General features: G+C 40.7%; 44 protein-coding genes and 2 pseudogenes (1 of these 46 only partly in view). 17 read left to right on the top strand and 29 right to left on the bottom strand.

Annotation, left to right across the window (positions count from 1 at the left end; genetic code table 11):
* A protein-coding gene (gene dapF, locus QUD05_RS26210; protein WP_289798646.1) for a diaminopimelate epimerase crosses the window boundary here: on the bottom strand, positions 1 to 720 show its 5' portion. It extends 120 nt beyond the left edge of the window; the window shows 720 of its 840 coding nt (coding positions 1-720); it begins with the start codon at positions 718 to 720; the stop codon falls past the left edge of the window.
* A 69-nt stretch (positions 721 to 789) separates the two neighbouring features.
* On the opposite strand from dapF, the gene QUD05_RS26205 reads away from it, so the two are divergent.
* The gene (locus tag QUD05_RS26205; RefSeq protein ID WP_289798645.1) at positions 790 to 1,008 is read left to right on the top strand and encodes an Hfq-related RNA-binding protein; all 219 of its coding nucleotides are present in this window, start codon (positions 790 to 792) and stop codon (positions 1,006 to 1,008) included.
* A gap of 129 nt (positions 1,009 to 1,137) precedes the next feature.
* Here the strand turns inward: QUD05_RS26205 and QUD05_RS26200 are convergent, their stop codons facing one another.
* The 4 genes from QUD05_RS26200 to QUD05_RS26185 form a co-directional block, all read right to left on the bottom strand.
* Positions 1,138 to 2,922, bottom strand: a complete 1,785-nt coding sequence (locus QUD05_RS26200) for a diguanylate cyclase domain-containing protein (RefSeq protein ID WP_289798644.1) — start codon at positions 2,920 to 2,922, stop codon at positions 1,138 to 1,140.
* 896 nt (positions 2,923 to 3,818) lie between these two features.
* Positions 3,819 to 6,158, bottom strand: a complete 2,340-nt coding sequence (locus QUD05_RS26195) for a cation:proton antiporter domain-containing protein (RefSeq protein ID WP_289798643.1) — start codon at positions 6,156 to 6,158, stop codon at positions 3,819 to 3,821.
* Positions 6,159 to 6,261: 103 nt separating this feature from the next.
* Entirely contained in the window at positions 6,262 to 7,236 is a 975-nt protein-coding gene (locus tag QUD05_RS26190) for an SDR family NAD(P)-dependent oxidoreductase (protein WP_289798642.1), read from the bottom strand.
* A gap of 12 nt (positions 7,237 to 7,248) precedes the next feature.
* Entirely contained in the window at positions 7,249 to 8,142 is an 894-nt protein-coding gene (locus QUD05_RS26185) for a hypothetical protein (protein WP_289798641.1), read from the bottom strand.
* A 673-nt stretch (positions 8,143 to 8,815) separates the two neighbouring features.
* Here QUD05_RS26185 and QUD05_RS26180 point away from each other — a divergent pair.
* Positions 8,816 to 11,401 carry an adenylate/guanylate cyclase domain-containing protein gene (locus tag QUD05_RS26180; RefSeq protein ID WP_289798640.1) on the top strand — a complete coding sequence of 862 codons (2,586 nt, stop codon included), beginning with the start codon at positions 8,816 to 8,818 and terminating at the stop codon, positions 11,399 to 11,401.
* A 781-nt stretch (positions 11,402 to 12,182) separates the two neighbouring features.
* On the opposite strand, the gene QUD05_RS26175 is transcribed toward QUD05_RS26180, so the two are convergent.
* From QUD05_RS26175 to QUD05_RS26165, 3 genes are all read right to left on the bottom strand, one after another.
* Complete coding sequence (locus QUD05_RS26175; RefSeq protein ID WP_289798639.1) at positions 12,183 to 13,289, bottom strand: response regulator; 1,107 nt, start codon at positions 13,287 to 13,289, stop codon at positions 12,183 to 12,185.
* 1,403 nt (positions 13,290 to 14,692) lie between these two features.
* Entirely contained in the window at positions 14,693 to 15,184 is a 492-nt protein-coding gene (locus tag QUD05_RS26170) for a hypothetical protein (RefSeq protein ID WP_289798638.1), read from the bottom strand.
* 342 nt (positions 15,185 to 15,526) lie between these two features.
* The gene (locus QUD05_RS26165; protein WP_289798637.1) at positions 15,527 to 15,910 is read right to left on the bottom strand and encodes a pentapeptide repeat-containing protein; all 384 of its coding nucleotides are present in this window, start codon (positions 15,908 to 15,910) and stop codon (positions 15,527 to 15,529) included.
* A 421-nt stretch (positions 15,911 to 16,331) separates the two neighbouring features.
* On the opposite strand from QUD05_RS26165, the gene QUD05_RS26160 reads away from it, so the two are divergent.
* Positions 16,332 to 16,982, top strand: a complete 651-nt coding sequence (locus QUD05_RS26160; protein WP_289798636.1) for a DUF8692 domain-containing protein — start codon at positions 16,332 to 16,334, stop codon at positions 16,980 to 16,982.
* Positions 16,983 to 17,211: 229 nt separating this feature from the next.
* Here QUD05_RS26160 and QUD05_RS26155 read toward each other — a convergent pair whose 3' ends face one another.
* Positions 17,212 to 17,340 (bottom strand): hypothetical protein, encoded by a 129-nt coding sequence (locus QUD05_RS26155; RefSeq protein WP_289798635.1) that lies wholly within the window; start codon positions 17,338 to 17,340, stop codon positions 17,212 to 17,214.
* A gap of 1,493 nt (positions 17,341 to 18,833) precedes the next feature.
* On the opposite strand from QUD05_RS26155, the gene QUD05_RS26150 reads away from it, so the two are divergent.
* The 4 genes from QUD05_RS26150 (at position 18,834) to QUD05_RS26135 (ending at position 23,707) form a co-directional block, all read left to right on the top strand.
* A complete protein-coding gene (locus tag QUD05_RS26150; RefSeq protein ID WP_289798634.1) occupies positions 18,834 to 20,063 on the top strand; it encodes a sedoheptulose 7-phosphate cyclase in 1,230 nt (409 codons plus the stop codon).
* 4 nt (positions 20,064 to 20,067) lie between these two features.
* A complete protein-coding gene (locus QUD05_RS26145; RefSeq protein ID WP_289798633.1) occupies positions 20,068 to 20,901 on the top strand; it encodes an O-methyltransferase in 834 nt (277 codons plus the stop codon).
* Between the two features lie 59 nt (positions 20,902 to 20,960).
* Positions 20,961 to 22,358 (top strand): ATP-grasp domain-containing protein, encoded by a 1,398-nt coding sequence (locus tag QUD05_RS26140; protein ID WP_289798632.1) that lies wholly within the window; start codon positions 20,961 to 20,963, stop codon positions 22,356 to 22,358.
* Positions 22,359 to 22,666: 308 nt separating this feature from the next.
* A complete protein-coding gene (locus QUD05_RS26135) occupies positions 22,667 to 23,707 on the top strand; it encodes a D-alanine--D-alanine ligase family protein (RefSeq protein ID WP_289798631.1) in 1,041 nt (346 codons plus the stop codon).
* A gap of 92 nt (positions 23,708 to 23,799) precedes the next feature.
* Here QUD05_RS26135 and QUD05_RS26130 read toward each other — a convergent pair.
* The 4 genes and pseudogenes from QUD05_RS26130 to rbp all read right to left on the bottom strand — a co-directional run bounded on the left by QUD05_RS26130 (position 23,800) and on the right by rbp (position 29,122).
* Positions 23,800 to 25,246 (bottom strand): annotated as a pseudogene (locus QUD05_RS26130) (MFS transporter).
* Between the two features lie 588 nt (positions 25,247 to 25,834).
* Positions 25,835 to 26,695 (bottom strand): alpha/beta fold hydrolase, encoded by an 861-nt coding sequence (locus tag QUD05_RS26125; RefSeq protein ID WP_289798630.1) that lies wholly within the window; start codon positions 26,693 to 26,695, stop codon positions 25,835 to 25,837.
* Between the two features lie 130 nt (positions 26,696 to 26,825).
* Positions 26,826 to 27,833 carry an aldo/keto reductase gene (locus QUD05_RS26120; protein WP_289798629.1) on the bottom strand — a complete coding sequence of 336 codons (1,008 nt, stop codon included), beginning with the start codon at positions 27,831 to 27,833 and terminating at the stop codon, positions 26,826 to 26,828.
* Between the two features lie 977 nt (positions 27,834 to 28,810).
* The gene (gene rbp, locus QUD05_RS26110; RefSeq protein WP_289798627.1) at positions 28,811 to 29,122 is read right to left on the bottom strand and encodes an RNA-binding regulator; all 312 of its coding nucleotides are present in this window, start codon (positions 29,120 to 29,122) and stop codon (positions 28,811 to 28,813) included.
* 404 nt (positions 29,123 to 29,526) lie between these two features.
* On the opposite strand from rbp, the gene ilvA reads away from it, so the two are divergent.
* Positions 29,527 to 31,038: a threonine ammonia-lyase, biosynthetic gene (gene ilvA, locus QUD05_RS26105; RefSeq protein ID WP_289798626.1), complete on the top strand. Its 1,512-nt coding sequence runs from the start codon at positions 29,527 to 29,529 to the stop codon at positions 31,036 to 31,038.
* A 117-nt stretch (positions 31,039 to 31,155) separates the two neighbouring features.
* On the opposite strand, the gene QUD05_RS26100 is transcribed toward ilvA, so the two are convergent.
* The 3 genes from QUD05_RS26100 to QUD05_RS26090 all read right to left on the bottom strand — a co-directional run bounded on the left by QUD05_RS26100 (position 31,156) and on the right by QUD05_RS26090 (position 34,577).
* Positions 31,156 to 32,196, bottom strand: coding sequence for a hypothetical protein (locus tag QUD05_RS26100; RefSeq protein WP_289798625.1), 1,041 nt, complete (start codon positions 32,194 to 32,196; stop codon positions 31,156 to 31,158).
* A gap of 10 nt (positions 32,197 to 32,206) precedes the next feature.
* Entirely contained in the window at positions 32,207 to 32,452 is a 246-nt protein-coding gene (locus tag QUD05_RS26095) for a hypothetical protein (RefSeq protein WP_099099597.1), read from the bottom strand.
* Positions 32,453 to 33,053: 601 nt separating this feature from the next.
* Entirely contained in the window at positions 33,054 to 34,577 is a 1,524-nt protein-coding gene (locus tag QUD05_RS26090) for an energy transducer TonB (protein ID WP_289798624.1), read from the bottom strand.
* Between the two features lie 341 nt (positions 34,578 to 34,918).
* Between QUD05_RS26090 and QUD05_RS26085 the strand changes: the two genes are divergently transcribed.
* From QUD05_RS26085 to QUD05_RS26075, 3 genes are all read left to right on the top strand, one after another.
* On the top strand, positions 34,919 to 35,572 hold the full coding sequence (locus QUD05_RS26085; RefSeq protein WP_289798623.1) for a MotA/TolQ/ExbB proton channel family protein: 654 nt from the start codon (positions 34,919 to 34,921) through the stop codon (positions 35,570 to 35,572).
* Positions 35,556 to 35,960, top strand: coding sequence for an ExbD/TolR family protein (locus QUD05_RS26080; RefSeq protein ID WP_289798622.1), 405 nt, complete (start codon positions 35,556 to 35,558; stop codon positions 35,958 to 35,960). The genes QUD05_RS26085 and QUD05_RS26080 overlap by 17 nt, the downstream gene beginning before the upstream one ends.
* A gap of 475 nt (positions 35,961 to 36,435) precedes the next feature.
* On the top strand, positions 36,436 to 38,370 hold the full coding sequence (locus QUD05_RS26075) for a hypothetical protein (RefSeq protein ID WP_289798621.1): 1,935 nt from the start codon (positions 36,436 to 36,438) through the stop codon (positions 38,368 to 38,370).
* 2 nt (positions 38,371 to 38,372) lie between these two features.
* Here the strand turns inward: QUD05_RS26075 and QUD05_RS26070 are convergent, their stop codons facing one another.
* The 3 genes from QUD05_RS26070 to QUD05_RS26060 form a co-directional block, all read right to left on the bottom strand.
* Positions 38,373 to 38,960: a Uma2 family endonuclease gene (locus QUD05_RS26070; RefSeq protein WP_289798620.1), complete on the bottom strand. Its 588-nt coding sequence runs from the start codon at positions 38,958 to 38,960 to the stop codon at positions 38,373 to 38,375.
* A 111-nt stretch (positions 38,961 to 39,071) separates the two neighbouring features.
* Positions 39,072 to 39,728, bottom strand: coding sequence for an ImmA/IrrE family metallo-endopeptidase (locus QUD05_RS26065; protein WP_289798619.1), 657 nt, complete (start codon positions 39,726 to 39,728; stop codon positions 39,072 to 39,074).
* Entirely contained in the window at positions 39,725 to 40,081 is a 357-nt protein-coding gene (locus QUD05_RS26060) for a helix-turn-helix domain-containing protein (protein WP_289798618.1), read from the bottom strand. The genes QUD05_RS26065 and QUD05_RS26060 overlap by 4 nt, the downstream gene beginning before the upstream one ends.
* Before the next feature lie 108 nt (positions 40,082 to 40,189).
* Between QUD05_RS26060 and QUD05_RS26055 the strand changes: the two genes are divergently transcribed.
* The 3 genes from QUD05_RS26055 (at position 40,190) to QUD05_RS26045 (ending at position 43,808) form a co-directional block, all read left to right on the top strand.
* Positions 40,190 to 41,005 (top strand): PD-(D/E)XK nuclease family protein, encoded by an 816-nt coding sequence (locus QUD05_RS26055; RefSeq protein WP_289798617.1) that lies wholly within the window; start codon positions 40,190 to 40,192, stop codon positions 41,003 to 41,005.
* Positions 41,002 to 43,215, top strand: a complete 2,214-nt coding sequence (locus QUD05_RS26050; protein ID WP_289798616.1) for a Piwi domain-containing protein — start codon at positions 41,002 to 41,004, stop codon at positions 43,213 to 43,215. Before QUD05_RS26055 ends, QUD05_RS26050 begins: the two co-directional genes overlap by 4 nt.
* Before the next feature lie 137 nt (positions 43,216 to 43,352).
* A complete protein-coding gene (locus QUD05_RS26045) occupies positions 43,353 to 43,808 on the top strand; it encodes a nuclear transport factor 2 family protein (RefSeq protein WP_289798615.1) in 456 nt (151 codons plus the stop codon).
* 417 nt (positions 43,809 to 44,225) lie between these two features.
* On the opposite strand, the gene QUD05_RS26040 is transcribed toward QUD05_RS26045, so the two are convergent.
* From QUD05_RS26040 to QUD05_RS26030, 3 genes are all read right to left on the bottom strand, one after another.
* Positions 44,226 to 44,918 (bottom strand): hypothetical protein, encoded by a 693-nt coding sequence (locus QUD05_RS26040; RefSeq protein ID WP_289798614.1) that lies wholly within the window; start codon positions 44,916 to 44,918, stop codon positions 44,226 to 44,228.
* Positions 44,919 to 45,269: 351 nt separating this feature from the next.
* Positions 45,270 to 46,232 carry an orange carotenoid protein N-terminal domain-containing protein gene (locus QUD05_RS26035; RefSeq protein WP_289798613.1) on the bottom strand — a complete coding sequence of 321 codons (963 nt, stop codon included), beginning with the start codon at positions 46,230 to 46,232 and terminating at the stop codon, positions 45,270 to 45,272.
* 448 nt (positions 46,233 to 46,680) lie between these two features.
* Positions 46,681 to 46,815 carry a hypothetical protein gene (locus QUD05_RS26030; RefSeq protein ID WP_289798612.1) on the bottom strand — a complete coding sequence of 45 codons (135 nt, stop codon included), beginning with the start codon at positions 46,813 to 46,815 and terminating at the stop codon, positions 46,681 to 46,683.
* A gap of 186 nt (positions 46,816 to 47,001) precedes the next feature.
* Here QUD05_RS26030 and QUD05_RS26025 point away from each other — a divergent pair, with 186 nt between their 5' ends.
* Complete coding sequence (locus QUD05_RS26025) at positions 47,002 to 47,214, top strand: CAB/ELIP/HLIP family chlorophyll-binding protein (RefSeq protein ID WP_289798611.1); 213 nt, start codon at positions 47,002 to 47,004, stop codon at positions 47,212 to 47,214.
* A 69-nt stretch (positions 47,215 to 47,283) separates the two neighbouring features.
* On the top strand, positions 47,284 to 47,523 hold the full coding sequence (locus QUD05_RS26020) for a hypothetical protein (protein ID WP_289798610.1): 240 nt from the start codon (positions 47,284 to 47,286) through the stop codon (positions 47,521 to 47,523).
* 476 nt (positions 47,524 to 47,999) lie between these two features.
* Here QUD05_RS26020 and QUD05_RS26015 read toward each other — a convergent pair.
* From QUD05_RS26015 to QUD05_RS26005, 3 genes and pseudogenes are all read right to left on the bottom strand, one after another.
* A pseudogene (locus tag QUD05_RS26015) lies at positions 48,000 to 49,599 on the bottom strand (anthranilate synthase component I family protein).
* 286 nt (positions 49,600 to 49,885) lie between these two features.
* Positions 49,886 to 50,308: a photosystem I reaction center subunit II PsaD gene (locus QUD05_RS26010; protein ID WP_289798609.1), complete on the bottom strand. Its 423-nt coding sequence runs from the start codon at positions 50,306 to 50,308 to the stop codon at positions 49,886 to 49,888.
* Positions 50,309 to 50,474: 166 nt separating this feature from the next.
* Positions 50,475 to 52,484: a DICT sensory domain-containing protein gene (locus QUD05_RS26005; protein WP_289798608.1), complete on the bottom strand. Its 2,010-nt coding sequence runs from the start codon at positions 52,482 to 52,484 to the stop codon at positions 50,475 to 50,477.
* A gap of 811 nt (positions 52,485 to 53,295) precedes the next feature.
* On the opposite strand from QUD05_RS26005, the gene QUD05_RS26000 reads away from it, so the two are divergent.
* Entirely contained in the window at positions 53,296 to 55,587 is a 2,292-nt protein-coding gene (locus QUD05_RS26000) for an amylo-alpha-1,6-glucosidase (protein WP_289798607.1), read from the top strand.
* A 71-nt stretch (positions 55,588 to 55,658) separates the two neighbouring features.
* Here QUD05_RS26000 and QUD05_RS25995 read toward each other — a convergent pair whose 3' ends face one another.
* The 4 genes from QUD05_RS25995 to QUD05_RS25980 all read right to left on the bottom strand — a co-directional run bounded on the left by QUD05_RS25995 (position 55,659) and on the right by QUD05_RS25980 (position 57,480).
* Positions 55,659 to 56,339, bottom strand: a complete 681-nt coding sequence (locus QUD05_RS25995) for a hypothetical protein (RefSeq protein WP_289798606.1) — start codon at positions 56,337 to 56,339, stop codon at positions 55,659 to 55,661.
* The gene (locus tag QUD05_RS25990; protein WP_289798605.1) at positions 56,339 to 56,752 is read right to left on the bottom strand and encodes a RusA family crossover junction endodeoxyribonuclease; all 414 of its coding nucleotides are present in this window, start codon (positions 56,750 to 56,752) and stop codon (positions 56,339 to 56,341) included. The genes QUD05_RS25995 and QUD05_RS25990 overlap by 1 nt, the downstream gene beginning before the upstream one ends.
* A gap of 36 nt (positions 56,753 to 56,788) precedes the next feature.
* Positions 56,789 to 56,977: a hypothetical protein gene (locus QUD05_RS25985; protein ID WP_289798604.1), complete on the bottom strand. Its 189-nt coding sequence runs from the start codon at positions 56,975 to 56,977 to the stop codon at positions 56,789 to 56,791.
* Between the two features lie 173 nt (positions 56,978 to 57,150).
* A complete protein-coding gene (locus tag QUD05_RS25980; RefSeq protein WP_289798603.1) occupies positions 57,151 to 57,480 on the bottom strand; it encodes a DUF2973 domain-containing protein in 330 nt (109 codons plus the stop codon).
* Positions 57,481 to 57,671: the final 191 nt, after the last annotated feature.

Below are 57,671 nucleotides of genomic sequence, written 5' to 3'. Positions count from 1 at the left end.
TTTCCCGGTTAACACTCCAGCTACTAAAGAAGCACAAGCACCAGTACCACAAGCTAAGGTAATCCCAGCACCCCGTTCCCACACCCGCATTTTCAAATAGTCACGGCGTACCACTTGAATAAATTCAGTATTTATGCGTTGCGGGAAAGCTGGGTGATGCTCAAATTTTGGGCCGATGGTTTCTAACTCAATTGCTGCGACATCTTCCACAAAGGTAATGCAGTGAGGATTTCCCATATTTACACAGGTGACATCCCAAGTTTGCCCCGCCACCTCTAACGGCTGAGAAATTACTTTTTCTTCATTGGGTACAAGGGTGGTAGGAATTTCGCTAGCGAGTAACCTGGGTAAACCCATATCTACTTTAACTTGACCATCTGATAAGAGTTGGGGAGTCATTACACCACCCAAAGTATGAATGCGATATGAGTCTTGATTTCGGGATTCGCCTTCTAAGTCTGCCAAAAAGCCAGCTAAACAGCGAATGCCGTTGCCACACATTTCTGGTTCTGAACCATCGGAATTAAAAATCCGCATGGTGTAGTCAGTGCCGTTTTCTCCGGGGAGGGCAAAAATGACACCATCAGCACCGATACCAAAATGGCGATCGCACAACTCGATCGCTTGCTCTGGAGTCACTATAGGCAACGATGACGAGCGATTGTCAATCAAAATAAAGTCGTTGCCTAGACCATGATACTTAGTAAATTCGATTGCCATTTCTTCAAGGATGAATTATCAAGGATTAGTTACTCTTTATTTTGCCTTGTAGGTTCATCTTTACTAAAAATGCTTACTGAATTTGACACCACTTTACCCAGTATTAGACAAGTCCAAAACCTGATTAAACAAACAACGCCAGTTGAGTTAAAGCTGGTGACTCAGGATGTACTCACAGGAAAGGTTTTATGGCAAGATCCACAGTGTATCTGTATTGCTGATGAAAATAGCCAGCAAACCACCGTTTGGAAACAAGCGATCGCCTACATCAAGCCGCAAGTGGGTTAGGAGTGAGGCAGAAAAATCACAGTAGCAGGGTGAATACTTCTTCTACCCTGCCGCAAAACTAAGTGGAGTAAGGGTTTCAATCCCCCTGCTCCCTCCCTCTTTTTGAACCCCTATTCTTCGTCACTAGACTTAGAATTTTGCAGCACAAACCCACCGATTGCGTCCTTGTTCTTTAGCTTTATACAAAGCTTTGTCAGCTGCATTAATTAAGTCTTGAGCTGAACTTTTATCTGTTGGTTTTTGAATTGCCACACCTAAACTGACGGTCACAAAATATTGAAAGTTACTCTTCTTTTTATGGGTAATCTTTAATTCTTGAATAGATTTTTGAATCAGCTTAGTTACTTTAATCGCACCTGATTCGTTCGTATTTGGCAAAATTACAATAAATTCTTCACCACCATAACGAGCTAGTAGATCGGTAGGACGCTTTAATACAGATTGTGCTGCCTGAGCAACTTGTATTAAGCATTCATCACCAGCTAAATGCCCATAAGAATCGTTATAATCCTTGAAATAGTCAATATCAAATATAATTAAAGATAAATAATTTTCGCTTAGTTTTAGTCGATCCCATTCCTGCTCTAAAAACTGATCAAAACAATGACGGTTGGCGATTTGGGTTAGAGCATCTAGCTTACTAAGTTTTTCTAACTGAGAATTTGCTAGTTCTAAAGCATTGTTTGCTTGAGCAAGTTGATTAGCTTGAGAGCGGAATTGCTCTAATAACTCAGAATGTTCTAAAGCTACATTAAACTGAGCAGCTAACTGGTGGATAAATTGAATTTCCGACTTTTTCCACTCACGCGAACAATGGCACTGATGAACACATAGTAATCCCCATAAAGTTTTTCCTTTCATTAGGGGTGCAACAATTTGTGCCTTGATTTGAAATTGCTCTAACAGTTGAATGTGGCAATCTTTTAGCCCAGCTTGATAAATATCTGATAATACCTGTATACGCCCTTGGTGATAAGCAACTGCATAGTTTTCAGCAAAACAATTATCCTTAACCTTAATGGTGATCGTAGAATCGTAGTCAGGCAAGACATTCTCAGAGACAAATTCACCAGAGGTATAGTTCGATTCCGGGTCAAATCGAAAGATACTGACGCGATCGCTACGGAGAGCCTTACGAATTTCTCGTGCAGTAGTCTTAAACAAGGTGTCTAGATTCAGAGATTCACGAATTTCAGCAACTAAATTAAATAGAATCTCCTGCTGCTGATTTGCTTTATACAGTTCTGCTGCTTTTTGTTCTGCTTGAGCTAAAAATTCTGCTTGTTTAACTGCAAATCCTAACTGCGTTGCAATCTGAGATAGAAACTGAATTTCTAATTGTTTCCATTCATGTGGCTGTGAATGCTGATAAGCTGCAAGCACTCCCCACAGTTTTTTTCCCACAAATATTGGTGCAGTTGCATAAGCTTGAATCTGGAACTGTTCTAAAATTTCTAAATGGCATTGAGACAAGCCTGCTGCGTAGACATCTGAAGCAATTAAAGTTTCATTATTACGATACCGTCCACCTTGATGTTCTTTTAGATAAGAGTCATTCCAAACTGTATTTTTTCCTAATGTCTCTACATCATCCCATCCAGTCTCTGCAAACTCAAAGTCACTGACAAATTCTCCACCCCAGTTTTCATAGAAACGATAAACGGCAATCCGTTCGACTCGGAGTAACTTGCAAGTTTCTTTAGTGGCTGTACGAAAAATTGTTTCTAATTCAAGAGAAGCTCGAATTTTGCTAATAACTCGGTAAAGCGCCCTTTCTTGCTCTTCTAGCTGCTGAATCTGAACTTGTTTATCATAGAGTTGAGTTTCTAAATTACTAACACTAGGCTGTCCTAAAAGCTTACAGAGTAGATTAGCAGATGCTCTCGTAATAATACGTAAACTTGTGTACAACATTATAAGTATAATTTCAGTAATATTTTCAAGATGAAAAGATACAGCTACAACGATATAAAAACGTAGTTTTTCTTAGTTTATAACCATTATCGCGAAACTTTGTTACGCGATCGCTTCTCTTCATCTGACTTTTGCCATTAAGTCTTAAAAAGCGTTCTCACAAATAATTTTGGATAAAGTACTGTAAATACAGTACAGTAATTATCATTATCGCCAAAGTATCTGATAACTGAAAATATGAGATAAAAAAGTATTGTAAAGATAGAAGAAATTTGTAAAAAGTAAAGCTCAATTCTTAGATAAATTCAGTTATCAAACAAGATAATCAAATTCAGTAGACCGAAAAATTCTGCGATTGACAAAGATCAAGCAGATGACCCAATTAAATATTTTTCTGCAAAAGATAATCAAAATTTAGAGTAGTCAAGGGCAAAAGATCGCCAGTCCTCAAGCTTGATTTGTCGCCTTACCCCGCAACCACTTTTCAAACATCCTTTTAAGCTCTTACGGATGGACTGTTACCAAAACTGAGCTGCAAATTACTCAATCCATGATGATGTCCGCATCAGAGAGAACATCTTGGATCTGGTAAGCTGTTCCACATTTAAATTGCATAAACTGGGCGGGCAAGATGCCCACCCCACAAGAGTTATAGCAGTTGCCAAAGCCGTTAGGACAGTTTGCGGGAAATGCGTCTTCAACAGCGTACTTTGTGATTTTATTGCTGTCCTAAGCTCCCTGTCCGTTGCTATATATTTAATTCGATTATGCAAATGAGATGTTTTTTAGCTTATTATCCTAAAAGAATATGAAAAAGCACCCCAAATAGCCAAATCACTACCATCCCAAAGGCGCGATCGCTATATTGAGCCACTTAGCTTGCAGAGTCTTAAAGCTTAATCAGTCACACTATCCGCAGGTAGAAAGTCTTTGAGCGTTTCTGCCTCACCAGCTTTCAGCACTGGGATCGAAAGGGGTACTGAACTAGCGATCGCAAATAACTGTTCTAGTTGACTCAAACCTGTCAAGCCACCACATAATAATACTTGGTCGCCGACTCGCAAATCCATGCCGCCATCAGGATAGCGGATAAATTTACCATCTCGCCGGATCGCCTGTACCTGTACTCCAAATTGCTTGGCGATATCTAAATCTGCAAGGGTTTTACCTAGTGTTGGTGCATCTGCATTGACTGTAACCCACTGACAAGCACTATTTTCTCCGGGAACAGCCGCTTGTCCCTTGGCAAATTCTGCCAAAGCTGCTAGTTCTTCATCAGCCCCTACTACTAACAAGCGATCGCCTTCTGCCAATTTGGTTTGATTGTTGGGATAATCAATTTCTTCGCCGTTAGCGCGGCGAATCGCCATCAAACTCACTCCTGTTAAATAGCGCATATCCGCTTCTTCTATGCTCATACCAATTAAGGGCGAATTGGATGGTAAAGGATACCAGCGCTGATTTAAATCGCGCGTAGCTTGGCGCAAATCACGAGCAACTTCAGTTGCAGAGCGCTCTGGGCGCAAATCTAAGTAATGATCGTTGCGGATTTGCTGCATTTCTCGTTGTACGACAGGTGGCGACAACAAGCCTAAGCCAGTTAATAAATAGGTTGCCATTTCTAAGCTGGCTTCAAACTCTGGTTGCACAACTTCCCTGGCTCCCAATTGATACAGCACCTCAATATTTTTATCCTGGGTAGCACGGACAACCAAATCTAATTCTGGGCACAATTCCAAAGCGCGTTTCAAACAAAGACGGGTACTCATAGGGTCAGGAAGTGCGATCGCCATTCCTTTGGCGTGATTCACCCCGGCGGTTTCCAGAACGTGTAAACTGACGCAATTGCCATAAACATAAGATACCCCAGCCTCACGCAACTGCTGAATTCTACTCTCTGATTGGTCGATAACTACCACAGGTAGGTCATGTTGCTGCAACAACTTCACCAAATTCTTGCCGACTCGCCCATAGCCACAAACAACTACATGGTCTTTGAAGGGCAAATCTTCCGATACATCCCGCGCCTCATCTTCTTCTAAGTACGGTTTCAACCAGGGCATTGATTCGGCAAAGTTAAATAAAAATGGCACTAACCGCAATACAAAGGGAGTAAGCATCAGAGTAACTGCGGTGGTTCCCAAAATTAATAAGTATATTTGTCGAGACACCAGCCCCAAAGACTGCCCTTCACTAGCGAGAACAAAGGAAAATTCCCCAATTTGCGCCAATCCTAAACCAGCAATTATGGCTGTTTTCAAAGGATAGCGGAACAGTTTCACTAAGGGCGTGATAATCAAAAATTTACCCAAGAAAACTAGTGTCACCAATCCCAAAATTAATTCCAGGTTGTTCCACAAAAACACTGGGTCAATTAACATCCCAATGGCGGCAAAAAACAAACTGGCAAAGATATCTCGCAGTGGTTCGACATAAGTCAGGGTTTGGTCGGCGTACTCTACCTCAGAAATCATCAAACCCGCGACAAATGCCCCCATTTCAATGGACAGTCCCAAATGCTCTGTCAACAGGGCAATGCCCAAACACAGGGCTACAACCCCTAATAAAAATAGTTCTTTACTTTCGGTACGGGCTAGCAGTTGCAACAAAGGCGGTATCAGCCAAATCCCCGCAGCTATAGCCCCAGCAGCAAATAAAGCAATCGAAGCTAGCGCTGTTAGGACAGCAATGCCAATAGTTTCTGCTGGTTGGTTGAGGGCTGGTAAGACTGCTAACATTAGTCCCAGTGCCAAGTCCTGGACAACTAAAATTCCGAGCATCACTTGCCCGTGGGGCGTTTCTGTTTCATTGCGCTCCATCAAGCACTTGAGGACAACTGCTGTGGAAGACAGGGACAGAATACACCCTAAAAACATCCCCTTAGCAGGTAAGGCTCCCCAGGCTCCGCTTAACCCGCATACTAAAACCGTGACCAAAATCGTCAAAGCAATCTGGAGTCCACCTCCACCAAGAGCGATCGCTTTTACCTTCTTGAGTTCCGCAAAGGAAAATTCCACACCCAAGGCGAATAACAAAAAGGCTACCCCGAACTGTGCCAGAGTCTCTACTTGAATCAGTTCTTTAATCAATCCCAGTCCCGTTGGCCCAATGACTATCCCGCCAATAAGATATCCCAGCAGCACGGGTTGTTGCAAAAGTGCCGCCAATAGTCCGCCACAGGCTGCAACGCCTAGAACTAAAACTAAATCAACAATTAACCGAAAATCTTCTTGCACCAGTTTTAAAAGAACTATTAAGACCTATTAATTCAGGATACAAAGTTTTACGATCTCAAACAGCTTGTTTGCTAAAGGGGTGACAAAATTTGCATATTGGGCATTAAATTTTAGGCGAACCGAGGGCATTCAATAATAGCAGCGACCACGGCAGTTTAATATCAGGTATGAGCCATGAGTACTTTCTCAGTAGAGGCAATGCAGCCGGCAGCACAAAACGCAGAGAGCGTAGGGATGCGGGCTGATAGCCATTTTCATCTACAAGATTATATTTCTTAGCCAGTTCAGCAACAATCTGTACACGCCCTGTACGGCGGATTATATTTGGCTCACCAGCAAGTGCAGCGATCGCTCGTCCAGTAAATAAGGGAGTTTCCCAGTTGTAGCGATCGCTTAAAAATGAGAAATTATTTTCAGTAGCATTGGTTTGATTCATTTCCGAAGCAAAACGGGAAAAAAGCTCAGTACCAACAATACCTGGCCAAATTGAAACAGAAGTGACATTATAGGGCTTTAACTCAACAGCCATATTAGCAGCTAGGCGATCGCAAGCTGCTTTACCAACACCATAAGCTGTATCAAAGATATAAGACATCCCACCCCATGAGGAAATGGTGCAAATGAGTCCAGAGTTACGCTTAGTCATCATCCGAGCCGCAAAAACACTCGCAACATAGTGGCTGCGAAGCCCAACGTTGTTGCTAGCATCCCAAAGACTTGGTTCAGAATCCCAAAAGGGCTGTCCCTGAGCGTCTTTTAATGCCTGAACTCCTGAGTAAGCATTATTTACCAGTAGGTCGAGTTGGCCATTTTGCTCATCTTGAATGCGATCGAAAAGCAAACGCACCTGCTCATCCTCGCTGTGGTCGACTTGGACGGGAATGCATACACCACCGACTTCCTCAATGGCTGATTTCGTTTCACTAAGACTTCCTGAAACCCCATCATTAGAGGAGTTGAGGCTGCGACCCGTGATGTATACAGTTGCACCTGCTTCACCAAGGCCAATGGCAATTCCCCTACCAATTCCCCGCGTAGCACCTGTTACTAAAGCCACTTTACCTTCAAGATGTTTCATGAGCGCTCATTTCTAATCTTTTAGCGTTAAATATTGATTATTACAATATTCTTTCGTAGCTGTGACTGAAACAACTTCTATTTCTATCGGTTTTTCTTTAGTTCCGTCGATCAGAAACTCACTAGCCCCTTCACGAGGTTTTTTCGGATTTCCCCAATCATAGGTGTAACCTAAACCTGTCCAAGGATAATTTTCTTGACTAGCAACGGCATAAGAACTTGTGTATATCTCTTGCAAAATCGGATAACTAGCAGGAATCGGTATATTAAAAACATTACAACTAGAATCATTAATTTCTGGATCGACACATGGTCTACTTAAATCCTCAGCTTTCACCCACATTTCGACAAAATGCGTCTTATTTGAATTTCTATTTAAAATTAAGCCTAAATACTGCTGTAACCTCAGAGAAAGCATAATATTACCGGGAATATCTATACCGATCCCCTTACAATTTTGACAAAATTCCTTAACTTGAGGAACGGCTGTTAACCAAGTCCGTGCTTCTATACTTTTTTTTATACCTACTTTCCAATCCTCGGTTGGGTTTTTGACATATTTCCAACTCGCCATCAGATATTCAATTTTGCCGTTATTTTCTCTCCACTTTATTTGAGGATTAGTTTTTGACAATGACCAAAGATTTTTTATTACTTTCTCTTCACTGGGTCTTTTTGCATCCTCAATAGCTGTATCTAACTGCCTTTTTAGAGCTTGATAACTTTCTGGTTTATTTTTCTCCAGATACTCATTGACATTTGGATTAGTTTCTAATTGCGCTAATAAATCCTTTCTGAGGTTTGATGTACTCTGTATGGGAATTTCTGTAGCTAGCAAACTGGAATATCCGACTGCCAAAAATGCGCCTGTCAAGCCTAAAAATACTTGAGTCTTTAATTTTCTCATTAAAATAATCCTGTGGATTTCAATCGGGTGAATATTACATCTTGGGTTAAACCCAAAGATTGAATCTGATTTTATATTTATGTTTGGCTGAAATGCTATTGTGCTTAATATTTTTAATTAACTTTATCTGTATAAAATTAATATCTATAGGAATCCTAAATCATTTGCGATCAACAAGATCCCCGACTTATTTGAGAAGTCGGGGATCTGCGGGTTCAGTATTTGTTACTCAGCACTTTTTTTTCAGGCTGACATATCTGCGACAGGAAGCGATCGCAGTTGAATATAGGAATTGCGTATAATTACTTACGAAATACAGCCATTTTCAAATAAATTGACTATACTCTACGGATACAGCAATGCTCATTAGTGTTACCTTGCAAAATCTTACAACGCAACACTAACAATCAATCTCCTGCGGAAAACATTGTTTTCTCGTTTACATGAGGGGTCTAACCCTCTATTTATCATCTGTATTCACCACTGGGAAGGGGTTTTGGTCAAGCCATGCTTGTTGGTAATCAGCTTGAGCGTTTATTCACAGGATGACGCTGGCTAAACAAGCGATTAAACTATGGATAATGTCGAGCAATTGTTGCTTTTAACACCACTTACATAAATTTAATCTCATTGTTAAATCTAAAACCTCATTCTGTTATATAAAATACCAGTTATGTCAGCGTATCAAGGAAGTTGTGGGGAGACCACTGATGTGATTATTAGTGTTCACAACCAAGAAAACCTCGAATTACCAGCAAAATCTGCTCCTGTGGGTGCTCTTGCCACAAGACAAGGAACTTTTTCTACGTTTCTTGCTCCCCTGACTCAGGATACTTTTAAACAGGTGGTTCAGGATGTTGAGCAAAAATTACAGATTGTTCATCAAACCCTATCAATGCTCGATTCTCAGGGGTTTGAAACCATTCTGCAAGAAATGTTGCATTCGATTACCTTGAAAACCGGGGAATTACTGGGGGCAGACCGGACGACGATATTTTTATTGGATGAAGAAAAGCAAGAACTTTGGTCAATTTTAGCTGAGGGTGAGGGCGGTCGCTCTTTAGAAATTCGCATCCCGGCTAATAAAGGCATTGGTGGTGAAGTTGCCACTTTTAAAGAAGTTATTAATATCCCCTTTGATTTCTATAACGATCCGCGATCGCATTTTGCCCAAGAACAAGAAAAGAGAACTGGCTATCGCACCTACACCATGCTAGCTTTGCCACTCTTAAATGAACATGGGCAATTAGTTGCAGTAGTACAATTACTGAATAAATTAAAATCTAAAAATAATCACGATGCTCCACTTGCAGAGCGCATTGATACTAAAGGTTTCACCAGTGCTGACGAACAATTATTTCAAGAATTTGCCCCTTCGATTTGCCTGATTTTAGAGTCCTCGCGCTCTTTTTATGTAGCTACCCAAAAACAAAGAGCAGTGGCGGCGCTGATGAAGGCGATTAAGTCTCTCTCTCAAAGTAGTCTCGACTTAGAAGATACCCTGAAACGGGTGATGGATGAAGCCAAAGAACTGATGAATGCCGATCGCAGTACACTATGGTTGATAGACCGCGATCGTCATGAATTGTGGACGAAAATCACTCAGGATGATGGTTCAACGAAAGAGTTACGAGTCCCCGTAGGTAAAGGTTTTGCTGGCATAGTCGCGGCTTCTGGCAAAAAGTTAAATATTGGCTTTGATTTGTACTACGATCCTGACTCAGAGACAGCCCAAAAACTAGACCAGCAAAATGGCTATCGCACCTGTAGCTTACTTTGTATGCCAGTATTTAATGCCGATCAACAACTGATTGGCGTTACCCAACTCGTAAATAAAAAGAAATCCGGGGATTTTCCACCTTATAATCCAGCGGATTGGCCTAAAGCTCCTGACTGCTTCCAAGCTAGCTTTGACCGCAACGATGAAGAGTTCATGGAAGCTTTTAATATTCAAGCGGGAGTCGCGCTGCAAAATGCTCAGTTGTTTGCCACAGTCAAGCAACAAGAACAAATGCAACGGGATATTCTGCGTAGTCTTTCCAATGGAGTGGTTTCCACTGATAAAACTGGGTTAATTATCGCCGCCAATGAAAGCGCCCAACGTTTACTAGGATTGGGAGTAGATGACCGTTTAGAAGGTAAATTAGTTAATGATGTCATTGGCATCAAAGAAGGCGACTTTAGCAAGTGGTATCAGGATGCTTTACATGCAGTTGACTTAAAAGGCCGGCAGCAATATTACCCAGATCGCACACTTTTAAGCACTGGTACAGAACAGCATAGTATTAATTTATCGATTAACACAATTGCCGATGCTAGCGACCAAGAGCAAGTCCGTGGGGCGCTGGTGGTGATGGAAGATATTAGTGATGAAAAGCGGCTCAAGAGTACAATGTACCGCTACATGACCCAGGAATTAGCCGAAGAATTGCTGAAATTAGATGATGCTAAACTAGGAGGCGATCGCAAAGAAGTTTCAATATTATTTTCCGATATTCGCGGCTACACCACATTAACAGAAAACTTGGAAGCAGAAGAAGTGGTGAGTATGCTCAATGAATATTTTGAATCAATGGTGGAGGCAGTCTTTAAACATAAAGGCACTCTTGATAAATACATCGGCGACGCCATCATGGCTGTGTTTGGTTCTCCTCTACCATTAGAAGAACACGCTTGGATGGCAGTACAAACATCCTTAGAAATGCGCCATCGCCTACACGAATTTAATCAACGTCGCCATACAGATGATAAGCCCAGAATTAAAATTGGCATTGGCATCAACTCAGATACCGTGATTAGCGGGAATATTGGCTCTAGTAAACGGATGGAATTTACAGCCATTGGCGATGGCGTTAATCTTGGCTCCCGATTAGAAAGTGTTAGTAAACAGTATGGTTGCGATATTATTATTAGCCATAACACTTTTAAACCATGCCAAGAAAACATTTGGGCTAGGGAACTAGATTACATTCGTGTCAAGGGTAGAAACGAACCAGTAGCCATATACGAATTACTGGGTTTGCGTTCAAATCCGATTGAAAGCGAAAAATTGCAAGTGATTGAACACTATCATAAAGGGCGTGAGTATTACCTCCAGCGGCAGTTTTCTCGTGCCAGGGCTGAATTTGCTAATGTTTTGGCAGCAGACAGCCAGGACAAAGCTGCTATGTTGCATCTGTTGCGTTGTCAGCATTGGTTACAATCACCCCCAACAGAATCAGATTGGGATGAAGGAGTCTGGACATTTCAGGAAAAATAACCCTACTGACTTTTAGGTTAGGGCTTGTAACTAATACCAATTTTAAAAAAGATGTACATTAGGGACTTATATCATGTCCGCATAATTAGTTATGCTAACCACAGTCATTGCACCCCACACGCCAGATGCTCCACTTGGGGAGACCCCATCGCCCTTGGCGTCTCCCCTTGGGAGAAGACCGCACTGGCTCCCCTTAATCCCCTCCCCGCTCTTCGGGAGGGGAGACAAAGCGTAGCTTTGGCGGGGGTGGGGTTCTTCGGGTTTAATAAGCAATCAAGCGGACATGATATTACAAGAAATAATAGCAATTCAATTAATTATTGCAATACATGCTTGGCTAAAGATGCGATTCATCGCGTCTCTACAAATGGTCTATTTGTCGCATTCTTTTTTCAAATTGGTATAAATTATCCAATCTTGTGGGGTGGGCATCTTGCCCGCCTTTGACTATGGGCTATCGTGTCGCCCACCCCACAATAAATAGTTGTATATTTTTTTATTTGGGAATCCCTTAACTGATTATTTGTCACTGTTAACAACTTGTGTAGCAGATTTCAAGTTGGTGAGGTACACAAGCTAAATCTTTTACCCAGGTATAAAGCGTATTTTTCTCCTGAATTCAGAATTATGCTGTATTAATCTGCCTTTATAAGAGAATGATTAATTCTCACTGACTCAGACAATATTCTATAACTATAATGATAGTGACGCAGATAATATTCAACCTTAAATATCTAAAATAATAGGCTGTTTAAATGGAGTGACTTGCTATATTAGGAAATTAAACAATATGTTGAAAAATGACTTTTAGTAAATCTCCTTGTTTAAAAGGCTTGGTTAAATAGCCTGATGCTCTCACCATCTTAGCTTTAGCTCTATCTAGGAATCCTACTTTTTCTGACACCATAATCACAGGTGTATTTTTAAAATATGAGTGTTTACGCAGCAAAGAGCAGAGTTCATATCCATCGAGATTAGGCATTGATATATCCAACAAAATTATGTCGGGTTTTATACGGATAATCTGCATTAAAGCTTTTAAAGAATCAGTGACTCCGATAACGGAAAAGGTTTGCTCATCTAAATAACTTTTAATAGCATTCAATACTGTAGGACTGTCATCAATACACAAGATTGTGTAGATTTTTCTGTCAGCAGGCGGTTGGATGATTTGCTGACCTCTGTGTTCATTAGTATTAATCGAGTAGGTTGCTGGCTTATAGCCGTTTATTTTAGGTAACTTTGGCGTAGTTTTGGCTTTAGATTGTAGCTCATTTATTTGGAAAAATTGTGAGGTATGCGATTGATAATTTGGCGATGTTTGACGATAACCCGCTTCTCTTTCAGAGACGCTAACGCGAACATTTTGGGGCGTTAAACATCGTTCAACTAATAAACGAACATTTAGATGACAAAATTTTGGCATATCATCCAGAAAACTCTCAGGAATAAATTCATAGCTTCCCTCCTCTAAATTCAGAAATGACTCTAGAACTTCTAGCGCCAATTGCTCTATTAGCATTGCTGCTTGAGAAGAACTGATATATTTCTGATTGACTAACCAACAAATAGCCAGATAATCTGGGTTCGGTATTGCCTGATTTTCAATACCAGTTTCAAATATCGCCCGCACCTGATCTTTGATTCCGTCAGGGAGAGTAGAAATTTGCTCGCTCAAGCGTTGCAAATTTCTGTAAAGCGGCTCAAACATTTTCTCTGAGTAGCTGGCATAAATTAGTTTCCCCTCATCTACATATATTGACCAAGAGCCTGATGTGCTAAACACTTGTAAACAACCAGTAACCGACTTACCAGTGATTTTTTTCAACAAAGGTAGGGGCTGGAGCTTTTGGAAAAATCTGTATCTACTAATCGGAAGTGTCTTCATTGCGATCGCTCTGAAATAAAATTAACATTTGCAGGCAAAATTAGTGAATTACCTTTTCGGAATTCACCGNNNCTTTGTTGGAAGCCTTTTCAGATAAATATAGCGGTCATATTTGAGTTAGTACAGAGATTCCACACCCCCCAACTCTTAATTCACCAATCTCTGTTAAGCTATAATCCACAACTTACAACTAAACCAATTAATGCTACTGACCAANNNCAAAATTGCCCGACTAGTTGTCAGGATATAGTATTTCAAAAATTAGATTGGTTTTCTGTATCTTTAGCTAATCTAGCCAATCTAACAGTAACTCAAGTGCCACACAAAGACCATTGGCTCTCGCCCATCAGTCACAAAAGTATCATTGTTATCCGTATTTTGNNNCCTAAAATTATAGATACTTTAGTTCTCTTGCAAAAGTTTTTTGTCCCTAATCCTGAATTCTGGAGCGACCAAAATCTACTTTAATGTAAATGTAAATGTTTCTCCATCAAGGTTTATAGGCATTAAGTCCGCGCGGAGGAAGTATGTTTTTATATCCGTGACAAAAGTCGTCGGGTACTTTTTCAAGAAGTTTATTCTTGAGGGTAACTTCACAAGAGAAAAAGTATTATTCAAAACTAAGCATTCCAAAAGTTCAATATCTTACTTAAGTTTGTGATTGTAGAGCAACTCTTAGTCTTGGGATTCGGCAAAATTATCACTTGCACAACAATAATGGTAAACCTCCGGCCAAGAATGAGTTTGCTGATAATTGCCGCCATGATGGTGTGTGGTGAGATGCAGAGGCGACTAAATCAGCAGAAGGGAATCTCTTCATAAGTACTGGAAACGGGTTCTAATGTTGTGTGGGCCTAAATAGTCACCCTGCACAAATTGGAGTGACAAATTCAAGAACNNNCAGGAAAATTCTTGANNNGTAGTAGATACCTGCAAAATAGCTGTTTTCAGCTAGATGGTAGATAACAAGTAAATACTCACTAAAACTTAGGTTACTATAATTTTCAAAAAAAAATAGCAGGAATATATAAACTTCATGATAAATCAGTAAAGTAAACATGAAAACTAATTAATATCATCTTCCAGAAAATTGTTAGAAATATTTATTTTTTTAGATGTCCGGGAAAGCTGAAAATGTACAGTAAAAGATAATTATATGTCTGCTTATTGAATTACACTTATAAAAAACTGAATAATTTTATGGTACGAATTTATCCGAAAAATCCTAAGTTTGAAAAATCACAAATATAAATACAAAATTGTACGCGTAGGCATAGCCTGTTGTAAATATCGCATTCATTAATCCATAAGATATATGTAGCGAAAAGACGCAAAGAATTTCTTTGCGTCTTTGGCGTGAGATTTATAAGTGTAAATTCTCACCGTTATACTTCTCCATCTACTTAAAATTGCTCCCGCCAGCACCAGCTTAAAAGTGTACCACCAGCAACCAGCTTCACTACTTCCAGTACCCAATAGCTAGCGTGTAATAAATTCATTGTCGACGGAATAGCAGTAGCAGCTTCAAATAGGTTGAGTTGAACTCCTATAGCACACATCTGCGGAGTTAAGAAATAGGTGTCAAGTACAGCTATAGTTAGCAGCAGCACAGATAAAACAATACTACCAATACTCCAGTGATATCGGGTTTTGTTCAAAGCTAGTGCCCCAGTCAGGACTACAGCCGCTGATAATAATTCCATCCGATTGAAGTTCCAAAAAATCGTATAGCCTGCTGTGGTAAAACCAGCTTGACTCATCATCCCAGAAAGATAAAGGCTAGGCATAATTACCCAGTCTAAAACTAGACTAGCACTGAGCCAAAAGCCCAAGGTCAATACGATCGCGGTTTGCCAAATTGGTCGTTTGAATTCTAGGTTAGAAATAGCAGTCATAAAATAATTGCGTGTGTTGTATTTCTTAGTTTCTAACTTCACCAGCAGTTTGACAACTAATATCAACTAACCTTTACAAAGCGATCGCTCTTATATTCTGAAGTCAATACCAAGATTTTTTAAACTAAGTTAAGAAATCTTAAGTTTTTATAAAAAGTAATTTAAATAGATTTTGTCTGCTTAGAAATATTCAATTTTTTTCTATCGAAATTAACTTGTCAAGCAATATCCGATGTTGAAGCAGACACTTGAGTTATTTTGTACCTCATCTACTTGAAAACTGCTGTATGAAAATTCTTATTTGATTAACTTCATATTGGCTGATAGAGTAACCCAGAATATTCATCCATGAATTATCTCTGGTCCAACGATAATCCTACCATCACCAACAATCGTATTTTGGAACAAGGCATTGTTAATGTAACCGAAATCACTAAGGTAAGACCCTTTGAGATTGGCATTTTCAAATGTGGCACCAATTATGTCAGCATCAGTCACATTAGCATCCTCTAAATTAGTACCAATGAACCTAGCCAGGCTCAATCTGGCATAACTGAGATTAGCCCCACTTAAATTAGCATCACTCAAATTAGCTGCCAATAGATTAGCTCGACTTAAGTTAGCCCCGCTCAGATTAGCTCCATTCAAGTCAGCCTCTTCCAAATTAATCCCACTAAAATCTCTCTCTCCAGCAGCATAACGCTTGAGCAACTCTTTAGCATCCATAGCTAACCTAGATTATGCACATTTAAGATAGTAAGCTTCATCAAAACTTAAAAAATTCAAGACACAAATAACTTGAATATTTTTTTGCTGTATGAAATAATCTAAACCTGTTGCTTTTGTTTTGTTAACCTTATCTTAATTCTATACTCTTGCAACTCAAGTGTTTGACATTTAACTTCTTAACCAAATCATCATCAAAGTTAAAAATGATACTCTTTGCTGCCCAACGAATACTGAAATATGTCTAGTAAATATCTGGTTGATGCCTAAATGTATGCCTATCAGTCACACACCCCATTTGTCCTTACTAGTAATTTTTACACGAGCAGCAAAATCATACTTTCATAGCAGATATTCAGTTATCCAACAACAATACTTAAAAATCTGCAAGAAGGGTCTTAGATAATCAAGGTAGAAACCCATGACAAACTTAGTTCTTCAAAAATCAAGCTATATTAATCAAATCAAAATTTTATTATTAACATTTTTAATAACAATCATTCCATTTTCTTTAATTTCAATATTCCTGCAATTAAAAGCTAAAGTACCTACAGAAGATTTGACAAGAGATCCATCTGCCATCATGAGTATGCCTTTTTATCTGGGATTTTTCTCAAATATTGGTATATTGCTTTGGTGTTCTTCAGCATCAATATGTCTCTTTAGTTACATACTACTGAAAAAAGATATTAGAGCTAAAGAATATTCATCATTCTTTTTGTTTTCTGGGCTAATAACCTGTTTGTTACTCTTTGATGACTTTTTCTTAATTCATGATAGTGTTTTTCCTGATTATTTAAATATTAATGAAAGCGCATTTTACTTAATCTACATTGCAATCACCTCAATCTTTTTCCTTAAATTCAAAACAATATTGAAGAAAACTGAATTTCTAATTTTGTTATCTGCTATTTTCTTTTTTGGATTATCAATTGTTTGTGACAATATATTTCCTGACATCCATATTGCCATAGAAGACACGTTTAAGCTACTAGGAATTAGTACTTGGTTTACATATTTTACAAGGATATGCCTACAACGGGTAAGCAGACTTATAAGTTTATCACGCTAATTTTTTTCACAAATTGTATGTTAGCTTTTGGAATTTATAAATATTAAGATTGTTTAAATTACTTTTTAAATAAATTTTGCCTGTTAGAAATACTCAACTTTTTATATTGTAAAGTAACTAAGCGATCGCACTGGCAAATTCCTTCGTTTGACAGCTATCTAGCACAACAGTAGCGTTGTAATTTTTTAACGCAGATATGATATAAAAACAGCGTGTGTTCCATAATTTCTTAGACTACACCAGTTGCGATCGCATATAGTGGCAATATTTTGCTATATATGTGAATTAGTGTACTGTTGAGTTCATCCGGTAAATCGCGATCTTTTACCCGTGAACCATACACGCAAAAGTGAAACATTAGACTTCTTGCAGAAGTGGGGAAAAGGATAAGGGATAAAGGGTAAAGGTATAGAATTTTCTCTTACCCTTTAACCTTCCCCCAAAATCTTGGCATTTGTTACTTTTGCAAGATATGGCAACGGACAGGGAGCTTAGGACAGCAATAAAATCATAAAGTACGCTGTTGAAGACGCGTTTCCCGCAAACTGTCCTAACGGCTTTGGCAACTGCTATATCTATTGTATGTATATGCATCTAGAACCAACAAAGCGATGGATTTCGGGCAACGCAACGCATAATTAAATTCGCCAGATGTCTCTTAGATATAGCTACTGCCCAAAATATCTTGTTGTATAAAATATCTATCTTTAGACATATTTTATTGTAGATATGTGGTTATTCAGTACACTTCGCATGGTGGATTGACTGAAATATATTTACAAATGTTATGATTTGTATTACTGTAATGTTATGATTTGTGTTGAACTTTTCAGTAACCTACTAGTAAAATCTTTGCTGGTTCAGCTTGAAAAGCCTTTATTTAGGACTAAGAAAGCAATTTAAGCAAACTTAGAAACCTTTAACACACACAACCGTTCCTTAAAAAAGTTAAATTTTTGTTGCCAGTAACTCAGATATTTAAATTCTGAATTTTCAGGGGTTGCTGAAGTATGTATATTAAATACTGAGCATTAAATTGACTGGAAAAGGAGGTATTTTACTGATGTTATGAACAGAATGCAGTGAGTCATCTTTGTTTTGAGCCATTTTATGGTTTGAGACTAATGCAAAAAACGGCGAGATGAGGATTAATCATGACTGTAATATCAAATGTCAGCCTGGAGATAGACAATGATAAACAATATCAGTAGTTTACTTAGATATGAGTTTTGCAAGGTCTAACGATTGGAAAGTTGTTAGAGACAAATATAGTGGAGTTAATAAAAATTCAGATAAACTTACTAAAAGTCCACTGTTATTCTGAAGCAAAGAGAGTGTAACGAGTTTAGTAATATAAGGTTTGACACTAATGCTCATAAACAGCGAACTAACGGTTAATCAAGGTTCTAATCTAAAATTGAAGCTGGGAGATCAACGATACAATCATTTATCTCGGTTAGAATTTTTGCGGAATCTTACAGTTGGAAAGCCACTATATTTAGATATAGTGGAATCAATCTGAATTCAGATGAGTTTCCCAAAACAAAAGTCAATAATCCACAGAATAAGAAGGCAAGTATTATTCCAATATATTGCTAGTGTGTATACTTGACTTGTTTGAGGTTATGCCGAATTAAAGGTTAACCCATCTACAGAATTTACTCAAATGAATGGTGTTGTTTAAAAACATTGCCAGTCAGTAATAAGCGTTAGCTTTTGATTGAAAGCTAATTTTGTCCTGTCTTTTATCTGAAAGGGTGAAAAACATGATTGCTTGCTGGCATTCATTAGGGTAAATCGCGATTATTACCGAAATCTCACAATCTTTATAATTGGAATAAGGGCAACACAATGAATAAGGTTCAAGCATCATTTGAAGCTACCGAAACTGCGTTTCACGTGCAAGGTTACGAAAAAATCGATTTTAGCCTTGTCTATGTGAACGGTGCATTTGATATTGAAAACAGAGAAATTGCAGATAGCTACGCAAAATTTGGTCGCTGTCTGACTGTAATTGATGCCAATGTTCATGAACTGTATGGCGATCAGATCAGGTCATATTTTAGACACTATGACATTGAACTGACAGTATTTCCGATCATCATTACAGAGCCAGCTAAAACCCTGGCAACCTTTGAAAAAATCGTTGACGCTTTTTCAGATTTTGGCTTAGTTCGTAAAGAACCAGTCTTAGTTGTCGGTGGTGGTCTAGTTACTGATGTGGCTGGATTTGCTTGTGCTTCTTACCGTCGCAAGAGCAACTATATTCGCATTCCTACCACATTGATTGGTTTAATCGATGCAGGTGTAGCGATTAAGGTAGCAGTTAATCATCGCAAGTTAAAAAATCGCTTGGGAGCATATCATGCACCCTTGAAAGTGATCCTGGACTTCTCATTCTTGAAAACCTTGCCAACGGCTCAAGTTCGTAATGGGATGGCAGAGTTAGTGAAAATTGCGGTAGTTTCTAACTCGGAAGTCTTTGAACTGCTATACGAATATGGCGAAGAACTGCTTTCGACTCACTTTGGACATGTGAACGCGACACCGGAAATTAAAGAGATTGCCCATAAAGTCAACTACGAGGCAATCAAAACTATGTTGGAGTTAGAGACTCCTAACTTGCATGAACTAGACCTCGATCGCGTCATCGCTTACGGTCATACTTGGAGTCCTACCCTAGAATTAGCACCTCAGATACCCCTATATCATGGTCATGCGGTCAATATAGATATGGCTTTGTCTGCAACCATTGCAGCACAACGCGGCTATATTCCAACAGGAGAGCGCGATCGCATCCTAGACTTGATGAGTCGTATCGGTTTATCACTCGATCATCCTCTACTAGATGGAGATTTACTCTGGGATGCTACCCAATCGATAAGCTTGACACGAGATGGCAAACTACGTGCAGCTATGCCTTGTCCGATTGGTGAGTGCTTCTTTGCCAACGATCTAACTCGTGAAGAACTTGATGTTGCTCTGGCTGAACACAAACGTCTTTGTGCTAAATACCCTCGTGGCGGAAAAGGTGTTGACGCATACATTGAAAGTCAAGAAGCCAAGCTAGTGGGGGTGTGAAAATATGACGAGTGTTTTAGGACGAGAAACAGCTAGACCGATAACGCCACACAGTATTTTAGTAGCCCAGCTACAGCAAACCCTCAAATTAGCAGAAGAGAACAATATTCCCGTAGAGATATTAGATTCTTTGCGGCAGGGAGTTCAATTAGCGGCGGGTTTAGATCCCTACTTGGATGATTACACCACGCCAGAATCGAGCGCATTGACAGCATTGGCGCAAAAAACTAGTAAAGAAGACTGGAGCAAACGCTTCAGCGATGGTGAAACAGTGCGTCAACTAGAGCAGGAAATGCTCTCAGGGCATCTGGAAGGACAGACATTGAAAATGTTTGTTCATATCACTAAAGCAAAGCGCATTCTAGAAGTAGGAATGTTCACAGGGTATTCAGCCTTAGCAATGGCAGAAGCATTACCAAGTGATGGGCAACTTATCGGTTGCGAAGTAGATCCTTATGTTGCTGAATTTGCTCAAGCTTGTTTTAGTGAGTCTCCCCACGGCGACAAAATCGTTGTGGAAGTAGCACCTGCTTTAGAGACACTCCACAAGCTGGCTGCCAGAAAAGAAGTATTCGATCTGATCTTCATTGATGCCGATAAAAAAGAGTATGTAGAATACTTCCAGACCATTTTGGATGGTAACTTACTGACTCCCGACGGGTTAATCTGTGTGGATAACACTTTGTTGCAGGGACAAGTTTACCTACCACCCGAACAACGCACCGCCAACGGTGAAGCGATCGCTCAATTCAACCGCGTTGTCGCCACCGATCCTCGTGTAGAGCAAGTTCTGTTACCCATCCGAGATGGTGTAACGCTAATTAGACGCGTGGCGTAACAAAGTTTGTAGAGACGTTACAATGCAACGTCTCTACAATAAACACAAAGGAAAAACTTATGGCACAATCAATTTCTTTATCTCTGCCTCAATCCCCAACCTCATCAACGGGTGTTAAGGTAAAGGTAGTAGCTCTATTCAAGACTCTCGGTACTCTGACATTATTACTAATAGCCTTGCCGTTCAATGCTTTGATAGTATTGATATCTTTGCTGTGGGGCATTGTGAGTTCGCCGTTTACGAAAAAAGCTGTCGTAGCTGCTCATCCTCAGACTATCTTGGTAAGTGGAGCCAAGATGACTAAAGCATTGCAACTTGCTCGCTCTTTCCATGCCGCAGGACACAGAGTTATTTTGATTGAAGGTAACAAATACTGGTTGTCTGGTCATAGATTTTCAAAGGCGGTAAGTCGTTTTTATACGGTTCCGGCTCCACAAGAAGATCCAGAAGGCTATATCCAGGCGCTAGTAGAAATTGTCAAGCAAGAAAAGGTTGACGTTTATGTTCCTGTATGCAGTCCTGTAGCTAGCTATTATGACTCTTTAGCAAAGCCTGTATTATCAGAATACTGCGAAGTTTTCCACTTCGATCCAGATATAACCAAGATGTTGGATGATAAATTTGCCTTTACCGATCGGGCGCGATCGCTTGGTTTATCTGTCCCCAAATCGTTTAAAATCACAGATCCTCAACAAGTTATCAATTTCGATTTTAGTCAAGAAACCCGCAAATATATTCTTAAAAGTATTGATTACGACTCCGTTCGCCGTTTAAATTTAACCAAACTTCCCTGCGACACCCCAGAAGAGACAGCAGCCTTTGTCAACAGTTTACCTATCAGTCCAGAAAAACCTTGGATTATGCAAGAGTTTATTCCTGGTAAGGAATTATGCACACATAGTACAGTGCGGGATGGGGAATTAAGATTGCATTGTTGTTCAAACTCTTCTGCGTTTCAAATCAACTATGAAAACGTCGAAAATCCCCAAATCCGTCAATGGGTGCAACACTTCGTCAAGAGTTTGGCTTTAACTGGGCAAGTTTCTTTCGACTTTATCCAAGCTGAAGACGGTACAGTTTACGCCATTGAATGCAATCCCCGTACCCATTCGGCAATTACAATGTTCTACAATCACCCCGGTGTTGCAGACGCTTATCTTGGTAAAACTCCCCTAGCTGCACCTCTGGAACCCCTAGCAAGTAGCAAGCCCACTTACTTCCTATATCACGAAATCTGGCGACTAACTGGTATTCGTTCTTGGAAACAATTGCAAACATCGGTTAATACTCTAGTGCGGGGCACTGATGCTATTTACAGTCTTGATGACCCCATACCATTTTTGACTTTGCATCATTGGCAGATTCCCTTGCTTTTGCTGAAGAATCTCCAACAACTCAAAGGATGGGTAAAAATAGACTTCAATATTGGCAAACTGGTGGAATTAGGTGGCGATTAAATAATTCGTAATTCGTAATACTTCGGCTCCCTTCTCTACGAGAGGCTGCACTTCGACTACGCCCTTCGGCTACGCTCAGGACAGGCTCTGTTACCACGCCAACGGCTTCTCTACGAGACGCTACGCGTTAGCGGAGCTTTCGCTTTAGCGATACGCTCAGGGCAAGACGCTCAGTACAAGTTCGTAATTCGTAATTGAAGAATAATTCAGTAGATCATAGCCCCTCCTCGCTTGCGGGGTGGGGTTCTCATAGCCCACTCAGCTGAGAACGTCCATATAAATTCTAATACTACATAGGAAGATAAATTATGCCAGTACTTCGTATCCTTCATTTAGTTGGGTCTGCATATAATGATTTTTACTGTGATTTGTCACGCCTTTATGCCCAAGACTGTCTCGCGGCAACGGCAGATCGATCGCACTATGACTTTCAGATCGCATACATCACACCCGATCGCCAGTGGCGATTTCCTCCCTCACTCAGCCCTGAAGATATTGCTGACACCAAACCGATGACTCTGTTTGATGCCATAGAGTTTATAACAGCGCAAAACATTGACCTCGTGTTACCACAAATGTTTTGTATTCCTGGAATGACTCACTACCGCGCCCTATTTGACCTGCTGAAGATCCCTTATGTAGGCAATACTCCAGATATCATGGCGATCGCAGCGCATAAAGGCAGAGCTAAAGCAATTGTTGAAGCCGCAGGGGTAAAAGTGCCTCGTGGAGAACTGCTTCGCCAAGGAGACGTTCCAACAATTACACCTCCAGCGATCGTTAAACCCGTAAGTTCCGATAACTCTTTAGGGATAGCCTTAGTCAAAGAGGCTACTGAATATGACGCTGCTCTCAAGCAAGCATTTGAATATGCTTCGGAGGTCATTGTAGAAGAATTTATCGAGCTCGGTCGAGAAGTCAGATGTGGCATTATTGTCAAAGACGGCGAGCTAGTGGGTTTACCCCTTGAAGAGTATCAGGTAGACCCCCACGATAAACCCATCCGCAACTTTGCTGATAAACTCAAACAAACGGACGATGGCAACTTGGATTGTGCCGCTAAAGATAATATCAAAGCTTGGATGGTAGACCCTAACGACCCGATTACCCAAAAGGTTCAGCAAGTGGCTAAGAAGTGTCATCAAGCTTTGGGTTGTCGCCACTACAGTTTATTTGACTTCCGCATCGACCCAAAGGGGCAACCTTGGTTTTTAGAAGCCGGGTTGTATTGTTCTTTTGCCCCCAAAAGCGTAATTTCCTGTATGGCAAAGGCAGCGGGAATCTCTGTAAATGAGTTATTAATGACGGCTATCAATGAAACCTTGGGGAGTAATAAAACTGTAAAATAAAGATGTAAGTTAGCAGTTCTTCCTATAGGTGGATAAATCTCCAGGTTGAATACAAAATTATTTTTTCATATCCGTAACAAAGAAATTTCATCCTAACTACCCAAATCTTTTTTAGAAATGAGTGGCACAAGTGAAGCTAATCGTAATACACCAGATACAATAAATACTTCTGCTATGCCAAAAGACCCAGCAAATTGAGCGATGAAGCCACCGATAGTTGCTCCTAAAGCACCACTTGCTCCAGCGACAGCTGCTGCTGTTGCAAAATAGATAGACTGATTTTTGACTGGTGCAATTTCTATCTGAAGATTGTTGTTACACAAGTCAACTCCTCCCCAATTAGCTCCAATAAAAATGTGTAACAGCGGCAACCATAGCCAGAGATCGATAGGGCTAGAACCCATCTTCAGCCACAGCCAAGGTATGACTGCAATTAGAATTCCAGTAGAAATTAGAATTGGACGATTGCCTATTTTATCTGCTAATCTACCCCACACGATGAGCATTAGCATGTGTGCCCCTGCTCGCAGGCTATTGTAGAAAGTTACCCAACTCACATCCAGGTTCAGCGTATCTAGCAAGTAGAGATTAAAAAACGGGGCACTCAGATTAACAGCAAACGTCCATGAGCCGAAATAAAGCAGAAACACGAAAAAATTAGAGTTTTTCCAAATGCTGCTATCTATCTGGTTTTGAGGAGTTGGCATTTGCGGCAGAGAGATTGGTTCAGATATCTCACTAGGTTCATTTGCTGCGGAGTCTGACTGAATCTCACTGGTTTGAGATGAGTTAGCATAATAAGTATTTTTTAATTGAGGATTTATATCAACCTGAAAATACTGACACCCCAAGCTTACAATTCCAAAGATAATGCCTAAGAGCAAAATCACCCCATAACCTTGGATAGGCCCCCCGTACCAATGTGATACAGCTAGACCGAGCTATTGGCAAACCGACCAACTCGGTTAACTTAGCAAGGCTATTGCGTAGCCCGAAATATCTACCTCGTAATTGCCGTGGGACTAACATTGCTATCCAACTCAACCAAGATGCGGCTCCTAGTCCTCCTAACAAATGGCTGCATACGAGAATCAAAAGCGACAATATCACTAATTGATTGGAATTCAGCCCTCCCCAACTAAAGCTAACAATGCCAATTACTAAAATCAGCCATAGTAGCCGACCAATCCCATGAGTGCGAAGGGAATACTGAAAGCGGCTAGTGCTGCGTTCAGACAAATAAGCACCCATCGGCTGAAAGAGATTCACCAACATGGGGATAGAACTCACCATGCCAAATACTACTGGACTGGCATCCAACCCCACCAAGAAATTACCTAGCAAAATTCCGCCAGTACCAATAGAGAAAACTGCTGCGAAAACACCATCGACAGTAGAAGCCCTCAAACTCCTGCGAATACCATCTTTAGAAATACGAGGGCTGAATGTTGAGGTAGGAGAGAGTGTTGTTGATGGTGAAGCAATCTGAGCAATTTCTATAGAAAGAGATGCACCTGTTTCAATTTGAGACGAATCCATAAATCTAGTATTTAAGAAAATAATTAGGATTTACGCATCATACATATGTACTATACTGACTTTGGGCTTTTGATCAACCGCAGGGATAGTCTGTACGATCATCACGTATTGTGTTTTTCATTTCAAGAGTTGATATACCCGATTTACCAGGGCAAACGTATCTAAATTACTTTTGATCGCAACCAACGTTAATAACCAACGAAAAAATCAGCATTTCTCGTTTGGTTTAGTTTCCAAGACTCCAAGCGATGTCTACGATGGTCACTGAGCGTAGCCGTTGGCGCAGCCTCTCGTAGAGAAGGGCGCAGCCGTTCGCGCAGCGTCTCGTAGAGAAGTGCGGGCTACGCCTACGCTTAACTATTTGTCAATAAATAAGACTTAATAAGATTGTTTTAGGCCCTATTGAGAATATACTTCATAAACTTGATGATACTTAGTATCTGCATTTCTTATTAAAAACGAAACGCGCTTCATATTCCAAGTTGTATAAAGGTTTGACTTAATCATTTAATAGTTATTTTGGCAGTTTTTGACTCCTTTTTTCTCAGGCTTTGTGATAAATCCAGAGTAAGGGTGTTACGAATTGATCTAACGTTTGTAAACCAAGAAACCCGCGATCGCATCCAAAAGTGCTTCAGGCTCATCTGCGCGGATTAAATGACTGCTATTCTCAAAAATTCTCAAATCTGCATTAGGAATTGCCTGAGCAATTTCCTCAGAAAATTCTGGGGCGCAAATCCAGTCATGCCGACCTGCAATCACTAAAGTAGGTGCGGTAATTTTGTGTAACTGGTCAAGAATATTGTAGTTGCGGAGGAAACCGCCAAAAGCAACATTAATCGCATCAACTGAGAGAATATTTCGCTGCCAAGCAATGGCTGAGGTGGTGGGATTATATTTTAGCGAATACATTGATCCCAACACTTGAAAATACTGTCTTAGCTGTTCCTCATTTTCAAAATTTCCATCCCAAAGTCGTTGAGCGCTTGTTTTTTGTTCTTCAGTTCCCTTCGATGCGAGGATTTCCTTAGCCCGTTCTAAAAATCCACTATGGGCTGCCGTGGCAATCACAATCAGATGAGAGACATTCTGAGGATAGCGGACTGCATAAGTCAGAGCCACCATACCACCGTAAGAACCACCAATCACAACGATTTTGTCCAGACCAAGGTGTTGGCGCAACGCTTCCATATCTTCAACATTATTGTCTAAAGTATAGGTTTCTTTAGGTCCACGTGCAGACCTTCCTTGACCGCGATGGTCAAAATAGACTAGTTGAAGTTTTTGGCTTAAAGTCGAGAAGGTTGGTTTGAAGGAAGTATGATCCGCACCAGGCCCCCCGTGAATTAGAAAGGCGACAGGTTTAGAGCAGATGCTCGCGCCATCCACCACTAATGCAGAACCTTCCACATCAAAGAAAATCTCTGTATCTCTTATTTTCGCTCGCATTTTCGGGATTGTATAAAATTACGTGATTTACGCCTAATTATGAATGAGGTTAGCGCAGTAAGACGTAGTCCATTATGAATTAGTAATTATTTTGCAATGATTCATATTCAAATTCAGCAACGTTGAAATTTCACTTAGTTTGGAAGATATTTTGTACCATTTTTTTGTCTGAATTTGCCGCCGCCTTATCTAACTCTGCAATCTCACTGGCGTCTAATTGCCAACCCAACGCGCCAAGATTCTCCTTTGCTTGTTCGACGCTCTTTGCTCCAGGGATAGGAATAGTTCCTTTACAGATGCACCAATTAATTGCTACCTGTGACATAGTTTTGTTTCTGAACTGTGCTACCTCTCGCAAACATCCCAAAAGCGATTTACCAGCAGAAGCCGCTTTGCCTCTACGCATTCCTGATAATATTTGCTTAAATAACAGACCTCGAATGCCTTTAGGCAAAGGGCCTTGCTCAGAGTATTTTCCTGTCAGTAGTCCCAAAGCTAGAGGGCTGTAGGCAATCAATTTAATGTCTAACTCATCACAAAGGTCTTTGAGCTTGAGTTGAGTGACAGGATATGTAGACAACAGAGAATATTGAACTTGCAGAGTTGTAATCGGAACGCCTCGTTCGGCGAATTTTTTCTGCACTCTCATCAGCCGTTTCGGCCCATAATTGGATAATCCCACGCCCTTGACCAGTCTTTGTTCATACAAATCGGCAAGACCATCTAAAAGTCCTTCCTCTTGCCAAGGCGCATAGTTTGCTGTTGACCAATGCATTTGTACCAAATCGACATTTCTTCCCAAGCGTTGGGCAGATGACTGGCAAGCCTTTACCATTGATTGACGCGTCCATCTCCAGGGGTAAGCAGCAAGCTTAGTTGCAATACAAATATTTTCTTTGGCTGAACCTACATATTCTCGGTTGAATCGTCCCAGAAGCAACTCACTCCGACCATTCAATCTCCCCGTTCCGTAAGAATCGCCTGTATCAAATAAAGTTACACCATTGCTTACGCAAAGGTTAAATACGGCTTGCAACTGCTCATCCATACTTTCGTCATATCCCCAAAGCAGTTGGTTGCCCCAAGCCCAAGTACCACAGCCCATGCTTGGAAGTGAGAGTTTTTGGAGAGTCTGCATCTTTGCTATTTGTAGATTGCCTTATTAATTATCAGGCATATATAGCAGTCCGAAATCATTCGTGAAAATTTGAGATAGTTAGAATAATTTCAACTTGACAGACTACTATTAGGGAATATGGTCGGATTTGCCAAAAGCCAAGCTTTTTCAGTCCAAGCGTTATTAAATAACCCCACCTCTGACACGTTTAATTCAAATGAATGGGGTGGTGATTCTAGCAACAAAGGCGAACCTTTATCATGGGCCTCAACTAAGTTAACTATCCAGGGAAGAAAGTCTAAGATTTCTTTTGGTAATACAGTTAACTCGAAATCCCACAACAAATTCAGACCTCGGCAGACTTGTCCTTTTCTGGTCACTGTCACTCTACCAGCACTCTTGTTAATAGCCAGTCGCAGAATAAATGGGCGGAATGGGACAAATTCATCGGGTGCTGTATAAGCGTATACATTTATATAGTTGAGTCTCTGCCTACGATCCATCCAAGATGCGATCGGTGAATTACTACTATAAGATGTACCAGTTATAAGTACNNNAGCNATACTCATCGCAGTAGCAAAGTTAGAGTAGAACTTATGCCTTAGTTCGTTAACAATATGTTTAGCTTCTGGATTCATGGTTGCTACACCTATTACAAAAACGATACCTGCGGTAAGCTACCCTAACGCATGGCTTCATAAGAATTATTTCCTAAAACCTCCTGCATCACTTCTCTACGAGAGGCTGCGCCCGAAGCGAAGCTATGCCGCAGGCTTTACGACTACGCCCTTCTCTACGAGAGGCTGCGCCAACGGCTACGCTCAGGACAGGCTCAGTGACCACCTGCTCTCTGACTTGAAAGTGCTGAGTGCTGTTAGCTGATAGCTAAGGTTGAGCCAGTGCTGAGTGCTGAGTCAAAATACAAGTCCCAAAACGCAAAAAAGGCAGACTCCTTGTCTGCCCTTAAGACCTGAGAGTTAAATTTTTGGTTTTAGACCTTAATAGCGGCCACCACCACCGCCACCGCCACCATAGCCTCCTCGTCTACCACCAGAGGAACCGCCATCTGTTTTGGGCTTGGCTTTATTAACTTTTAAGCTTCGACCCATCCATTCAGCGTTATCAAGGGCATCAATCGCCGCTTGTTCTTGTGCGTCTGATTCCAATTCCACAAACCCGAAACCTCTCATCCGACCTGTTTCTCGGTCGACAGGCAATTGAACATTTTTTACAGTTCCATATTCTGCAAAGACTTGCCGGAGGTCATCTTCTTTAACCTCATAAGATAGATTGCCGACGTAAATTGACATAGAATGTCTCCAGAATCAGAGGGTGTAGAGATTTAGATCCGGAGAGGTCTGTAATACAAGTATATATAAAAACAAACTGTACAGCCGAATTTCATCTTCCACGCATACTTTAACATAAATGGAGAAGTTATGTTCGTAAGTAACACTATACTTAATCTGTCGATCTAAGTACTCAGATAGTTGGCAAAACTAGTTTCAAATCAACCTACCAACGATCGCATTAAATTTGCAGCGATCAAAAAATTTTCAGAACTGAACTTAATTTATCTTCAAAGAATATTAATTGGTAATTTTTAGATTTTGTTCAATCAAAATTTCGAGAGAGAATAAATCAATAAAACCAGTGCGATCGCTTGTAACGTAAAATTAGTTTCCATCCAGCATTTGCTAACACCTTGACGCCCATGTTTTGCGACTACCTCATCCAAATTCTGACTGCCCGTGTATATGATGTTGCCCAGGAAACACCACTGGAGTATGCTCCAAATTTGTCTGCGCGGCTGAATAATCAACTCCTGTTGAAACGTGAGGATATGCAGTCAGTATTTTCCTTTAAACTGCGGGGTGCTTATAACAAGATGGTGCAACTGCCACCAGATATATTGGCGCAGGGTGTAATTGCCGCGTCTGCGGGGAACCATGCTCAGGGAGTCGCCCTAGCAGCCAATCGCTTGGGAACCAAAGCGATTATCGTCATGCCAGTAACCACACCCCAAGTCAAGGTGGATGCGGTGAGAATGAGGGGCGGAGCAGTGGTGTTATATGGAAACACTTACGACGATGCTTATAGCTATGCCCGTGAATTAGAAGTAGAAAAAGGATTGACTTTTATTCATCCTTTTGACGATCCCCATGTAATTGCTGGACAGGGAACAATCGGTATGGAAATTTTACGGCAACATCAGCAACCCATCCATGCAATTTTTGTCGCAATTGGAGGCGGCGGATTAATTTCTGGGATTGGGGCTTATGTAAAACGGTTACGTCCCGAAATCAAGATTATTGGTGTTGAACCAGTAGATGCTGATGCCATGTCTCAATCACTCAAAGCCGGACATCGAGTGCGCTTGTCTCAAGTGGGGTTATTTGCTGATGGCGTAGCGGTGCGGGAAGTAGGTGAAGAAACCTTCCGTTTATGTCAGCAGTATGTAGATGAAATTATTTTGGTGGATACAGACGATACTTGTGCTGCAATTAAAGACGTGTTTGAGGATACGCGATCCATTTTAGAACCAGTAGGTGCATTAGCGATCGCAGCAGCCAAAGCCTACGCCGAACGAGAACAAATCGAGGGACAAACCTTAATTGCTGTCGCCTGTGGTGCAAACATGAATTTTGATCGCCTCCGCTTTGTGGCAGAACGAGCAGAGTTTGGCGAACGGCGCGAAGCAATCTTTGCAGTCACAATTCCAGAGGCACGAGGAAGTATTCGCCAGTTTTGTGAATGTATTGGCAACCGTAACCTGACCGAGTTTAATTATCGGATTGCCGATGAAAAAACAGCCCATATTTTTGTCGGCGTGCAAATTCAAAACCGTGCCGATGCTGTCAAGATGGTAGAAACCTTTGAAGCTCAAGGATTTGAAACCCTTGATTTAACGGACGACGAACTCACTAAACTACATCTGCGGCACATGGTGGGTGGGCATTCTCCCCTGGCTCACAATGAATTACTCTACCGTTTTGAGTTTCCCGAACGTCCCGGCGCATTGATGAAATTTGTAACTTCCATGAGTCCCGACTGGAATATTAGTCTTTTTCACTACCGCAACAATGGCGCAGACTACGGACGAATCGTTGTCGGTATCCAGGTTCCCCCCCACGAGATGGAAGATTGGCAAGCTTTTCTCGATCGCCTGGGCTATCGCTATTGGGATGAAAATAAGAATCCGGCATACAAGCTGTTTTTGGGATAGTAGGGGAAGAGGCAGAGGGGCAGAGGAAGCAGGGGAAAAGGTTAAAGGTTAAAGGGAAAAGGAATAAATTTAATCTTTCCCCTTACCCCTTTCCCTTTCCCTTTCCCAATGCTCAATTTAACGAGAACTCCCTTTCGATATCAGATTTGAGTCCCAAGTGTAAAAGCCAATTTGATTAGGAACCCTAGCGAATTTACCTGTGCGATAGCCTCTAGATAGTTCATTCAGCACCTTATTTTTGATCTCTCTAATTTGCTGAGAATCTAGTTCTCCATAAATCCCGGCGATGACTTCAGCCACGCTGAAAACTTTACCTGGATTTTGTTTTAACAGAGAGGTGAGGGCATCAATTAAAAATTGACCCTCAAAGGCGTTGAGCATCGGTACTGTTTTTGTCGGGGGAACGAAAGGCTTCTTATTTTTGTTCTTGATATTCCTAGAAGCACCATTGCGATTATTTGGGGCTACCAAACTTAAATCTAGAGTATAGCAACCTGGCTCATCGGGAATAGTTACCCAGTAATTCCTTTCTCTGCCTTGGGTAAGGGAAGATTGCACTCTACCTTTAACTACTTTGAATAGATTGGAATCTAATTCTCCATAAAGCGATCGCACGATAAAATCGATATGACAAACAGTACCTATCTGTTCTTGCAATAGCTGTTTTATGGCTTCCATTCGCGAGATAGCGTGCTGATACTGAGGTAGCATCGGGATTTCCACTACCTTCGTTGAACTATCGTTGTTCTCTAGGGCGATCTTTGGATCTGTTGATGTCGTTTGAGGTTGACTCTCTTTTGTATCAACAGCAGCAGAAAAAGAATTATTTATCTCAACTCGCTCTAAGTCTTTTTGTACTGACTCTAAAGATTCCACCAAGTTGATTTCGCCGATGTCATCAAGGGGTGATAAAAACCGCAGAGAACTTTCCCCAGAAAGATTTGAGGTTTCATCAGTCGCTGTTAATCTTGATATCTGCTTGTTGGTATCAGAAAAAGACCAGTTAGACAACAACGCTTCTACATGATCCAGCTGCGATCGCGCCTGCACAAAGAGGCGTTCATACTCTTCTGTAAGGCGAGCATAATAGTCTCGTAATTCCAACAATGGTGAGAGAAAAGTGCCCGGAGGCGGTTCTAATTGTCCGTTTTGAGTCATAGGGCTTTAATCAATTTAAATCGATGTCACTTTTATAAGACATTGCTCTGGGTTTTGCCTTGTGAGATGCTGGCTGGGATTTCTTAGGCGGTTGGGGAGGGCGACATCTCTCACAATATAAAGGTCGAGGTCCGAAAGTCTCACGTTTTGTCAGATCGTTACACTCTTTACAGACAAACTGGAAAACACGAGTATGAATCTGTCTTTTGTGCGCCCTGACAGTATATTCCCTAACATCAATGAATTTACTTGCCATAATTAGGAATTGTGAATTGCCGACGTTATCAATGTCCTATCAATATAGCTATTCAAGCAAATCAAACCGCATCAGTGTGTGTTTATGTAGAAGTTTTATTCAAATCAGTGAATTTGACATCTAGACATAAAGTGCAGATGAGCAATTTGAGAGTTAGCCGTTGACTATATCTCTCAGCATATAATTGGTGATGAGCAAACACTACTACCATTCTTTAGGCGCAGGCGATTTACATTGCCCCGCTGATAAAAGTTGGTAGGAGAAAGTGCAGGATTATTTACTTCCACTACTATTGATTGGCAAATCAAGCGATCGCCAGTGTCTCTAATAGCCCATCATAAAATTACCGCACTCCTAGCCCCTCTTCCTCATGCTAAGTGGGTAATGCTTAATGGAGCCATTTCTATCTAAAGAACAACCGCCTCCTAAAACAGGAGGCGGCGATCGTTGTTAATCAAAGTATGATTCCAATAATCTTTATCCCTCTACTAGTAGTATGTCAAGTCAACTTCACGAGGTCAATAAGTTCGTAGTCAGAACTTTATTCCTTTGTTAAGCGCTCAAGCACTTATTACTAATCCATCAATTTTAACTTGACAGACTACTGCTGACTGGGAGCAGCAGGTTGTGATTGAGGTTGTTGGCGCAAACGGCGCAAAGAGTCCCGCAATTTATTTTGGGTAGTATTATCTCTTCGCCGCCGCCGATTTGTGGTTACTTGTGGCTTTTGTGATGAATCGGTAGTCGTTTGCTCGCGCCGGATGCGGCGTAAGGACTCTCTTGCAGTTCCTTGAGTACGAGTTGTTCTAGCTTCAGATGATGAGTTTCTAGCAGGACTTTCTGCTCTTTGAGGTTCCAGTCGCCGACTAAATCCAGATATTGCTGGTCTTGATGGGGGTGCCAACTCTCTGCGCCTACGTCTTGGAGCTGCCTCTGTGGAGTTAGCGGCCGTTGTTTGCTGGGTTCTCTCTCTCTCTTGTGCTTCTCTTTGTATTCGCCGTTCTTGAACTTGGCGCGATCGCCGTGAACCTTTGATGGCATATTCAGTGGCGATCGATACCCCTTGTCTACCACCTTCTGCGGGTTTTAATTTCCAGTCACGTGCTTGTCTCTTGGTTTCTTCATCCAAGTCGCGGTTTCCACTAGAGCGAGCAATCCGCACATTCGTAACATTACCTTGTGCATCAGTATCTACAGCTACTTCTACTCTGCCTTCAACTCCTCGCCGTCTTGCTGCCTCTGGATATTTGGCATTACATTCGCGGCAGGCTGCACGACCATTACCATTACCTGAACTGTTAATTTTTGGAGTTGTAGGCGCTGTTGCTACTGTGGGACGGTTTCCTGTTCCACTACCAATTCCACTACCAGTGCCACTACCGATGCCACTACCAGTGCCGCTACCAATTCCACTGCCAGTGCCACTACCAATGCCACTACCGATGCCACTGCCAGTGCCACTACCAATGCCGCTACCAGTGCCAGTTCCAGTTCCACTGCCAATGCCACCACCAGTGCCAGTGCCAGTTCCTCCACCAGGACCAGTACCGCTACTTGTACCTACAGCAATACCACTACCTGAGCCTAAACCAACACCAGATCCGCCGCCACCGCCGCCACCGCCACCACCACCGCCACCACCTGGTGAACTTGCTTTGGAATCTTCAGACGGAGCTGATTGGGGAATGGATGATGCAGATTTCACAGGTACTTCTGGTACCGCTCGTGGAATAGGTGCAGATTTCACAGCAACTTTTGGCTCAATCGGAATTGCTTTCGGGGGCGTACTTATCGGCTGTGGCTTCTGAGGGACTGCTGTAATCTGTTCAAATTTTTCTACTGGTGGAGTTTCTATAGGCTGTTTTTGAACAATCTCTAGTTCTTTTTTTATTTCTTCTGGAATCTCTGCAATTGGTTTTTCTGGTTCCGCAGTCGGAGAATCCACGATCGCGACCTCTATAGGTTCTTCTTCTCCTGTGGGTACTCTCGTTAAATAATTACTTATACCAGAAGACAGTACGCCGATATGCAGCGCCAGTGAACCTATTAGACTGTAAGTCAGAAAAGACTTGAGAGCCTCAACTTCTTTGGAACGTTGCTCGACAGTAGTGCCGGAAAAGCTCATAGCTATTGCTACCTATTCTCACTAATTTAGCTATCTTAGAATGCAAGGTTACAAATATCAAGTAAACAATTCAAATTATTTGGGATAGCTTTACGAACCCCGGACTAACATCAACATTTTTTTGAACCACCAATATCATGTTTTTTGGACAAAGTTAACTTTTATTACAATCAAATTAAATTAATTTATGTAAAACAAATGAACGAGTAAATAAAAATCATGAACGTTTCATTTGAAAAAATTCTCATTGTATTTTATATTTTATTGAGAATAAGTTTCAGCTTTTCTCTAGATTCTGGTAGTCTGATTTTGTATTGTGGATGACGTTATAGAGGAACTACATGGGAATTCAGAATTTGTTTGCAGCAGGTGGTGTGGTCATGTGGCCCCTGTTGGCGTTTTCAGTATTGGGTGTGGCACTGATTTTCGAGCGGATCAGGTTTTGGGTACGGATTAATCAGCGTCAAAACCGGGTAGTGCGAGATGTTTTGAATCTCTACCGCCTCGATAATATTGTCGGTGCAATGGATAAACTTCAGAAAAACGCAGATTTGCCACTGGCTCGGATTTTTCTAGCGGCTTTAGAATTAGAAGAGCCAAATCCAGAGGAATTCCGTTTAGCCTTAGAAAGTGAATCGCAAGCTGAGATACCTGTACTCAAACGTTTCCAAAACATTTTCGAGACAATTATTAGTCTGGCACCACTGTTAGGACTTCTCGGCACGGTATTAGGATTGATAGCTTCCTTTGCTTCCCTAAATCTTGGTGACGTGGGAGGTAGCAAAACGGCAAGTGTTACGGCTGGCATTAGTGAAGCCCTGGTATCAACTGCATCAGGATTGATCGTTGCTATATTCATACTCATGTTTGCCAATACCTTCCGGGGACTGTACCAACGGCAAATTGCACTAATTCAGGAGTATGGTGGACAGCTAGAATTACTTTACCGCCGTCGCTATGAACGAGGAGAAAAAACCTATGCGTCTACCAGATGAACCAGAGCTTCCGCTACAGATCAACATCGTGCCGATGATTGACGTGATTTTTGCAATTTTGACATTTTTCATTATGTCAACTCTGTTTTTAACACGTTCTGAAGGTTTGCCAGTAAATTTACCGAAGGCCGCCACAGCAAAACAACAGCAAGTTCCCACTAAAATTACCATTACGGTAGATGAAAAAGAACAGGTAAGCCTAAACCGTCAACCAATTGCAGTTGATGATTTGACAGCGCAAGTGCGAACCTTAGTTGGTTCTAACCCAGAAGTATTAGTGATTATTAATGCTGATGAAAAAGTTGATTATGGCCGGGTAGTGGCGGTGATGGATCGGGTACGTCAGGTTCCGGGAGCTAAATTAGCGATCGCTACCCAAAGAGAATAAATAGATATTATTGGGCATAACGAAGTTCAGAGAGTCAGGAAAATTCTATATTCTGGCTCCTAACTCATTCTTGTCTAATAGATATCTTCAGCAATCTATTATCTTTGTTATGCACAATTAATTAATTTTGCCCATAACGGTTCTCGACATGCGTGAAGTACAATTTTGACCTCTCTCCTAAAAGGAGAGAGGCTTTGAATTGTTCCCCCTTCCCGCTTCGGGAAGGGTTAGGGGGTTAAGGCAGTAACTTTTATCAAAACAGAAGTCAGGAGCCAGAACGAGCGTCTTCATTCTGACTCCTGACTTCTGAATTCTGACTTCTTCAATGGTGTAGGTTTTGCCAAGGTTAAGTTTCAGCCGAATGCTTCCATTCTAGTATCTACAATCACGACATAATCCAAACTGACTTGATAAATTGCTAATTACACGAACAAAATAAGGCATAGCAAATTTATACAAGCAGGTAGATTATCTGATGACTATTCCAGAGTCAATTAAAAAATTCATTACATGGATACAAGGTTTTGACCATCGTGTTTTACAAAATGAAGATGATGTAAAAGAAAAGTTGATTTTTCCCATGTTTAACTATCTCTGCTATCCAGAGATATGTCATCGTGAATACTCTTTGAAAACATATCAATCAGAAACCTACGCCAAGAATCCAGAAATTGCTCAGATTTATTTTGCAACAGATGATGTTAATAAACACAATACAGATACATCACTTATTTTTGTAAAAGCGATAGAACCGCAAAAAATCAAGTTAAATGAGGCTATTGATCAAGCTAAATTTTATAGTAATCATTTTAAAACACTATTTTTTATTGTCACTAATGGATATGAAATCAAGGTTTTTCAGCGTCTACATTCTAATAGAGAAGAATTAGTATTTGATATAAATATAGATACCTTAAAAAATAACGATGTCGCCTCAAACTTTTATAATAAACTCAATTTTGATTTAGTTAAAAACATCGATAAAAATACAGCCAGTATTTTAACATATACTAAATATAACTTAATAGAAAAATTAATTATATGCCATCCAGATTTACAGTATTGTTTAGAAAAATGTGATTTTGAGCCTTCTACAACGCGAGAAGGCTGCCACTTAGTTGTTGTTAAGCCAAAAGTAGCGATCGCCTGTAATTTACCCCAAGCTTTTGGTGAAGGTAATTGTCAAATAGAATTCAGTAGTATTCTTTTTAAAGGTTTAAAAATTCACTTAAATAATCAAGATATTTTAGGTCAATTAATGACTGGATTACATACTAAACCAGATTGGGGTTGTCGTCGTTTTTTGAAAAAACTAGATAAAGATAATTTTACAGTAAATTTGGGTCAAATAACAGTTATTTTATCAAAAAAAGAAACAACAGACTTATGTTTATGTGTTGATGAAGTTTGCCAAGAATATCAAAATTTAATAATTAAATTCGAGAATGCTCTAGAAACATGGGATTTTAAATTTATAAAGTTCTCAGAAGCTCGTGGTTTTATCCTCTTTTCTGTTAGACAAGAATTGTGGAAGTTAATGCAACAGTTTGCTAAGGAATTTGATTATAAGAAAGGTAAATCAGAATGGCATCTATTTCATAGGAAAAATCTATCAATTCGAGTAAGCAGAGGAATTCGCGATCATGCATTTTTCTTTCCAAAATTTGATAGAGATTTATCTTTATTGCCTAGCAATCAAGTTAACATAATCTATGAGCTAAATGATATTAATTTACGATCTATTAAAACAGATAAATTTAGCTTGTGGCAGCAAGATATTGGAGTACGAGGAACTTGGACAGCTAAATATACCAAACAATGGTTATTAGATAAATATATTCCCAAGGTGATTAAATACTATTCAAACAAATCTCAATTATCTGAAGCTGAATTGCTAGCAAAAATAATAAATTACAGAAGTGAACGTGCGCCAATAAAAGAAATTGATAACATCAGAGATTTAGTACCTTATCTTCGCGACATCCAATCTTGGCTACATATCTATGTGGAAAATATTGCAGCTTCGCAATTGAAGCCATATTACCAAGCCTATACAAATTTAGTGCGTAACACAGATTCTTCCATAAAAGGCATAGACTATATTGTCGGAAATTTGCAAAGAGTTGGGTGGAAAAATCTGGCAGAAGAAAATAATAGTAATTCCACAGACTGGAAAAACTTGACTTTTAAATATGCTATAGATTGCTTAGATCGGCAAGTAGTAAGAATCAATAATAGTGAATACGAGAATAGTTTCAAGGCAGATTTAATCACTCGGATATTTATTTGGATTATAGAAAATGGTCGAATATCTTTTTCACAAGCTCAGTTAAATGCTGCCAAACAAGCTTTAATCCCACTTTGGGAACAAAGTCGTTTTGAAATGCGCTATATGTATCCTAATCAATAAAACTACATAATTTGCTGTAAATCCAACACAAATCCAGAAAGTATATTTTCTCCAGATAAACTAGCAGGATTGTCTAATATTTCTACATCTTTATCTGGACGATAAATTTCTACTCGCTTGTTTTTCCGATCAATTAACCAGCCTAATTGAGTACCATTTTCGATATACTCCTGCATTTTCTCTTGCAATTCTTTCAAGGAATCAGTACGATAACGCAACTCTACTACAAAATCAGGACAAATTGGGGCAAATTTTTCTTGTTGTTCTGGGGTTAAAGCATTCCAACGCTCAATTTTCACCCAAGAAACATCAGGAGAACGTTCTGCGCCATTAGGTAGGGTGAAACCAGTTGAAGAGTCAAAACCTTTGCCTAATTTAGTCTGTTTATTCCAGATTCCTAATTCAACAACCATATCAAAGTTACGGTTGCCAGTATCACTACCTGTAGGTGGCATAATTAATATTTCCCCTGATGCTGTGCGCTCAAATCTATAATTACTATTTTTCTGACACATTTGGAAAAATTGCTCATCAGTCAAGTCAATTTTCAATTTGAGTGTAGAAGGCAAACTGGTTGTCGTGGCGTTCATAGGCTATTCTGAGCATCTTACTTCTAGTGTAGTGCTGTGTGGGGTGCGTAGGCGTAGCCCGTCGTAGACATCGCATGATGAGATAATGGCGATCGCATTTTATTTAAATCTTTATTTTTTCCGAATAGGCGCAGCTTTACCCAAGTAAATTGTCTTGTCACCTGGAGGAAGAATAATCCAATTTAGTTGTCTTAAACGAACTTTAAGATTAGTTATTGTTACGCCCAAATCCTTTTGCATTGCGTAAAGGTGAGACCATTTTGTTAAATCATGTTCTGCTGCCATCTGTTCTAAAATATAACGAGGCATTAGCAAATAACTAGCGAAACGTTGAGCTTGCCATTCCATCTTTTGCAGTTGACCACTAACAGCACGGCACAAAAAAGGCTGCATATCTATTTCAGCTTTACCACCCTGCTTTATCAGTTCTTCAAACTGGCCAGCCGTTTTTTGGTCAATATGTAGTTCCCAGTGTCCCAGTTCATGAGCTAGCGTTGATTCTTCAAACCCTTTGGGAAGTTCTAAAATATCTTCATTGATTTCGATCAGATGCTCTAATGGCAGAATCCTTGCTGCTATTTGTCCTTCAGCATCAGGCGGTATCCTATCCCAAACAACATCCAACCCTAAAAACTCTGCCACACGAGTTGCATCTAAAGGCCACTTAGGAATATATTTGGGTGTTTCCTGCATACGCTTGAGAATATTATTAGCCCTGGCCTCAATTTCGCTATCAGGAATATAGCGATACCGCTTGATGATACTCAACCTTGCTTCTCCTCATTTTCTGGTTGTGTAGCTTCTCGAAAGACTCTTTTAGCAAAATCAGGATTTTCCTGCATTCGACGGAACAAAGCAGGCATTCCCTTGTAGTTTTGCTTGATAAAATCCTCGTCACGCTGGGGAATACGACTAGCCGAAAAAATTAACTCTTCCTCATTTAAATCAAGATGCTGTGCCAGAGAACGAATGACATCTTCTTTTGGAGGATAGTCCGCGCGATCATTCTCTAATTTAGACAGATAAGTGAAATCTAGCCCCATTAGTTTTGCTAGCTCACGCTGACTAAATCCCTTATCTTTGCGGGCTTCACGAATAAGCTGACCAAAACTTTGATTCACTTTTTTTCCTACTTAACTAAACATGATAACAGAGTGTTGACTAAAAAATCAATACACGTTAGGGTGTAGTTGAATAAAAAATCAACAGAACTAAAAAGGATACAAATTATGGTGTGGCGGCCGTATGTGAGCTTTAACATTTGGTCACAGTTCGCTTCATCTGTTGGGCAAGAATATTGGCATTGTGATATGAAACGAGGTTTTTCCAGAGCGCGAAAAAAAGAATCATTAGTTAAAGCGCTGTTGGAGCAAGACACTATTCCTCAATATATCGGTTTGCAGGCACAGAAGGGCATTTACGAATTTCACCAAAATATTCAACTATTGCACCAATTAGATGGTGTAGAGATAGTAGCAGAGAAGCTGAGATTAGACCAAGAGCCTATAGAAGTTAAGCAGCGAGTTATTAAAATTTTGACCAACTACTATCAGGAACCAATTCTCTGTGAAAAAAAAATCATCAAGCTTAGTCGAGGTGATGAAGGAATTCCAGAGCCAATTCTGATTCAGCAAGGTAATTATTTTTTTAACTTGTTTGTAGCTCTTGACTGCATTTTTATTGAATCAGACAAGAGACTGCACATTTTAGATTTCAAAACAGGCACATCTAATTTTGATAGGCGACAAGCGTTTGTCTACCTGCTGGCAGCTACTTATATGTTCCCTGGACAAAAAGCTGTTGCTTCATTTTATAACTTGGAAACTAGTAAATGGTCTGAGCCAATTACCGCCACTGATGCTCAACTCAAGGCAATTCAATCTAAATTAGCTCAAATAGCTCAAGAACATCAAAAAGAATTGGACCGTTACAAGCAAAATCCATCTGCATTTGCTGAAATATTTCCTGCTAATCCTGGAATACCCTGTCGAAATTGTCAATTCACGTCAATTTGTAAATTCCATTTATTGGAGGTTTCTGCATGACTGTTGCTATTGCACCTACCCAAACTTATACCTCTTTTAGTGAAGTTTTTCCAATCAAAATTTTACAGCTTAAGTTAATGTGTTTTCGGCTAACACCTGAAATTGACAAAAAAGATGGCAACCGATTGAGCTATCATTTTAGTCGAAAATTACCTGAGACTGTTGTTATATGGTACAAGCCTTACTTTTGGATTTTGGCAGCATCTCATAAAGATTTACCTAGCAAAGAAGAATTACAAGATGCACTGAAAAGCATTCAAAATGAAGTAGAAGATTTTAAGGAACGCTTATTCGGTTTTCAATCAGTACGTCAGCCTCAACCTACATCTTTTATTTATTCTATGTTAGCTATTCAAGTTTTGAATAAAACCAAATTTAATTCTCCAATTGTTCTGTCTGATAATGGAGTTATGGTCAAAAGAGAACCAGATTTTTGGTCAGAAATTATCGAATTACAAGGTGAGTTTCAACCTGCTCTTAGTTTGACAGTGTGCAGTAGCATTGTGTTTCGTGATAATTTGGCTGATTTCTACGAAAAACATCCTCAACGACAAAATTCAGAACAGCTTTTAATTGGTTTAAAAGTTCAAGAAATTGAACGAGGTAGTAACGCAACAATTGTCGGTATTATTGGAACTATCGAAGAGCATAGAGATGAACTCTTAGCAAAAGCTACTGGCTCAACCAGTAAACAAGCACTACGAGATGCCCCAAAAGATCAACCTGTTGTTGCTGTACAGTTCGGTAAAGATACAAAACAGTTTCACTATGCTATGGCAGCTTTACGTCCCAGTATTACATCTGCCACAGCCGATCAATTTGAAGTTGAATACGGAAAGCTACTTAAGGCTACTAAAATTTCGCATCAAGACAGAACAAGTCTTTTGGCATCTTATAAAAAAATAGCAACAGACGCTTTAATTACTTATGGAATTCAACTAGAACGTAGTATCAATAGCATTCAACATCCAAATTTATTCTGGAAACCTGAATTTCCTATAGAGGAAACTCCTCTACTTTTTGGTAATAACTTTATAACCAAAAGAAGTGATGTTCTAAATGGTCTTAAAAAAGGTGGAGTTTATCGCCGACACCCTGATTTTAAAGATAAATCCAAAGTGATTCACATTGCAGCACTCAAGCTTTGTGATTTAAAAGTAGATCCGTTCCTGAAATTACTTAAGCAGCGTCTGGAACTATATGGATTTAAAAGTGAAGTTATTACTAAGCAACCTTTGTCACTGGATAACCTGACTAAGACTGAGGCAAGAGCAGAAGTTGAGAAGAAAGTTAATGAATTAATTGAGATACCACACGACATTATTGTAACTTTTTTACCTCAAAGCGATCGTCTTGATGATGATACAAATGAGGGAAGTTTTTACCATCAAATATACTCTTTATTACTCCGCCGTCAAATTGCTAGCCAAATGATTTATGAAGATACTTTGAATAAGCCTGGAAATTATCAGTATATCTTGAATCAGGTAATTCCTGGAATTCTAGCAAAGTTAGGTAATTTGCCTTTCGTTCTAGCCGAAAACTTAAAAGATGCTGATTATTTTATTGGCTTGGATGTTTCTAGAATTTCNCAAAAAAAGCAAGCAGGTACAAGAAATGCCTGTGCTAGTATACGTCTCTATGGCAAACAAGGGGAGTTTGTTCGTTATCAACTAGAAGATGATTTAATTGATGGTGAAGAAATACCACCTAAACTATTGGAGCGATTACTACCTGCTGCTGAATTAGCAAACAAAACAGTCTTAATTTATCGTGATGGTTCCTTTGTTGGGAATGAAGCTGATTATTTAGTAGATAGAGCTAAGGCAATAGGAGCTAAGTTTATTTTGGTGGAATGTAAAAAGTCTGGTATTCCTCGACTGTATAACTTAAAACAAAAAGTTGTCATAGCACCTTCACAAGGCTTAGGACTTCGTTTATCATCTCGTGAAGCAATTCTGGTAACAACTAAAGTTCCTGATAAAGTTGGTTTGGCTCGTCCTATACGTTTAACAATTCATGAGAAAGGACACCAAATCTCAATAGAAAGTGTTTTAGAAACTACTCTAAAACTTACGTTATTGCATCATGGAGCTTTAAAAGAACCTCGCTTACCTATGCCATTATATGGATCTGATCGCATGGCTTATCTACGTTTGCAAGGTATTCGTCCTAGCCAGATGGAAGGCGATCGCCAGTTTTGGCTGTAGAATTAACATCAACATTACAGATATTCTGCATCCAATCAAAACCTGACTTTTCGCAGGTGCGATCGCACCACACAACTTCTGGTTAAATTTTACTAATGCTCTATAAGCTTGATACTTTAGAGGGTAGAAAAATCTAGATGCTTTGGCTATCTCAATGGCTAGTGTTAGGAACTATATTTGTTAGCTTAACTTTTAGCACACCTTTATTTGCCAGTCAGTCTATGAACCAACAAGATATCCAGATATTAATAGAAAAAGCTAAAGATGCATGGGTTGCTCAAGATATCGATGCTCTTGCACAATTGTTTACAGTTGATGGAGAACTAATCATACCTGGTCAATGCTGGCGGGGGCAAGAAAGAATTCGAGAAGGACTTGCCAATTTTAAACAAGAGTATTCAGATGTTAAAATAGACATCCAACGGATTATCATTGGAGCAAATCAGGCAGCAGTAGAGTGGTACTACGAAGATACAGAAAAAGCGACAGGTCATCGTAATAAAGCTGATGACGTAATTGTTGTAGATTTTAGAGATAGTCAAATTAGTCGTTGGCGTGAATATTTTGATACACAAACGCCAACTAACAGATAGTTACATTAGATGTGAAACTCTAATATCCTTAATTTATTTTGAATCAAGGATATTGGAGTATCAAAACTAACTTGTAACATAAAAAACACCAGACGTTTAACACCTTAGACCGCTCTGATAAAGAATTTAACCTTCCCTTCAGTGATAATAAAGTGGAGGAAGCGACAAAAACTCCACACCGTCAAGGTTTTGATTGATTTACACTGTTCAAACATCTGCGATCGCTCTCCTTGGATGTCTGATAATGGATCACAGCGGCATAACACCCATACAGTGTTGTTTCTTATCACTAACTACAATAACTAACCCTTCTCTAAAAAACCCTCTCTCTAGGGTAGGAATACTAACTAGCCAAGAGAGAGAGCTATATTGGCTATACAGGCGTATCTAAAGTAAGATTTTAATTCTTTATTAACTCTAGCCGCTCATTTGACGCCGTTGGGACTGTACTTGGTTAAACTGCTTTTGTTGTGGTGTTAATTGGTTGTAATCACTTGAAGATTGCATATCCCATTGTAATTCTGCTAGTAACAGTAAACTCACGGTCATAATTAGCCCCGTTGAGAGAAATTGCATGACACCGCAGTATGGTAAAACTAAAATTCCCAGCAAATGAATAAACCCCATCAGAATAAATGTGCGTGAACGCATTCCTATCCCGGTGCAAAGGTAGCCGATGGCACTTAATCCTAACCACAGTGGACACAAACGGATCAACACCTCTCCCCACCCCAAAAAAATACTTAGATCGGTCAAGATTAAACCCATTAAGATTAAAATCGCCCAGCTATAAACAACCCAGCGTAGCTGTTCTACAGTTGCCCAAAACCAAGTTAAACTTACCATGCCAACTGCACCCAATAAGGTAAGCACTGACCACAAAATAGCTTGGCTACTCCAGCTAATGGGTAGAAACTGAGCAGTTACGAAAATTCCAGATGAAATTAGTCCCCAGAGAATAAATGCTTGGTCGACGCGAGTATAAAACTTTGAAAAGAGGATGAAATTTCCAATTTGGTAGTTGAGACAGACTAAACCTTGAATATCTTGAAAATCTAGCTCTTGCTGTTTGTCACGCAGGAGCGGCTCAGAGGAATTGAAAAAAGTCATTGATAATTTATTACTCTTGGTAGATGAATAAATTATTACTCTATCCAAAGATATATTGTTATTTAAATATAAACAAGTAAAAAATAGTTGAGATACTTTTAAGCAAGAAAAGTTCTAGAAGTCAGTATACTTATTGCAATTTAGTATATTTTGCGACTTTAGAAAACTCCGCATCCACCTTAAAACTATTTAACAATTTTTTAAAATATCGCTGATGAATCGGTTTTTTTCAATAGCGATCGCAACATTAAGATACTAAAGAAGCTGCTATCAGTTTCTTTTGCTTAAGCGTGGCGATGTCTACGACGGGCTAAGCCTCATCCACGCTTAAGCAGCAACTAATCTAGCCCTCTATTTACGTACTAGGTTCAGCAGTTCTTTAGGAGAAGCCAACAAGTCAATCGCTACAAAGAAGATTTTGCCTTGGGGATCTATCAAAAAGCGCCATGCAATATTCATGCCCACGCTGGCTCCGAACCAAGGGGTTTGGACTTTGCCTGTAACTTTAACTTGGGTATAGCCATCTTCCACAGGCTCAGATACGCCGCGCTCTGGGAGCATCTTCAATCCCTGGCATTCTTCACGCATATAAGCGCGAATTGCGTCTTGACCAACAATTGGTCTTTCAAAGGGAGGTTGCAAAGCACCTTCGGAACGAAACAGAGAAACCGCAGCATCAAAGTCATTGGCATTCATGTTGTTGATATAGCCAAGTACCGTAGGATTGTTGATACCTTCAATGGTGACTTTAGTCCGAAATGCTGGTGCAGTGGGAGGAGCTACTGGCTCCGAGACTTTTTTGTAACTACCAGGAGCATTCGGATCGAATCCCATGCTAATTACGGTATTGCGTAGGATGGTAATTTGTTGACCTGAATCTGCATTGCGGATGGCTTGTAACACATCGGCAGCTTTAGAAGAAAGCTTGTAACCTGGTGGGATTGGAGCAACGATTCCCTGAGCCATCCATTCTCCTAACTGATACCAAAAGCCCAACTTGATATTCACGGTGAAGGATGCATAAGAACGGCACAGAGGAGTATCAGCACGGTTAGCCAAATCATACATGACTTGCGTTTGAGCCTCAAAAGGCATCTGCTTAATTTGTTCGAGTAAGCCTTGTGCAAGGATCATGTTGGCTGCCCCAGGAGCCGCAACTGTAATACTTCTACCCATCTCTGTATAAGCAAACCAAAGTAATGCTAGTTGGTCTTCAGCATTGAGCTTAGAGAATGATTCGACGACGGTTGGAACAACGTCAGCAACTAGAGTGCCGGGAAAAATACTTTGAGCCGACTGGATGGTAAAAGACATAGCAGAAATTCCAAAAAGAAAATTACAGTTCTACCGAAATGTGAAAAATTAAATGTGCAAAGACAGAGGAGAAATGCGTTCAATTGTTAATAAAGGCACTCAGNNNTTTTGGCATCACNNNAAAGTCTGTTGTAGACATCGATGCTTTAATAAAGGCATAGTGATGCTGTTGCCGTTGAGTTTAGATACTTGGCAAAGCACATTGCAGCCTCAACTGCATGGTTATTTAGAAAGCCTTGATNNNCGGTGGTTTAACGCATTGATGTTGCTTTTATATCTTTATGTAAAGAAACATAACAAGTTCGTTACAAATNNNCAATACCTTCTCAGTTATACATTGATAGCTTCTGATTATATAAATAATAATTTTTTCTGATGTTTAATTTAATGCAATTGGTACTTTTGTGTGCATCAAATTTCCATAATCCTTAGCTGAACCTATTCGCTATCAAACATCACAAGCGTCACAGCCTACTGTCAATATGGTTCGGTTAAAATTTTTTGATGAAAATTCCAGATCGCTAAAGACGCGATAAATTGCCGTCTCTACAATAATCAGTCTTTCGTCTTGACGGCGATTCATCGCGTCTCTTGCCTGAACCGAACTGTATTGAGCCGATTTCTAGACATTGCCTAGTTCTCGCACAAATCCGAAATATCCTACTCACTGAGTACGGTTCTCACTACTTTTATTTTTATGTCAAGTAGTTGCATAAAATATTTACAATAGTTAATATTTTTTTACAGAGAGCAAAACAAAGAGTCAAAAATGGCAAGTAAAGGCTTTACCATTAACGAACGCAGTCAAATCAATAGATTTGCGATTGAACCCAAAGTTTATGTTGATGAAACCCCACAGATAGGATTCACCAAATATGCCGAAAAACTCAATGGGCGTTTGGCAATGCTTGCTTTTGTTTCACTCATAGTTGTAGAAGTCATGACCGGACACGGTTTGATTGGATGGCTAACCAGCCTTTAAAGAAGACACTTTGAGATTTCTTAATTTTCTTCACTTGACGAATAAAGCAATTTAGAGGCAAACTTACTTATGAAAACCGATTTTGATTATCCCAAAAAGGATTTGATTGGACCCGTTGTTTTTAGACCTGCTTTCAACAACTTTGAGACTATCAATGCAAATCAAGCCTGGTCATTGTTTTTTACTGTCGGTCAAGATGATAAAGGACTGGGACAAGAAATTGAGTTCGGCAGATTTTTCACTAACCTTTTAATTGCAATTGGAGTAACTGGAATTACTTGGGCTATTTACTTCAGCCAATTAGGATAAGTAAGTTTGTTCATTTCTAGTGTGTAGTAACTTCAATAGAGGTCTTGGATTTGTATACCAGGACTTCTTTTAAATTTTCAATAAGTTTAAAAACTCTATTTAGCTTTGGAAAAAGTTTGATGTTGATTGGATTTATAAAGCTTCCCAATTTATCGCGATATTGTGGATACGTGGGTTTAGAAGTAGCACAAATCGTTTCCAAACATCTTGCTGTTCAAAGTAAAACCTATGTAATTCAAAATAGAAGGGTATTGGTACATCAACTTTTAAAGTCTGGTCTGGATGCTCATACCGCAGATCGAACTGTTACTGTACTTATATCAAGCCCGGTTTTACAATTAAGCAATAAAAATCAGTGTGCAATTAATTGTATGCGAAAGGAACTATAACAGGTAGAAAAAAGCATTGGTGTTAGAGGAGAGGTGACAGATTACAGGAAATATCTGTCGCCTCTAACCTGTGCGCTATTCACTACTTCAACGCAAACAACGAATCGCCTCTAATAGACCTCTAGCTTTATTCAGCGTCTCTTCGTATTCTTTTTCTGGCTCAGAATCAGCTACCAAACCTGCACCTAGCTTGTACGCTGACGGTATTATCATGCACTACCATTGTGCGAATTGCGATCGCAGTATTTAATTGCCCTTCAAAATCGTAATATCCATACACACCAGAATAAACACCCCGACGGCTAGACTCTAACTCGTGGATAATTTCCATCGCCCTAATCTTGGGTGCGCCGCTTACCGTACCTGCTGGGAAGGAAGCTTTCAGTAAATCCCATGCTGTTTTACCAATTGCTAATTTACCCACAACATTGCTAACAATGTGCATTACATGGGAGTAGCGCTCAACCACCATTAACTCATCAACTTTGACGCTACCACTCTGACAAACACGCCCCAAATCATTCCGCCCTAAATCTACAAGCATCACGTGTTCGGCAATTTCTTTGGGATCTTGGAGTAAATCTTCAGCGAAGGCTGCATCTTCCTTAGTGGTTTTACCTCGCGGACGCGTCCCAGCAATTGGGCGTACTGTCGCTATTACTCCACCATCTGAATCCGTTTCAGCTTTCACCATCACTTCAGGACTGGAACCGATAATTTGCCAATCTTGGAAGTTAAAGTAAGCCATGTAAGGCGAAGGATTTATCTGACGTAGCGACCGGTAAAGGGCAAAAGGGTCGCCTGTGTATGTTGTTGATAGTCGCTGAGAAATTACTACTTGAAAAATATCACCCGCTTTAATGTAATCTTTTGCCTTTTCAACGCTGGCACAAAAATCAGGGCGGGTAAAATTACTCTTATACTCCTCTGCGCCTCGTTCACTGAGCGTAGTCGTTGGCGTTCGCGTTAGCGTCTCTGAAAGAGAAGCCTCTCGTAGAGAAGTGCTGCTCCCCTGCGCCTCTGCTCCTCTGCTTCCAGGTGGCTTCCATTCCAATCGAGTTTTTTCCGGCGATAGGGGTAGAGATAGCTTTTCAAGCATTTGGGTGACGCGATCGCCAGCTTGTTGATATGCTGCTTTTAAATCTACATTCGGGTCGCGTAAATCAGCATAAGCGATCGCCCAAATTTTCCGCTTCACCTGGTCAAAAATCAATAAGTGGTCTACCTGCATCCACAATCCATCAGGTATATTACGCTCATCTGGTGGATAAATTGGCACACGCGGCTCAATCCACTGAATCAATTCATAGCCCCAAAACCCAAACAAACCGCCAATTCCTGGTGGTAGCTGTGGTAATTTCACTGGGTGATAAGGTGCTAAACATTCGGCTAAAGCTGTAAAAGGATCGCCAGCAAAAACCACCTGCGAACCATCGCGGTTTTTCTGAGTCGTGCGATCGCCTCTTGCTTCCAAAACCCACACCGGATCGCAGCCCACTAAACTATAGCGTCCCAGCTTTTCCCCACCTTCTATCGATTCCAACAAAAAGCTATAAGGCTGACCCGCACAAACTTTATACCAAGCGGATACAGGCGTATCTAAGTCCGCCACCCATTCTTGATATACGGGGACGAAGTTGCCTTGTAGAGCTAGTTGAGAAAATTCGGAGAAATCGGGGAATACCATAAATTGCTTAGGGATGGGGCATAAGAAGCAGAGGGGCAGAGGAGCAGCACTTCTCTACGAGAGGCTTCTCTTTCAGAGACGCTAACGCGAACGCCAACGACTACGCTCAGTGAACGAGGAGCAGAGGAGAAATAATAACTCCTAACTCAGCACTCCTGAAGGGCATGGGGTACAAGAAGCAGAGGGGCAGAGGTAATAGGGCGCAGAGGGGAAATATTTGCTGTAACTTTCCCCCCTGCTCCTCTGCTCCTCTGCTCCTCTGCTCTCCGTCCCCAATGCCTAGTCCCTATACGTCGTGGGTAGCTTTACCACTGAACTTGAGTTGTGATGGATTGGGGTTTTGCCCAATGCTGCGTGGGACATAACGCACTTTTTCACGACCTTCATTTACTTTTTCGGGGAAGACACCATCAGCTGGGTGAAGTAAGGTAGTTTCTCCGTTGGGTAAAATCCGGTAAACTTTGTAGTCTGTGATTTTGAGTTTGCGAAGTTGCTGACCGCCCAAAAAGATGCCATATTCTTTACGAGCTATATACAGCAGGTTTTCACCTTTCCGCATAACAGCAGCACCACCTGTAGGCAATTCAAATACTTGCTCTTTCGGGCTAGTCCAAGTGATAGCGTACTTTTCTTCAACTACTGCTTTGTTTAGCAAGCCACCAGTGCTGCCAGCAAATAGCGGGGTTTGTCCAGAGAGTGTTTCTGCCATAAAGATGATTCTCTCAACGTTTTTAGGGAATCCTAACACCGCAACCACGATCATATTGCGATCGCGTCATAGACTGTAACAGTTTTTAGTCATTTTTCCTTTGTTCTTTGTCATTTGTTAAAAACCAATGCCCCATTCTCAACGACGAATGACAAAGGACTAATACCTATTTACTCTTGACTTTTGTCCGTTTTTCCTCTTGGCTACTCCGAACAATCGGTATGGTGAAGTGAAACTGACTACCCTGGTCTTTGCCAATTGACTCTGCCCAAATTTGCCCACCCCAGCCATTAACAATTTGACGGCAAATTGCTAAACCAAGTCCAGTCCCGCCAGTGGTGCGGCGCAGCGCTCCTTCTTCTTGATAGAAGCGGTCAAAAACTACTTCTAAGCGATTTGGTTCAATGCCGCGTCCGCTATCAGCTACAGTCACCTCGACCATTTGACGGCTGTTGTAAATAGCTTCAATCGTGATTTCTCCTTGGGGTGGCGTAAATTTCAAAGCATTGTCCATGAGTTTTGCCAGCACTTCGACTAGCCAATCACCATCTGCTCTGACTAAAGGTAGGTTTTCGGCAATTTGAGTCTTGATTTGGGGCTGCTTTTCCATTGAGGAACGGGTGCGATTTCGGCTGAGTGCTAAATCGACACATTCTTGTAAGGTGAGGGATTCTGGATGCCATTCCACCCGCCCGCTTTCCAAGTTGGAAAGTGTAAGAAAATCTTGTACCAGTTTTCGCATCCGCTCTGAGTCGGAAAGAGCGGTGTTGAGCATCACCTGCTGCAATTCCAAGGGCATATCTGGTTCGGTAGCAAGACTTTCCAAGCACACTTGAATTGTGGATAGGGGAGTACGCAGTTCGTGTCCAGTGATGGCTATGAGGTTGCTGCGGGTGCGGTCTAGGGCTTCTAGCTGCTGGTTAAGTTCTTCTAGATTAGCGTAAGCTTCCGCTTGGATGAGAGCTGCTCCTACTTGGGTAGCGATCGCTTCTACCAAATCCAATTCCCCAGGTTGGCACTCGTGCGGTGGCATTCGGCAGTAATGTAACTCCACAATCCCCAATAATCGCCCTTGATAGAAAACTGGTTCCATCAGCCAAGAACGAATGGCAAACTTTTTGGCGATCGTGGAAAGTCCTGGCGATTTGGTAACGCGGGGGTCACTCAGCGTATCGCTTACACAAACACCTTCGCCTTGTTCTACGATGTCCCGAAATAGGGAATTTTTCTCTAACTCCCAGGTTTGCCCACAAACAGATAAAACACCGGGATTCAAAAACTCGTGTTCAATTATGGCTTGGCTATCTGTAGCTTGAGCGCGGTAAATTAAACAGCGACAAGCTTCTAGGTGTTGCCCTAATTCTTGTGCTGCCACCTGGAGAACTTCGTGAGGATCGAGCGATCGCCGAATAGCAGTACTAATTGAGTTGACTAATCGTTCTTTTCGTGCTTGGGCAGCAATAGAACGGTAGGCTTTGTGCAATTTGTACTGACTAGCTTGCAAATAAGTTACTAAGCGCTGCACAAAGGGATCTGTATCGATGTCACAGGCATACTCATTTACCTGTTCTGTCCCAGACTGGTTTCGCGGCTCCCCGATGCCAAACCTTTGACGTGCCTGTTGAATTTTACTTGTCAGTTCTGGTCTGTAAACCAAAATCCTATCTAACAGCAATTCGGCGGCTTTCAGGCTAACTCCCCTTTCCGATGTCCAAATTCCCTCAAATCTTCGGGCTGTGTCTATATCCAGATTCGGGCTTAGTTCCGGTAGTTGCTTGTTTTTGGCAAGAGAACCAAGGTTTTCTCGGCAAACCAGACAAGTAGCATAATTGTCAGCAATCACTACCAAATGCCACTCCTGACTTAAGCCATCCGTTGGCTCAAAAGCCACTTTTTCGTAGTGTTCCGAACTGTTGATGAAATCCGTTTCTGGAGCAGATAATACGTATATTTGATTACTTCGCAAAGCAAGTCGCTGGTAGCGATGAGCTTCTTGGCGGTAGAATCGCTCTCGCTGGAAACTAGCAATTACAAGGGGTTTAGCTAAAGTCGCAGCCAAAACTTGATCTTCCATCGCGTGGGAGAGCGCCGTTAATGAAGCCTTAAAATATAGCTGGGGCCGCAAGTGGGGTAGGGACTTTAGCAGATCACTCAGCACAGAAGTCGAAATGCTCATGAATTATTGTTAAACGCTCAACCTCGATCAGATCCACGTCACAGCTGCATTGTACAAATTTCAAGGGACTCTCAAGTTAAATAGACAGCTGCAATATGTAAAGAACGCTAAAAAGCGCTTTTCGCCAAAGCAGTCGCAACACTTCGTTACCAACTAAGGGGTGTGGAACTTGATTTGTTGATTGACAACCTATTACGCCCAATATACATTCTCTACAACTGATGCTTTTGCTTGTACAGGTAAAATCTTTCAGGAATAAGTACTAAAACATTAATTATTGTATGGTTTTAACTACTGTGTTCGCTAATAACCACGGATGATAGATTTACAGTCCATGTGTCGGCAAAATAGCCTGTTGTAGACATCGCCTACTTTGCCGACGTTGATTTTTGCTCGCTAAATAAATTTTCTTAGCCAAAAATCGTGAACTGCGATATTCACATAACTTAATCAATGATTAGTGATTAAACTTAATCAATTAATTATCATAAATTTAGTCTAATCAAATATCAAAGATTATTTAAAACAAAATCGTATACTAAATAAATGTTCTCTATGCCCAACAAAAACTGTAAGTTCCACGTGTTTGCTGAGTATAGTATATATCTTGTGTATTTGAAAGTTCAACGACTAATAAATTATCTCAAAATCGTCAGTTTTCAGTCTTGACCTCACACTTATACGACCTAAATAAATTTAGTTGCTCTGTCTCAAAGCAAAAGGGTATTTATTCTTTCCCTCTGTCTCTTGGGCAACAGACTTCTACTCAAAAGACGACAAAAATATAGACCTGTACACGGAATTTTGTCTAATGACACCGGATACGCTAATGACCCCAGAAAAAATTTTTCTGGATGGAAAAACTTTTATTCCTGCCGAACAATTACCGATCCCGGAGTGGCCTTGTGTTGTGGCTGAAAGATCGCAACCGACACTAACGGTTAAAGATGATGATTTATTTTTCGTGACAGATACTATCGGGAATATTTCTGGCTGTTCCCTCAATGATGGCAATCCCAGTATGGGACTGTTTTGTTGTGATACGAGATTTCTGAATCGCTTGGAGTTACAAATTGAAGGGCGATCGCCTGTACTTCTAAGTAGTACTGCTGAGAAAGGTTTTTCACTCTCAGTTTTGTGTACTACCCCCAGAATCGACGATCGCCTGAAAGCCGAGACTATCGGAATTCGCCGAGAAATCGTGCTGAATGGGGCACTATTTGAAGAAATAGAAGTATCTAACTACAGCACAACCACTGTCAATTTTGAACTAAGTATCAGCTTTGATGCGGATTTTGTAGATTTATTTGAAGTCCGGGGCTATGACAGAGAAAAACGAGGTCGGCTTTTACGTCTAGTAGAACCGACGACTGAGGAAGGAACATTTTCTCACGTCGATGGCGTTGCACCAGTACCTAAAGAGCCATCTGCCTCTAGAGAAGAATCCTTAACCCTCGCCTATCAAGGTCTGGATGGCTCAGTGATGGAATCCCGGATTCTATTCCAGCATCGGCAACCAGACTCTTTCAAGGGTTACACTGCGGTTTGGCAGCTTGAGTTGGCTTCTCACGAAACTCAAAAGTTGGGCTACCGAGTGAATATGTTGAGAAACAACCAGTCTAGTTCTACTGTGAGCGCCGCCACGACATTAGGACAGGCAAAAGCTGCTGAATTGATGGAGGAGCAAAACTGGGTACAACAAATTACCCGCATTAGCTCAGATAAGAGTAGCTTCAATCGAGTGATTGAGCAGGCTGAACAAGATATGTATTTGTTGCGCCAATCTTTTGGTAAGCATAAGACTGTTTCCGCCGGAGTGCCTTGGTTTTCGACATTATTTGGGCGAGATTCGTTGATTACAGCTTCCCAAACCCTGATGTTAAACTCGCAAATCGCCAAAGAAACTCTGATATTACTGGCGACATACCAAGGTAAAATCGATGACGAATGGCGCGAAGAAGAACCGGGTAAGATTTTGCACGAGTTACGTTTGGGAGAAATGGCTCGTTGTCAAGAAATTCCCCATACACCTTACTACGGTACTGTTGATGCCACTCCTTTGTGGCTGATGCTCTATGCCGAACATTATGCTTGGACTCACGATGGAGAACTCCTAGAGCAACTTTGGCCCAATGCTCTAGCGGCAATGGATTGGATCGATCGCAATATCAAACAAACCAGTTACCTCAGCTACTTCCGTACATCGAAACGCGGTCTTGCTAACCAAGGTTGGAAAGACTCTGGCGACTGTATTGTAGACCGCAAGGGAGAATTAGCCAACGGGCCAATTGCTCTTTGTGAGGTACAAGCTTACGTCTATGCTGCAAAAATACGCTTATCAGAAATAGCTAGAATGAAGAAGCGCCTTGATTTGGCAGATCGTTGGCAAGAAGAGGCGAGAAATCTTAAGGTTCGTTTTAATCAAGATTTTTGGGTGGAAGACCAAGATTTCTGCGCTCTGGCTTTGGATGGAGAAGGCAAGCCAGTAGACAGTATTACCTCAAATCCTGGCCATTGTCTGCAATTGGGACTCTTCACAGACGAAAAAGCTCATAGTGTAGCAGAACGCTTACGGGCACCAGACATGTTTAATGGTTGGGGCATTCGGACTCTAAGTAGTTTGTCACCTGCTTATAATCCGATGGGTTATCACATTGGTTCGGTTTGGCCCCATGATAACGCTCTAATTGCAATGGGATTGCGATCGCTCGGTCTTATCGATCAAGCCTTAGAAATATTCCAAGGTTTATTTGACATGACTGAGCAACAACCCTATCAACGTCCTCCAGAACTTTTTTGCGGCTACGAACGGAACGGTGATAATGCTCCTGTGCAGTATCCGGTTGCTTGCACTCCTCAAGCTTGGGCTACGGGTAGTGTTTTCCAACTACTGCAAATGATGGTCAACTTGGTGCCTGATGCTCAAAATAACTGCTTGCGAATAATCGACCCCGCTTTGCCAGAATCGATTAATCGCCTATCATTTCATAATTTGCGAGTCGGCCCTACCATCCTCGATTTAGAATTTGAGCGTTCTGGGACTACGACTGCTTGTCGCGTTGCGAAAAAACGGGGTAATTTACGGGTAGTTATTGAAGCTTAGAGAGAGTAGGGAGTAGGAAATTTACCACTCCCTATTTTATGGTTAGTGCGATCCACTCCAAAAATCCAGTGTTAGCCTGCTTCATTGTCAGTGTGTAGAGTTCTTAAAAGCTGCTCTGTAAGCTCGATTAATTCAGATACATAATTTTGCGTAATTTGTGTAGTTTTGAAGCCATGAGCAATAGAATTACGTAATGGAAGTGCATTCATTAGTAATTCATACTCAGATTTTGAAATTACACCTTCAGTTGCTAATTGCTTGACTAAGTAGCGTGGATCAAATCTTTGTAAACTTAGCTTTTCCTTTTGGACAATAAGTCTTATAGTTGCTTCTAGTAAAGACCAGGAATATAGGAGAGCTAATTCTGGATGTTGCGTTGTAAGTTGCCTTGCTGCTTGCAACTGTAATTCTATTTCATGCTCTTGAAGAGAAGCCTCTGCTTTCAGAGAATACGTTGTATCCTCCGGGTTGGTCATTACTAATTCAAATCTCCAACCAGGATGTTTTTCTACCGCTTGAGCTAAATTACCTAAATATTGATTAGAAGAAGAGTTCAGTGAGGAGCGTGACTTGACTTCAATAACTACATTTTCTTCTCCCCTACGTACTATCATGTCAGGGCGATAGTGATTAAGGAAGTCAGGCAAGTCTTCTGGATTTGGATGAAAAAAAACTTCGTAACCCTTCTGGCGATACTCCTCTGCTAGTTTCAGCAATCGCTCTCTTTCTAAGTTTGCAGTTGGAGTTTCCATCAAATAATTACCTCCTGATTAGGAGCATTAATTACGACAATATGTAAGAACTCATTGCCACGAGCAAAGCCTTCCGCCAATGTCGGGGTCATGTTTTCTATTGTAAAGTTACCTGACAAATTCCTCTTTCTAACTAGGAGATCGCTTACTTGATTATCATCGACGTAGGCTAATCCTTTAATTGCATCTTGAATAGGCTTCACTATATTGTCTACATCTATTTGATCATAATCATAGAAATAGGTTATTTGGAGCATAACCAACCCAGTAGCTGTTTTTTGTTCCGAAGACCAGTATTTCTCAGCCTCTTGTCGCACTGTCTTTTTCCAATCTTGAAGCCGATTGCCCTTACCGCGAGTACGAGCCTGTTGTGATACTGGTGGCCCATCTACTATGAACTCAAATCTGGTCAATGCACTTTTAAATAATAGATTGTAGGTTATTCTATGCTAGTAACCTAGAACACAAGCAGATAACTCCCGCTCAACCTGCTCAATTGGAATCCCCTGCCTTTGGTCAATCTGGTCAAACCCTTCCCGTATAGCTGCAGTAAACTCAATTTTCTGAACAATTTCTCTTAGGGTTACATCCTGGGGTAAATGTTTTACCAACTCAATAACGGCTTCTTTGTCACTCATAGCAACTTAAACCTGCGCCCAGTGGACAACACAATGTTAACTTACCAGCCTACTGACGCGATCGCCCCAAATTCAAAGATGGTAATAAATTTCTACTAAAAAATTAAGGATGTAAAAACAACAATCATTTACACCCAAATTGCTAACAGACGCGATTAATCGCGTCTCTGCTTTTATGCTTCTTCGGAATTATCTCTTTTATTTCCTGGGGATGCTTCGTAAAGTGCATCAAGATGTTGACGTGCATCTTCAACGTTAATTGAACGCATTATCAAAAGTGGCTCTTTAATTAAGTTTCCAGCGCTATCTAATAACTCTGGATGGGGTACAAATTGTCTCTTTGATGAATAATAACCATAGTTGCCTTGATTATTCATTGGCGAGGAATTTGTCGGGTAAGTTCGCTCCCGATCAAAACTGAACATAATCAGGTTACGAATTAAGTTGCCAACAGCTATAAATGCAAGGATTGTAAAAGCAAGAATGTAAAGCAGGTGTAACATTGGATTTTCCTCCAGAACAGGAATTTTTTAAACTTTATTTTGTAACGCTTTGTTTCGCCGATACTGTGACTCACAGTTAAGACGATTATTCTACGCACTCTTCATGCGCTTACATTTATATGGAGCTATTTGTCAACCGTTATTCCACTTACGGTAGCATAGGATACATTATTTTGTTAATCCAAATAATG

This window comes from Nostoc sp. GT001, from assembly GCF_030382115.1.
Lineage (GTDB): Bacteria > Cyanobacteriota > Cyanobacteriia > Cyanobacteriales > Nostocaceae > Nostoc.
The sequence above is the reverse complement of the archived record's forward strand: the minus strand, read 5'-3'. Positions and strand labels throughout refer to the sequence as shown.

Bases quoted from the DNA above. Each gene is read 5' to 3' on its own strand.
- QUD05_RS26205 (WP_289798645.1), top strand. From the start codon at position 790: ATGCTTACTGAATTTGACACCACTTTACCCAGTATTAGACAAGTCCAA.
- QUD05_RS26200 (WP_289798644.1), bottom strand. From the start codon at position 2,922: ATGTTGTACACAAGTTTACGTATTATTACGAGAGCATCTGCTAATCTA.
- QUD05_RS26190 (WP_289798642.1), bottom strand. From the start codon at position 7,236: ATGAAACATCTTGAAGGTAAAGTGGCTTTAGTAACAGGTGCTACGCGG.
- QUD05_RS26185 (WP_289798641.1), bottom strand. From the start codon at position 8,142: ATGAGAAAATTAAAGACTCAAGTATTTTTAGGCTTGACAGGCGCATTT.
- QUD05_RS26180 (WP_289798640.1), top strand. From the start codon at position 8,816: ATGTCAGCGTATCAAGGAAGTTGTGGGGAGACCACTGATGTGATTATT.
- QUD05_RS26175 (WP_289798639.1), bottom strand. From the start codon at position 13,289: ATGAAGACACTTCCGATTAGTAGATACAGATTTTTCCAAAAGCTCCAG.
- QUD05_RS26170 (WP_289798638.1), bottom strand. From the start codon at position 15,184: ATGACTGCTATTTCTAACCTAGAATTCAAACGACCAATTTGGCAAACC.
- QUD05_RS26165 (WP_289798637.1), bottom strand. From the start codon at position 15,910: ATGGATGCTAAAGAGTTGCTCAAGCGTTATGCTGCTGGAGAGAGAGAT.
- QUD05_RS26160 (WP_289798636.1), top strand. From the start codon at position 16,332: ATGACAAACTTAGTTCTTCAAAAATCAAGCTATATTAATCAAATCAAA.
- QUD05_RS26155 (WP_289798635.1), bottom strand. From the start codon at position 17,340: ATGTTTCACTTTTGCGTGTATGGTTCACGGGTAAAAGATCGCGATTTA.
- QUD05_RS26150 (WP_289798634.1), top strand. From the start codon at position 18,834: ATGAATAAGGTTCAAGCATCATTTGAAGCTACCGAAACTGCGTTTCAC.
- QUD05_RS26145 (WP_289798633.1), top strand. From the start codon at position 20,068: ATGACGAGTGTTTTAGGACGAGAAACAGCTAGACCGATAACGCCACAC.
- QUD05_RS26140 (WP_289798632.1), top strand. From the start codon at position 20,961: ATGGCACAATCAATTTCTTTATCTCTGCCTCAATCCCCAACCTCATCA.
- QUD05_RS26135 (WP_289798631.1), top strand. From the start codon at position 22,667: ATGCCAGTACTTCGTATCCTTCATTTAGTTGGGTCTGCATATAATGAT.
- QUD05_RS26125 (WP_289798630.1), bottom strand. From the start codon at position 26,695: ATGCGAGCGAAAATAAGAGATACAGAGATTTTCTTTGATGTGGAAGGT.
- QUD05_RS26120 (WP_289798629.1), bottom strand. From the start codon at position 27,833: ATGCAGACTCTCCAAAAACTCTCACTTCCAAGCATGGGCTGTGGTACT.
- rbp (WP_289798627.1), bottom strand. From the start codon at position 29,122: ATGTCAATTTACGTCGGCAATCTATCTTATGAGGTTAAAGAAGATGAC.
- ilvA (WP_289798626.1), top strand. From the start codon at position 29,527: ATGTTTTGCGACTACCTCATCCAAATTCTGACTGCCCGTGTATATGAT.
- QUD05_RS26100 (WP_289798625.1), bottom strand. From the start codon at position 32,196: ATGACTCAAAACGGACAATTAGAACCGCCTCCGGGCACTTTTCTCTCA.
- QUD05_RS26095 (WP_099099597.1), bottom strand. From the start codon at position 32,452: ATGGCAAGTAAATTCATTGATGTTAGGGAATATACTGTCAGGGCGCAC.
- QUD05_RS26090 (WP_289798624.1), bottom strand. From the start codon at position 34,577: ATGAGCTTTTCCGGCACTACTGTCGAGCAACGTTCCAAAGAAGTTGAG.
- QUD05_RS26085 (WP_289798623.1), top strand. From the start codon at position 34,919: ATGGGAATTCAGAATTTGTTTGCAGCAGGTGGTGTGGTCATGTGGCCC.
- QUD05_RS26080 (WP_289798622.1), top strand. From the start codon at position 35,556: ATGCGTCTACCAGATGAACCAGAGCTTCCGCTACAGATCAACATCGTG.
- QUD05_RS26075 (WP_289798621.1), top strand. From the start codon at position 36,436: ATGACTATTCCAGAGTCAATTAAAAAATTCATTACATGGATACAAGGT.
- QUD05_RS26070 (WP_289798620.1), bottom strand. From the start codon at position 38,960: ATGAACGCCACGACAACCAGTTTGCCTTCTACACTCAAATTGAAAATT.
- QUD05_RS26055 (WP_289798617.1), top strand. From the start codon at position 40,190: ATGGTGTGGCGGCCGTATGTGAGCTTTAACATTTGGTCACAGTTCGCT.
- QUD05_RS26045 (WP_289798615.1), top strand. From the start codon at position 43,353: ATGCTTTGGCTATCTCAATGGCTAGTGTTAGGAACTATATTTGTTAGC.
- QUD05_RS26040 (WP_289798614.1), bottom strand. From the start codon at position 44,918: ATGACTTTTTTCAATTCCTCTGAGCCGCTCCTGCGTGACAAACAGCAA.
- QUD05_RS26035 (WP_289798613.1), bottom strand. From the start codon at position 46,232: ATGTCTTTTACCATCCAGTCGGCTCAAAGTATTTTTCCCGGCACTCTA.
- QUD05_RS26030 (WP_289798612.1), bottom strand. From the start codon at position 46,815: ATGAATCGCCGTCAAGACGAAAGACTGATTATTGTAGAGACGGCAATT.
- QUD05_RS26025 (WP_289798611.1), top strand. From the start codon at position 47,002: ATGGCAAGTAAAGGCTTTACCATTAACGAACGCAGTCAAATCAATAGA.
- QUD05_RS26020 (WP_289798610.1), top strand. From the start codon at position 47,284: ATGAAAACCGATTTTGATTATCCCAAAAAGGATTTGATTGGACCCGTT.
- QUD05_RS26010 (WP_289798609.1), bottom strand. From the start codon at position 50,308: ATGGCAGAAACACTCTCTGGACAAACCCCGCTATTTGCTGGCAGCACT.
- QUD05_RS26005 (WP_289798608.1), bottom strand. From the start codon at position 52,484: ATGAGCATTTCGACTTCTGTGCTGAGTGATCTGCTAAAGTCCCTACCC.
- QUD05_RS26000 (WP_289798607.1), top strand. From the start codon at position 53,296: ATGACACCGGATACGCTAATGACCCCAGAAAAAATTTTTCTGGATGGA.
- QUD05_RS25995 (WP_289798606.1), bottom strand. From the start codon at position 56,339: ATGGAAACTCCAACTGCAAACTTAGAAAGAGAGCGATTGCTGAAACTA.
- QUD05_RS25985 (WP_289798604.1), bottom strand. From the start codon at position 56,977: ATGAGTGACAAAGAAGCCGTTATTGAGTTGGTAAAACATTTACCCCAG.
- QUD05_RS25980 (WP_289798603.1), bottom strand. From the start codon at position 57,480: ATGTTACACCTGCTTTACATTCTTGCTTTTACAATCCTTGCATTTATA.